At 72.7% G+C, this 55,828-nt stretch carries 53 protein-coding genes and 1 pseudogene (1 of these 54 cut by a window edge); 35 read left to right on the top strand and 19 right to left on the bottom strand.

Annotated features, from left to right (window positions below):
* Positions 1 to 460, bottom strand: partial view of an alpha/beta hydrolase gene (locus IE295_RS31485; protein ID WP_190067211.1) — the start only. The gene continues 653 nt to the left of window position 1, outside the view; only the first 460 of its 1,113 coding nucleotides appear in the window; the start codon lies at positions 458 to 460; its stop codon lies beyond the left edge, outside the window.
* 171 nt (positions 461 to 631) lie between these two features.
* On the opposite strand from IE295_RS31485, the gene IE295_RS31480 reads away from it, so the two are divergent.
* From IE295_RS31480 to IE295_RS31455, 6 genes are all read left to right on the top strand, one after another.
* On the top strand, positions 632 to 2,485 hold the full coding sequence (locus IE295_RS31480; RefSeq protein WP_190067210.1) for a phosphatidylglycerol lysyltransferase domain-containing protein: 1,854 nt from the start codon (positions 632 to 634) through the stop codon (positions 2,483 to 2,485).
* A 135-nt stretch (positions 2,486 to 2,620) separates the two neighbouring features.
* Entirely contained in the window at positions 2,621 to 3,505 is an 885-nt protein-coding gene (folP, locus tag IE295_RS31475; protein ID WP_190067209.1) for a dihydropteroate synthase, read from the top strand.
* Entirely contained in the window at positions 3,502 to 3,984 is a 483-nt protein-coding gene (locus IE295_RS31470; protein ID WP_190067208.1) for a nuclear transport factor 2 family protein, read from the top strand. Before folP ends, IE295_RS31470 begins: the two co-directional genes overlap by 4 nt.
* A 308-nt stretch (positions 3,985 to 4,292) precedes the next feature.
* Positions 4,293 to 4,652 (top strand): dihydroneopterin aldolase, encoded by a 360-nt coding sequence (gene folB / locus IE295_RS31465; RefSeq protein ID WP_362255359.1) that lies wholly within the window; start codon positions 4,293 to 4,295, stop codon positions 4,650 to 4,652.
* Entirely contained in the window at positions 4,649 to 5,242 is a 594-nt protein-coding gene (folK, locus tag IE295_RS31460; protein ID WP_190067207.1) for a 2-amino-4-hydroxy-6-hydroxymethyldihydropteridine diphosphokinase, read from the top strand. The genes folB and folK overlap by 4 nt, the downstream gene beginning before the upstream one ends.
* Positions 5,243 to 5,296: 54 nt before the next feature.
* Entirely contained in the window at positions 5,297 to 5,788 is a 492-nt protein-coding gene (locus tag IE295_RS31455) for a DUF3180 domain-containing protein (RefSeq protein ID WP_190067252.1), read from the top strand.
* Positions 5,789 to 5,820: 32 nt separating this feature from the next.
* Here IE295_RS31455 and IE295_RS31450 read toward each other — a convergent pair whose 3' ends face one another.
* Positions 5,821 to 6,993, bottom strand: a complete 1,173-nt coding sequence (locus IE295_RS31450) for a betaine/proline/choline family ABC transporter ATP-binding protein (RefSeq protein WP_190067206.1) — start codon at positions 6,991 to 6,993, stop codon at positions 5,821 to 5,823.
* Positions 6,994 to 7,126: 133 nt separating this feature from the next.
* Between IE295_RS31450 and IE295_RS31445 the strand changes: the two genes are divergently transcribed.
* The 4 genes from IE295_RS31445 to IE295_RS31430 all read left to right on the top strand — a co-directional run bounded on the left by IE295_RS31445 (position 7,127) and on the right by IE295_RS31430 (position 10,704).
* On the top strand, positions 7,127 to 7,858 hold the full coding sequence (locus tag IE295_RS31445) for an ABC transporter permease (protein WP_190067205.1): 732 nt from the start codon (positions 7,127 to 7,129) through the stop codon (positions 7,856 to 7,858).
* Positions 7,858 to 8,550 carry an ABC transporter permease gene (locus tag IE295_RS31440; protein WP_190067204.1) on the top strand — a complete coding sequence of 231 codons (693 nt, stop codon included), beginning with the start codon at positions 7,858 to 7,860 and terminating at the stop codon, positions 8,548 to 8,550. Before IE295_RS31445 ends, IE295_RS31440 begins: the two co-directional genes overlap by 1 nt.
* Positions 8,551 to 8,566: 16 nt before the next feature.
* The gene (locus IE295_RS31435) at positions 8,567 to 9,550 is read left to right on the top strand and encodes an ABC transporter substrate-binding protein (RefSeq protein WP_190067203.1); all 984 of its coding nucleotides are present in this window, start codon (positions 8,567 to 8,569) and stop codon (positions 9,548 to 9,550) included.
* Between the two features lie 137 nt (positions 9,551 to 9,687).
* Positions 9,688 to 10,704: a hypothetical protein gene (locus tag IE295_RS31430; protein ID WP_308013201.1), complete on the top strand. Its 1,017-nt coding sequence runs from the start codon at positions 9,688 to 9,690 to the stop codon at positions 10,702 to 10,704.
* A gap of 102 nt (positions 10,705 to 10,806) precedes the next feature.
* On the opposite strand, the gene IE295_RS31425 is transcribed toward IE295_RS31430, so the two are convergent.
* Together IE295_RS31425 and IE295_RS31420 are read right to left on the bottom strand one after the other, a co-directional pair.
* On the bottom strand, positions 10,807 to 11,949 hold the full coding sequence (locus IE295_RS31425) for an NADH-quinone oxidoreductase subunit D (protein WP_190067201.1): 1,143 nt from the start codon (positions 11,947 to 11,949) through the stop codon (positions 10,807 to 10,809).
* 12 nt (positions 11,950 to 11,961) lie between these two features.
* Positions 11,962 to 12,987, bottom strand: coding sequence for an SAM-dependent methyltransferase (locus IE295_RS31420; RefSeq protein ID WP_190067200.1), 1,026 nt, complete (start codon positions 12,985 to 12,987; stop codon positions 11,962 to 11,964).
* Between the two features lie 121 nt (positions 12,988 to 13,108).
* Here IE295_RS31420 and IE295_RS31415 point away from each other — a divergent pair, with 121 nt between their 5' ends.
* Positions 13,109 to 14,305: a sensor histidine kinase gene (locus IE295_RS31415; protein ID WP_190067199.1), complete on the top strand. Its 1,197-nt coding sequence runs from the start codon at positions 13,109 to 13,111 to the stop codon at positions 14,303 to 14,305.
* A 46-nt stretch (positions 14,306 to 14,351) separates the two neighbouring features.
* Positions 14,352 to 15,023 (top strand): response regulator, encoded by a 672-nt coding sequence (locus IE295_RS31410; protein ID WP_190067198.1) that lies wholly within the window; start codon positions 14,352 to 14,354, stop codon positions 15,021 to 15,023.
* A 17-nt stretch (positions 15,024 to 15,040) separates the two neighbouring features.
* Here the strand turns inward: IE295_RS31410 and IE295_RS31405 are convergent, their stop codons facing one another.
* The gene (locus IE295_RS31405; protein WP_190067197.1) at positions 15,041 to 16,159 is read right to left on the bottom strand and encodes a DUF5937 family protein; all 1,119 of its coding nucleotides are present in this window, start codon (positions 16,157 to 16,159) and stop codon (positions 15,041 to 15,043) included.
* Between the two features lie 98 nt (positions 16,160 to 16,257).
* Between IE295_RS31405 and IE295_RS31400 the strand changes: the two genes are divergently transcribed.
* From IE295_RS31400 to IE295_RS31350, 12 genes and pseudogenes are all read left to right on the top strand, one after another.
* A complete protein-coding gene (locus tag IE295_RS31400; RefSeq protein WP_190067196.1) occupies positions 16,258 to 16,554 on the top strand; it encodes a hypothetical protein in 297 nt (98 codons plus the stop codon).
* 113 nt (positions 16,555 to 16,667) lie between these two features.
* Complete coding sequence (locus IE295_RS31395; protein WP_190067195.1) at positions 16,668 to 17,588, top strand: Rossmann-like and DUF2520 domain-containing protein; 921 nt, start codon at positions 16,668 to 16,670, stop codon at positions 17,586 to 17,588.
* Entirely contained in the window at positions 17,585 to 18,460 is an 876-nt protein-coding gene (panC, locus tag IE295_RS31390) for a pantoate--beta-alanine ligase (protein WP_190067194.1), read from the top strand. The genes IE295_RS31395 and panC overlap by 4 nt, the downstream gene beginning before the upstream one ends.
* Positions 18,457 to 20,112: pseudogene (locus IE295_RS34005) on the top strand (L-aspartate oxidase); the annotation flags it as partial. The gene panC and the pseudogene IE295_RS34005, both read left to right, overlap by 4 nt.
* Positions 20,113 to 20,124: 12 nt before the next feature.
* On the top strand, positions 20,125 to 21,147 hold the full coding sequence (nadC, locus tag IE295_RS34000) for a carboxylating nicotinate-nucleotide diphosphorylase (protein WP_224323584.1): 1,023 nt from the start codon (positions 20,125 to 20,127) through the stop codon (positions 21,145 to 21,147).
* Positions 21,147 to 21,944: a type III pantothenate kinase gene (locus IE295_RS31380; protein ID WP_190067192.1), complete on the top strand. Its 798-nt coding sequence runs from the start codon at positions 21,147 to 21,149 to the stop codon at positions 21,942 to 21,944. Before nadC ends, IE295_RS31380 begins: the two co-directional genes overlap by 1 nt.
* A gap of 123 nt (positions 21,945 to 22,067) precedes the next feature.
* Positions 22,068 to 22,670 (top strand): hypothetical protein, encoded by a 603-nt coding sequence (locus IE295_RS31375; protein WP_190067191.1) that lies wholly within the window; start codon positions 22,068 to 22,070, stop codon positions 22,668 to 22,670.
* Between the two features lie 112 nt (positions 22,671 to 22,782).
* Entirely contained in the window at positions 22,783 to 23,523 is a 741-nt protein-coding gene (locus IE295_RS31370) for a hypothetical protein (protein ID WP_190067190.1), read from the top strand.
* 181 nt (positions 23,524 to 23,704) lie between these two features.
* On the top strand, positions 23,705 to 23,884 hold the full coding sequence (locus IE295_RS31365; protein WP_190067189.1) for a hypothetical protein: 180 nt from the start codon (positions 23,705 to 23,707) through the stop codon (positions 23,882 to 23,884).
* 132 nt (positions 23,885 to 24,016) lie between these two features.
* Positions 24,017 to 24,412, top strand: coding sequence for a BlaI/MecI/CopY family transcriptional regulator (locus tag IE295_RS31360; protein ID WP_190067188.1), 396 nt, complete (start codon positions 24,017 to 24,019; stop codon positions 24,410 to 24,412).
* A gap of 9 nt (positions 24,413 to 24,421) precedes the next feature.
* Complete coding sequence (locus IE295_RS31355; protein WP_086572806.1) at positions 24,422 to 24,940, top strand: amino-acid N-acetyltransferase; 519 nt, start codon at positions 24,422 to 24,424, stop codon at positions 24,938 to 24,940.
* 164 nt (positions 24,941 to 25,104) lie between these two features.
* The gene (locus IE295_RS31350; RefSeq protein WP_190067187.1) at positions 25,105 to 25,446 is read left to right on the top strand and encodes a histone-like nucleoid-structuring protein Lsr2; all 342 of its coding nucleotides are present in this window, start codon (positions 25,105 to 25,107) and stop codon (positions 25,444 to 25,446) included.
* On the opposite strand, the gene IE295_RS31345 is transcribed toward IE295_RS31350, so the two are convergent.
* Positions 25,377 to 26,147 (bottom strand): SCO3374 family protein, encoded by a 771-nt coding sequence (locus tag IE295_RS31345; protein WP_190067186.1) that lies wholly within the window; start codon positions 26,145 to 26,147, stop codon positions 25,377 to 25,379. The two genes, IE295_RS31350 and IE295_RS31345, sit on opposite strands and share 70 nt — an antisense overlap.
* A 501-nt stretch (positions 26,148 to 26,648) precedes the next feature.
* Here IE295_RS31345 and IE295_RS31340 point away from each other — a divergent pair.
* Positions 26,649 to 29,174: an ATP-dependent Clp protease ATP-binding subunit gene (locus IE295_RS31340; protein ID WP_190067185.1), complete on the top strand. Its 2,526-nt coding sequence runs from the start codon at positions 26,649 to 26,651 to the stop codon at positions 29,172 to 29,174.
* Between the two features lie 66 nt (positions 29,175 to 29,240).
* Here IE295_RS31340 and IE295_RS31335 read toward each other — a convergent pair whose 3' ends face one another.
* Positions 29,241 to 32,000 carry a serine protease gene (locus tag IE295_RS31335; RefSeq protein ID WP_190067184.1) on the bottom strand — a complete coding sequence of 920 codons (2,760 nt, stop codon included), beginning with the start codon at positions 31,998 to 32,000 and terminating at the stop codon, positions 29,241 to 29,243.
* Between the two features lie 10 nt (positions 32,001 to 32,010).
* Positions 32,011 to 32,352, bottom strand: a complete 342-nt coding sequence (locus tag IE295_RS31330) for a trypco2 family protein (protein WP_190067183.1) — start codon at positions 32,350 to 32,352, stop codon at positions 32,011 to 32,013.
* 338 nt (positions 32,353 to 32,690) lie between these two features.
* Here IE295_RS31330 and IE295_RS31325 point away from each other — a divergent pair, with 338 nt between their 5' ends.
* Entirely contained in the window at positions 32,691 to 33,446 is a 756-nt protein-coding gene (locus IE295_RS31325) for a M23 family metallopeptidase (protein ID WP_190067182.1), read from the top strand.
* Positions 33,447 to 33,587: 141 nt separating this feature from the next.
* Here the strand turns inward: IE295_RS31325 and IE295_RS31320 are convergent, their stop codons facing one another.
* The 7 genes from IE295_RS31320 to IE295_RS31290 all read right to left on the bottom strand — a co-directional run bounded on the left by IE295_RS31320 (position 33,588) and on the right by IE295_RS31290 (position 40,085).
* On the bottom strand, positions 33,588 to 34,403 hold the full coding sequence (locus IE295_RS31320; protein WP_190067181.1) for an ABC transporter permease: 816 nt from the start codon (positions 34,401 to 34,403) through the stop codon (positions 33,588 to 33,590).
* The gene (locus IE295_RS31315; protein WP_190067180.1) at positions 34,400 to 35,422 is read right to left on the bottom strand and encodes an ATP-binding cassette domain-containing protein; all 1,023 of its coding nucleotides are present in this window, start codon (positions 35,420 to 35,422) and stop codon (positions 34,400 to 34,402) included. Before IE295_RS31315 ends, IE295_RS31320 begins: the two co-directional genes overlap by 4 nt.
* A 92-nt stretch (positions 35,423 to 35,514) precedes the next feature.
* Positions 35,515 to 36,819 carry a two-component system sensor histidine kinase CseC gene (gene cseC / locus IE295_RS31310; protein WP_190067179.1) on the bottom strand — a complete coding sequence of 435 codons (1,305 nt, stop codon included), beginning with the start codon at positions 36,817 to 36,819 and terminating at the stop codon, positions 35,515 to 35,517.
* A gap of 30 nt (positions 36,820 to 36,849) precedes the next feature.
* Positions 36,850 to 37,560 (bottom strand): two-component system response regulator CseB, encoded by a 711-nt coding sequence (gene cseB / locus IE295_RS31305; RefSeq protein ID WP_190067178.1) that lies wholly within the window; start codon positions 37,558 to 37,560, stop codon positions 36,850 to 36,852.
* A gap of 7 nt (positions 37,561 to 37,567) precedes the next feature.
* A complete protein-coding gene (locus IE295_RS31300; protein ID WP_190067177.1) occupies positions 37,568 to 38,257 on the bottom strand; it encodes a hypothetical protein in 690 nt (229 codons plus the stop codon).
* A complete protein-coding gene (locus IE295_RS31295) occupies positions 38,245 to 38,793 on the bottom strand; it encodes a SigE family RNA polymerase sigma factor (RefSeq protein ID WP_190067176.1) in 549 nt (182 codons plus the stop codon). Before IE295_RS31295 ends, IE295_RS31300 begins: the two co-directional genes overlap by 13 nt.
* Before the next feature lie 377 nt (positions 38,794 to 39,170).
* The gene (locus IE295_RS31290) at positions 39,171 to 40,085 is read right to left on the bottom strand and encodes an iron-sulfur binding domain-containing protein (RefSeq protein WP_372479868.1); all 915 of its coding nucleotides are present in this window, start codon (positions 40,083 to 40,085) and stop codon (positions 39,171 to 39,173) included.
* A gap of 217 nt (positions 40,086 to 40,302) precedes the next feature.
* Between IE295_RS31290 and IE295_RS31285 the strand changes: the two genes are divergently transcribed.
* Both IE295_RS31285 and IE295_RS31280 read left to right on the top strand, forming a co-directional pair.
* Positions 40,303 to 40,803 carry a pyridoxamine 5'-phosphate oxidase family protein gene (locus IE295_RS31285; RefSeq protein WP_190067174.1) on the top strand — a complete coding sequence of 167 codons (501 nt, stop codon included), beginning with the start codon at positions 40,303 to 40,305 and terminating at the stop codon, positions 40,801 to 40,803.
* A 255-nt stretch (positions 40,804 to 41,058) separates the two neighbouring features.
* Entirely contained in the window at positions 41,059 to 41,901 is an 843-nt protein-coding gene (locus tag IE295_RS31280; protein ID WP_190067173.1) for a hypothetical protein, read from the top strand.
* A 91-nt stretch (positions 41,902 to 41,992) separates the two neighbouring features.
* On the opposite strand, the gene disA is transcribed toward IE295_RS31280, so the two are convergent.
* Both disA and radA read right to left on the bottom strand, forming a co-directional pair.
* A complete protein-coding gene (gene disA, locus IE295_RS31275) occupies positions 41,993 to 43,117 on the bottom strand; it encodes a DNA integrity scanning diadenylate cyclase DisA (protein WP_190067172.1) in 1,125 nt (374 codons plus the stop codon).
* 165 nt (positions 43,118 to 43,282) lie between these two features.
* The gene (radA, locus tag IE295_RS31270; protein WP_190067171.1) at positions 43,283 to 44,809 is read right to left on the bottom strand and encodes a DNA repair protein RadA; all 1,527 of its coding nucleotides are present in this window, start codon (positions 44,807 to 44,809) and stop codon (positions 43,283 to 43,285) included.
* A 186-nt stretch (positions 44,810 to 44,995) separates the two neighbouring features.
* Here radA and IE295_RS31265 point away from each other — a divergent pair, with 186 nt between their 5' ends.
* The gene (locus IE295_RS31265) at positions 44,996 to 46,627 is read left to right on the top strand and encodes a BACON domain-containing protein (protein WP_190067170.1); all 1,632 of its coding nucleotides are present in this window, start codon (positions 44,996 to 44,998) and stop codon (positions 46,625 to 46,627) included.
* A gap of 67 nt (positions 46,628 to 46,694) precedes the next feature.
* Here IE295_RS31265 and IE295_RS31260 read toward each other — a convergent pair whose 3' ends face one another.
* Complete coding sequence (locus IE295_RS31260) at positions 46,695 to 47,564, bottom strand: DUF3109 family protein (RefSeq protein WP_190067169.1); 870 nt, start codon at positions 47,562 to 47,564, stop codon at positions 46,695 to 46,697.
* 45 nt (positions 47,565 to 47,609) lie between these two features.
* Between IE295_RS31260 and IE295_RS31255 the strand changes: the two genes are divergently transcribed.
* The 4 genes from IE295_RS31255 to ilvD all read left to right on the top strand — a co-directional run bounded on the left by IE295_RS31255 (position 47,610) and on the right by ilvD (position 52,133).
* Positions 47,610 to 48,557, top strand: a complete 948-nt coding sequence (locus IE295_RS31255; protein WP_190067168.1) for a Ppx/GppA family phosphatase — start codon at positions 47,610 to 47,612, stop codon at positions 48,555 to 48,557.
* A 116-nt stretch (positions 48,558 to 48,673) separates the two neighbouring features.
* Positions 48,674 to 49,498 (top strand): sugar phosphate isomerase/epimerase family protein, encoded by an 825-nt coding sequence (locus IE295_RS31250; protein ID WP_190067167.1) that lies wholly within the window; start codon positions 48,674 to 48,676, stop codon positions 49,496 to 49,498.
* Positions 49,495 to 50,121, top strand: a complete 627-nt coding sequence (locus IE295_RS31245) for a TetR/AcrR family transcriptional regulator (protein WP_190067166.1) — start codon at positions 49,495 to 49,497, stop codon at positions 50,119 to 50,121. Before IE295_RS31250 ends, IE295_RS31245 begins: the two co-directional genes overlap by 4 nt.
* A gap of 161 nt (positions 50,122 to 50,282) precedes the next feature.
* Complete coding sequence (ilvD, locus tag IE295_RS31240) at positions 50,283 to 52,133, top strand: dihydroxy-acid dehydratase (RefSeq protein WP_190067165.1); 1,851 nt, start codon at positions 50,283 to 50,285, stop codon at positions 52,131 to 52,133.
* Positions 52,134 to 52,158: 25 nt separating this feature from the next.
* Here the strand turns inward: ilvD and IE295_RS31235 are convergent, their stop codons facing one another.
* Positions 52,159 to 54,315: a serine/threonine-protein kinase gene (locus IE295_RS31235; RefSeq protein ID WP_190067164.1), complete on the bottom strand. Its 2,157-nt coding sequence runs from the start codon at positions 54,313 to 54,315 to the stop codon at positions 52,159 to 52,161.
* 127 nt (positions 54,316 to 54,442) lie between these two features.
* On the opposite strand from IE295_RS31235, the gene IE295_RS31230 reads away from it, so the two are divergent.
* Positions 54,443 to 54,724 (top strand): SH3 domain-containing protein, encoded by a 282-nt coding sequence (locus IE295_RS31230; protein ID WP_224323583.1) that lies wholly within the window; start codon positions 54,443 to 54,445, stop codon positions 54,722 to 54,724.
* Between the two features lie 93 nt (positions 54,725 to 54,817).
* Entirely contained in the window at positions 54,818 to 55,342 is a 525-nt protein-coding gene (locus IE295_RS31225; RefSeq protein WP_190067163.1) for a hypothetical protein, read from the top strand.
* The last annotated feature ends 486 nt before the right edge of the window (positions 55,343 to 55,828 follow it).

Below are 55,828 nucleotides of genomic sequence, written 5' to 3'. Positions count from 1 at the left end.
CGACGGAGGCCGGAAAGGTCTTGTTCGCGTACTCCGGCTGGAAGTACTCCGGCGGCAGGTAGACGTAGGCCGGGCTGCTGATCTTCGACTCGGTGCCGACGATGTTGATCTTCTCGATCTTGCCGCCGACGCGCGGAACGTCGCCGCGCGGGACCTTCACGGCCTGGGCGCTGACGACCTGCACGCGCTTGACGCCCGCGCTGTGGTCGACGACGACGCCCTCGTTCTTGACCTGGCCGAAGAGGTCGGCCCAGGATCCGTAGAAGCCGAAGGACTGGTTGGCCCACAGGCCGATCGCGGCGAACAGCGACAGCTGCGTGGCCAGCATCATGCCCACGCGGGCGCTGACGGAGCCGATGCCCTTCTTGCCGAGCCGGGGCCAGAGCCAAATGGTCAATGCGAAGAGCACTACCGCAGCCACGATGGCCAGCAGAAGTACTGGCATGCTGGTGAGACCCATGAGGTGCTTTCTGCCGAGCGACCCGGCGCCCGAGTCGCGGAATGGTTACTTCTTTCCGGGCTCGGCCCCCCGCGGAACCTCAACCCCGAAACCGTCGTCCTACAGGGCGCACATTGTCCGGGCGCTGCCGCCGAACGGCGCAGGTCCTCTCGACATGGACGACGGGAAGAGATGTCTGTCAGGGTAGATGGCAAAAAGTCCGATGGGGTTCCCTCGGGGCCCAAGTGGCTGTCGGGGCTTGCGCGTATCGCCAGGGGACCCAGGCCGGAGCGCGTTCCGGCGGTCGTGGGCACGGTCGCTGCCCTCATCGGTCTGGCCGACATCGCGGCAGGGGTCATTCCCCGGTTCCGCTGGAGCAAGGTCCACTCCCTCGCCGAGGTGCTGCCCGGCACCGTGACCCAGCTGGCCGCGGCCGGCTCGATCATCGTCGGCATCCTGCTGCTCATGCTCGCCCACGGCCTCAAGCGGGCCAAGAAGCGGGCCTGGCTCGCCGCCGTCGTCGTGCTGCCCATCGGCGCCGCCGCCCAGCTGCTCTACCGCCACTCCTACGCCGGCGCGATCCTGTCGCTGCTGCTGTTCATCTACCTGGTCGGCCACAGCAAGGCCTTCTACGCGCTGCCCGACCCGCGCAGCCGCTGGAAGGCGCTGGCCAACTTCATCCTGATGGGCGCCTTCAGCTTCGGCCTCGGCTGGGTGATCGTCGGCTCGCACCCCAAGCAGATGGTCGGCGACCCGCCGGTGCTGGAGCAGATCGAGCACGTCATCTGGGGCCTCTTCGGCTTCGAGGGATCGATCCGCTACACGGGCGGCGTCGACTACACCGTCGGCTACTCCCTGGGCGCCCTCGGCCTGCTGACCGTGGCCACCACCGCCTACCTGGCCTTCCAGCCGGCGTACCCGGCCCCCCTCCTCACCGAGGAGGCCGAGGACAAGCTGCGCGAGCTGCTCGACAAGCACGGCGAGCGCGACTCGCTCGGCCACTTCGCGCTGCGCCGCGACAAGAGCGCCGTCTTCTCCCCCAGCGGCAAGGCCGCCGTCTCCTACCGCGTCGTCTCCGGCGTGATGCTCGCCAGCGGTGACCCCATCGGCGACGTCGAGGCCTGGCCGGGCGCGATCGAGCAGTTCATGGAGCTGGCCAAGCGCCACTCCTGGACCCCCGCGGTCGCCGGCTGCAGCGAGACCGGTGGCGAGGTGTGGACCCGTGAGACCGGTCTGGACGCCCTGGAGATGGGCGACGAGGCCATCGTCGACGTCGCCGACTTCAGCCTCTCCGGCCGCTCCATGCGCAACGTCCGCCAGATGGTCAAGCGCATCGAGCGCAACGGCTACTCCACCAAGACGCGCCGCGTCGGGGACCTGAGCCCCGAAGAGCTCGAGATCGTCCAGAAGGCCGCCAACGCCTGGCGCGACACCGAGGACGAGCGCGGCTTCTCCATGGCCCTGGGCCGCATCGGCGACCCCAAGGACCTGGACGCCATCATCGCGACCGCCCACAAGGACCCGGAGGAGGGCGAGGACCTCCCCTTCGGCGACCTCCGCGCCATGCAGCACTACGTGCCGTGGGGCAAGGACGGCAGCTCGCTGGAGCTGATGCGCCGCGACCGCAGCGCCGACCCGGGCATGAACGAGCTGCTGATCGTCGCCTTCCTGCAGGCCGCGCCCGAGCTCAAGATCAAGCGCCTGTCGCTGAACTTCGCCTTCTTCCGCTCCGCCCTCGAGCGCGGCGGCAAGCTGGGCGCGGGCCCGGTGGTCCGCATCCAGCGCTCGGTGCTGATCTTCCTCTCGCGCTGGTTCCAGATCGAGTCGCTGTACAAGTTCAACGAGAAGTTCCGGCCCCGCTGGGAGCCGCGCTTCATCGTCTTCCCGACCAGCCGCGACCTGCCCCGCATCGGCTTCGCGATGATGCAGGCGGAGGGCTTCCTGGAGCTGCCGCGCCTGCTGCGCCGCCGCCCGACGGAGCCGAAGCCGGGCATGGAGGACGAGGCCGACCTCGCCGAGCAGCGCGAGGTCACGCGCGCGGCGTGACGCCGCGCCCGTCGCCGACGGCATCCGCGAAGGCCCTCCCGGACACGTTCCGGGAGGGCCTTCGCGCCGTCCGGGCCCGTTTGTGGCCTCCCCGCGGGCGGTGCCGGGCCGTGCCTACGCCCTAGGCTGGTCGGTATGAGTACGTTGCGAGGCCCCGTCGGGCCGGTCGGACTGCCCGCGTGGGACCGGTGTGCGGTGATGGGCGTGGTGAACGTCACCCCCGACTCGTTCTCGGACGGCGGGCACTGGTTCGACACCGCCCTCGCCGTCAAGCGGGGCCTGGAGCTCGTGGCGGGCGGCGCCGACCTGGTCGACGTGGGCGGGGAGTCCACCCGTCCGGGCGCGGTGCGCGTCGACGAGGACGAGGAGCTGCGCCGGGTGGTCCCGGTGGTCCGCGAGCTGGCCGGCGAGGGGGTGGTGGTGTCGGTGGACACCATGCGCGCCTCGGTCGCCGAGGCCGCCGTCGCGGCCGGCGCGGTGCTGGTCAACGACGTCAGCGGCGGCCTGGCGGACCCCGCGATGGTGCCCGTGGTGGCGTCCGCCGGGGTGCCGTTCGTGGTCATGCACTGGCGCGGCTTCAGCGCCGACATGAACAGCCGCGCGGTCTACGGGCCCGATGTGACCGGTGAGGTCCTCACCGAGCTGCGGCGGCGGGTCGACGACGTGATCGCGGCGGGCCTGGAGCCGGACCGGCTGGTGGTCGACCCTGGGCTGGGCTTCGCCAAGAACGCCGAGCACGACCTGGCCCTGGTGGCCGGGCTGGCCCGGCTGCGCCGGGAGCTGGACCTGCCGCTGCTGGTGGCCGCCTCCCGCAAGCGCTTCCTGGGCCGGGTGCTGGCCGGCCCCGACGGGGATCCGCCGCCCGCCCGCGAGCGGGACGCCGCTACGGCGGCCGTCTCCGCGCTCGCGGCGCGCGAGGGAGCCTGGGCGGTGCGGGTGCACGAGGTGCGGGCCAGCGCGGACGCGGTGCGGGTCGTGGGGGCCGTCCAGGCCGCAGGGGCTGCCGGGGGGGCCGAGTGAGCGCCGCCCGTACGGACAGCGAGCGGGTCGAGCTGGCGAACACCGCCCTGTACGAGGCGGTGGAGCGCGGGGACACCGCGGCGATGGACCGGCTGTGGCTGAACGACCCCCGCACCGACGTCTCGTGCGTGCACCCCGGCTGGCCGGTGCTGCGCGGGCGGAACGAGGTGCTGCGCTCGTACGCCCTGATCATGGCCAGCACGGACTACATCCAGTTCTTCCTCACCGACGTCGAGGTGTCCGTCTCCGGCGACACCGCCCTGGTGACCTGCACGGAGAACATCCTCAGCGGCGCCCCGGCGGAGAACGAGGGCGAGCTGGGCCCGCTGGTGGGCCAGCTGGTCGTGGCCACCAACGTCTTCCGGCGGGCCGGCGACGAGTGGAAGGTCTGGTCGCACCACGGGTCGCCGGTGCTGGCGGGGCGCGAGGAGGAGGACGAGGAGGACGAGGACTCCGGGCCGACGGAGCCCGCGGGCTGAGCCGGCGGGCTGGGCCGATGGGGTGACGGGCGGGTACGACACGTCAGCGTGAAGGGTATGTGACCACTCGTTCGAGCTGCTTGCTGCCCGGGTAGGGGTGGATCGCGGAGCTCCGGGTAAGCGCGGCGGGAGCCGGCTAGCACCCTCGGCGTCCTTTGTCCATAGCACCCGTGGACGGGCACTGTCGGTGCCCGCAGGTAGATTCGAATGTGGGCGACCCGGTCCGGGACCGGGTCCGGGCGCCGCGCCGGCCATGGCCGGTGTGCTCCCGTACCGGCCCTTACCGACAACCAGCAGGAGTGATTCGTGTGGATCGTGTCGCGCTGCGCGGCTTGAAGGCTCGCGGGCACCACGGGGTGTTCCCCCGGGAACGCGAGGAGGGCCAGACCTTCATCGTGGACCTGGTGCTGAGCCTGGACACGCGGGCTGCCGCGGCCGACGACGACCTCGCGAAGACCGTGCACTACGGCATCGTGGCGGAGGAGGTCGTCGGCATCGTCGAGGGCGAGCCGGTGGACCTCATCGAGACGCTCGCCGAGCGGATCGCCGAGCAATGCCTCAAGCATGATCCGGTGCGGGAGGTCGAGGTCGTCGTGCACAAGCCCGACGCGCCGATCACCGTGCCGTTCGACGACGTGACCATCACGATCACCCGGAGCCGAGTATGAGCAGCAGCGACCCGACCGTGCAGCCGGTGCCCGCCTCCGTGGTGGAGCGGGTGGACGCCGCCGATGTGACGCTGAGCAACCCCAAACGCGCCGTGATCTCCATCGGCAGCAACCTGGGCAACCGCCTGGAGATCCTCCAGGGCGCGATCGACGCGCTGGAGGACACGCCCGGCCTGCGGGTCAAGGCCGTCTCCCCGGTGTACGAGACCGAGCCCTGGGGCGTCGAGCCGGGCACCCAGCCGTCGTACTTCAACGCGGTGGTGCTGGTGAAGACCACCCTTCCGCCGGACTCCCTGCTCGAGCGCGGTCACGCGATCGAGGAGGCCTTCGAGCGGGTGCGGGAGCGCCGCTGGGGCGCGCGCACGCTGGATGTGGACATCGTCACGTACCAGGACGTCGTCTCCGACGACCCCACCCTGATGCTGCCGCACCCGAGGGCGCACGAGCGCGCCTTCGTGCTCGTGCCGTGGTACGACGTGGACCCGGAGGCCGAGGTTCCGGGCCGGGGTCCGGTGGTGGAGCTGCTGGCCGAGATCGGCAGTGCCGGGGTCGAACCCCGTGCCGACCTGGAACTCCGACTGCCGGAGTAGCCGTTCGGCGGGTGTAGTGGTCGAGGGAGAACGACGATGAGGGGCGACGGCTCGGTGAAGCAACTTCGGATCGGGGTGCTGGTCGGGCTGTTCGCCGTGGCCGGGGTGCTGTCGTGGGCCGGGGCCCGGCTGTGGGACTCCTTCGGCACGCTCCCGAGCGTGCCGGTGGCCGCGCCGATCGTGCTGGCGGTGATCGCCGTCGTGCTCGCCGCGACGGCCCTGTCGCTGCGGGCCCGGCTGCGCGCCCAGCGCGAGCGCCGGCCCGGCGCGAAGGGCGTCGACCCGCTGCTGGCCGCCCGTGCGGTCGTCTTCGGGCAGGCCAGCGCCCTGGTCGCCGCCCTGGTCGCGGGCATGTACGGCGGCGTCGGCGTCTTCCTCCTCATCGACGGCCTCGACGTCCCCGCCCGGCGGGATCAGGCCATCTACGCCGGTGCCTCCGTCCTCGCGGGCGCGTGCGTCGTGGCCGCCGCCTTCTTCATGGAGCGGGTGTGCAAGCTCCCGGAGGACGACGACGAGAACGGCGGAGCGGACGCCTCACGCGCGTGAACGCCTCCCGCGCGTGAGCCGGTGCCGGGCGCCTACAGCCCCGGCACCGTCTCCACGTCCACCTCGCTGCGCGCCCCGCCCCGCGCGTCGGCCTCGATGGAGCGCCGCAGCGCCTCGTGCAGCCGGGCCGGCGTGAGCACGCCCAGGTAGTGATCGGCCTGGTCGCCGTCCAGCACGGCGATCCACCCGGCGTCGTGCTGCAGCATCGTGCTGAACGCCTTCTTCAGCGACGCCCCGAGCGGAAGCCACGCGTCCATGCGCCGGGCCCGCTCCCGCACCCGGACGGCGGGATCGGCGGAGGCCACCGCGTCCGCCGACACCCAGCCGTGCAGCCGCCCCGAGTCGTCCACGACGACGGCCCAGCGCGCGCCCTCCTCGGCGAGCCGCTCCGCCACCGTGGACAGCCGGTCGTCCAGCCGCACCACCGGCGGCTGTTCGAGGTCGCCGGCCTCGATGGGCGTCACCGACAGCCGCTTCAGGCCCCGGTCGGCCCCGACGAAGTCGGCCACGTACGGCGTGGCGGGAGCCCCCAGCACCGCCGCCGGAGCGTCGAACTGTTCGATGCGCCCGTTCCCGTAGACCGCGATGCGGTCCCCGAGGCGGACGGCCTCCTCGATGTCGTGGGTGACGAACAGCACGGTCTTGCGCACCTGGGACTGCAGCCGCAGGAACTCGTTCTGCAGCCGCTCGCGCACGACGGGGTCGACCGCACCGAAGGGCTCGTCCATCAGGAGGACCGGCGGGTCCGCCGCCAGCGCGCGGGCCACGCCGACGCGCTGGCGCTGCCCGCCTGAGAGCTGGTCGGGGTAGCGGTCGCCGTAGACGGACGGGTCGAGCCCCACGAGGTCCAGCAGCTCGGCCGCCCGGGCGCGGGCGCGCTTGCGCTGCCAGCCCAGCAGGTGCGGCACGGTCGCGGTGTTGTCGAGCACCGTCTTGTGCGGGAAGAGCCCGACCTGCTGGATGACGTAGCCGATGCGGCGGCGCAGCTGGACCGGGTCGACGGTGGAGATGTCCTCGCCGTCGACGAGGATCCGGCCGCTGGTGGGCTCGATCAGGCGGTTGACCATCTTCATGGTGGTCGTCTTGCCGCAGCCCGAGGGTCCGACGAGCGTGACCAGCTCGCCCTCCGCCACCTCGAAGGACAGGTCGTCCACGGCGGTGGTGCCGTCGGCGTAGCTCTTGGTGACGTGCTCGAAACGGATCATGGTTCCCCATTGTCGCCGGACTGCCGCTCGAACAATGGTGGCAGGGATGTGCACGGCCGGAGGCGAATGTCAGTGCCCCGGGTTAGGGTCGCCAGTGACAGACCGTGAAGGCCGAGGGGGAGGTGAGGCACGGATGGCGGACGGGAATTGTTTGATCGCCAATGACTGGATCTGCGGCGAGTACGTGCGCACGCGCGGTCAGGAGCTGACGGACGCGACCCTCCAGCACATCGGCATCACCCTGGCGTCGGTCGCCATAGGCCTGCTCGTCGCCCTTCCCCTGGCCCTGCTCGCCCGCAGGTGGCGGCCCGTCGCGGGGCCGGTCCTCGGCGCGACCACGATCCTGTACACCGTGCCGTCGCTGGCCATGTTCTCGCTGCTCGTGCCCGTCTTCGGGCTGTCGGCGGCGGTCGTGGTGACCGGCCTGGTGCTGTATTCGCTGACGATCCTCGTGCGGAACATCCTCGCCGGCCTCGCGTCGGTGCCCCAGGATGCCCGCGAGGCGGCGCGCGGCATGGGATACGGCCCGGTCCGCCTGCTGTTCGCGGTGGAACTGCCCCTCGCCCTGCCCGCCCTGATGGCGGGTCTGCGGATCGCCACGGTCTCGACCGTCTCGCTGACGACGGTGGGGGCCATCATCGGGTACGGCGGCCTGGGCAATCTCATCTACGAGGGCATGCGCAGCTACTTCAAGTCCCAGGTGCTGACCGCTTCGGTGCTGTGCGTGGTGCTGGCGGTCGTCGCCGACCTCGCCCTGCTGCTGGTGCAGCGGCTGCTGACGCCCTGGGCGAGGCCCAAGCGTCGTACGAAGCCCGGGAAGCCCGTGGCCGGCGGGGCCGGCCGGCCCGAGAAGGCGGTGGCCTGATGGGAGTCCTCGAGCGCACGTGGGACTGGCTGGCCACCGCCGCCCACTGGAGCGGCACGGACGGCGTCTGGCACCGCCTGGGCGAGCACCTCTTCCTGACCGTGGTGTGCCTGCTGATCTCATGCGCCGTGGCCCTGCCCGTCGCCGTGGTGCTGGGCCACCTGGGCAAGGGCGGCGCCCTCGCGGTGAACATCGCCAACGTGGGGCGGGCGGTGCCCACGTTCGCGGTGCTGGTGCTGCTGCTCCTCAGCCCGCTCGGCACGCACGGCTCCTGGCCGACCGTCATCGCGCTGGTGCTCTTCGCGATACCCCCGCTGCTGACCAACGCCTACGTGGGGATGCGCGAGGTCGACCGCGACATGGTGGAGGCCGCGCGGGGGATGGGCATGACGGGCGCTCAGGTGATCGCCCGGGTCGAGCTCCCGCTGGCCTTCCCGCTGATCGTGACCGGGGTGCGGACGGCCGCCGTGCAGGTGGTGGCCACGACCACGCTCGCCGCGCTGCCCGGCGGCGGCGGCCTCGGCCGGATCATCACGGCCGGCTTCCGGCTCACCGACACCGCGCAGGTGGTGGCCGGCGCGCTGCTGGTGGCCGCGCTCGCGCTGCTGGTCGAGGGCGCCTTCGTGCTGCTGCAGCGGTTTCTGGACCCCATGCGCGGGCATGTGACGGCTGTTCAAGATCGACCCGCCTGACTGGATGGAGAATCGTATGGCCAGGACCCCGCGCCGGGCGCGGACCGCACGCGCCCTGCTGGCGGCGGCCGGCGTCACCGCCCTGACGGCGGGCCTCGCCGCGTGCGGCGGCGACAGCCTGGAGAAGTCCGGCGGCGGGGCGGGCGGCCCCGCGAAGCCGGGACAGGAGTCCCTGGTCATCGGCTCCGCTTCTTTCACGGAATCGAAGATTCTTGCGGAGATATACGCGCGGCTGCTCAGGGACGCCGGATATTCCACGTCGATCAAGACCGCGGACGCGCGCGAGCTCTATGAACCGGAGCTGGAGAAGGGCGAGATCGACGTCGTTCCCGAGTACGCCGCGACCCTGGCCGAATTCCTCAACAAGAAGCAGAACGGCAAGGACGCCCCCCAGGTCGCTTCGGCCGATGCCGAGGCCACGGTGAACGCCCTCCGTAAACTCGCCGGGCCGCGCGGCCTGAAGGTGCTCGACGCGGGCCGCGCCGTGGACCAGAACGCCTTCGCGGTGACGGCCGAGTTCGCGAAGGAACACCAGCTCAAGACCCTTTCCGACCTCGGAAAGGCGAAGCTGCCGGTCAGGCTCGCGGCGGGCGACGAATGCTCCCAGCGGCCCTTCTGCAAGCCCGGCCTGGAGAAGACCTACGGCATCGAGGTCAGCGGCATCGACCCGCTCGAGGTCGGCAGCACCCAGGCCAAGCAGGCGGTCAAGGACGGCAAGGACCAGCTGCTGCTGACCACCACCACGGACGCCACGCTCGAACAGTTCGGACTCGTTCTCCTCGAGGACGACAAGAAGCTCCAGAACTCCGACAACGTCCTGCCGGTCGTGAATGCCGAGAAGGCCGGCTCGCAGAAGATCACCGACGCCCTGGGGAAGCTCACCCGGGTGCTGACCACGGCCGATCTCACCGAACTCAACAAGAAGGTCGACGCGCAGCGCCTCAAGCCCGCCGACGTGGCCGCCCAGTACCTCAAGGAGAAGCGGCTTCTGACGAAGTGATCGCGTAGGGGAGAAGTAAGATCAAGGGAACAGTTTGGTGGTGGAGTCCCACGGTCGTGGCAACGCACGGTAAGTTTCAGGCCATGCCACGAGGACGCCACCGCCATTCCGCACCCCTGCACCGGCTTCTTCCACCGTTGACGGTCGCCGCGACATCAGTCGTCTGCGCCGCCGGCGCCCTGGTGGTGGGTGAAACGGTCGTCATACGGGGCCTCGCCGTGGCCGCCGCGGCCGCCACCGTCGTGGGCTCGGTCCTGACGCGCCGCTGGGACCGCGCGGCCGGCAAGCGCGTTGCCCAGCTCACCGCCGCCCGTACGCGCGAGGAGTGGAAGACCGAGGAGCGCATAGCCGAGCTGGAGACGGACCTCGAGGAGACCCGTCTGGCCCGGACGCGCCTGGAGTCCAAGCTCCGGGGCAAGCGCGCCGAGCTCGCCCGGCTCCGTACCGAACACGCCGACCTGCTGCGCCGTTACGCCGCCGCCGAGACCGGGCGCGCCAGCGCGCTGGAGGGCCGCCGTCTGCTCGCCAAGGGCAAGGCGCCGGGGAAGGCGCTGGAGCTGGAGGCGGCGGGTGCGGCCGGTACGCGCTCCGAGGGCACGGCCCCCGGCGCCGCCGCGTTCCGCAGGGCCGCCGACGCGCTGCGGGACCTCGAGCGCAACGCCGCCGCGCAGCGCGCGCGGGCGGCCGCGAAGCCCGAGCCCGAGGCCGTGGAGGCGAAGGCGACCGAGTCCAAGCCCGAGCCCAAGTCCGGGCTCAGGCCCGAGCTCAAGCCCGCGTCCACGTCCGGCCCGGCGCCCGTGCCCGCGTCCCTGCCCGCGCCCAAGGCCGTCGCGCCCGCCAAGGCCCTCGCCCCCGCGAAGGCCGCCGCTCCCGCGGCCGGCACCGGTGCGGCGCTGCCCGCCGCGCGGCGCCCGGCGTCCCGGGCGCAGGGCGGCTTCGACTTCTTCGGAAACAAGAAGGCGTCCCCGGCCCCCAAGCCCGTCGAGGAGCAGGACCTCGCGGACGTCGTCGGCGAGGAGGCCCTGGCCGACGCGCAGGCCGTCCGGGCCGTCGGGTCCGTCGAAGCCGTCGAGACGGACGAGGTCATCGATCTCACCGCGCACGACGAGACCGAGCAGATAGACGTCGCCGAGCTGCGCACCGCCATTTCGTAGCGCGCGGCTCCCGCCTCGCAGGGCCGGCCCGTACGGGCCGGCCTTCGGCGTATCCGGGGCCCGGTCCGCGCCGGTCCGCGCCTGCCTGCGGGGCCTTCCGGTCTACTTGTCGATGTCGCCGACGACGAAGAACAGCGAGCCCAGGATCGCGACCATGTCGGCGACGAGCGTGCCGGGCAGCAGCTCGGTCAGCGCCTGGATGTTGTTGAAGGACGCCGAGCGCAGCTTGAGCCGGTAGGGCGTCTTGTCGCCCTTGGAGACCAGGTAGTAGCCGTTGAGGCCCAGCGGGTTCTCGGTCCACACGTAGGTCGAGCCCTCGGGCGCCTTGAGCACCTTGGGCAGCCGCTGGTTGATCGGGCCGGGCGGGAGGTCGGCCATCCGGTCCAGGCAGGCGTCGGCCAGGTCCAGCGCGTTGTGCGTCTGCTCCAGCAGGCACTCGAAGCGGGCCAGGCAGTCGCCCTCCTCGCGGGTGACGACCTTCAGGACGTCGCCCAGCTCGCCGTAGGCGAGGTACGGCTCGTCGCGGCGCAGGTCGAAGTCGACGCCGGAGGCGCGGGCGATCGGCCCGCTGACCCCGTAGGCGTGCACGGCCTCGCGCGAGAGGACGCCGACGCCGCGCGTACGGCCCCGGAAGATCTCGTTGCCGAGCACCAGCCGGTCGTAGACGTCCATCCGGGAGCGGACCTGGGCCACCGCGTGCCGGGCCCGGCCGAGCCAGCCGGCGGGCAGGTCCTCCTTGAGGCCGCCCACGCGGTTGAACATGTAGTGCATCCGGCCGCCGGAGACCTCCTCCATCACCGTCTGCAGCTCCTCGCGCTCGTGGAACGCGTGGAAGACGGGCGTGATGCCGCCGAGCTCCAGCGGGTAGGAGCCGAGGAACATCAGGTGGTTGAGCACCCGGTTCAGCTCGGCCAGGAGCGTGCGCGTCCACACCGCCCGCTCGGGGACCTCCATGCCGAGCATCCGCTCGACGGCGATGACGACGCCCAGCTCGTTGGAGAACGCCGACAGCCAGTCGTGGCGGTTGGCGAGCATGATGATCTGCCGGTAGTCGCGCGCCTCGAAGAGCTTCTCCGCGCCCCGGTGCATGTAGCCGATGACCGGTTCGGCGTGCTGGACCCGCTCGCCGTCCAGGACGAGGCGCAGCCGCAGCACACCGTGGGTGGACGGGTGCTGAGGCCCGATGTTGAGCACCATGTCGGTGCTCTCCGCCGCGCCGCCGATGCCGACTGTCGTCTCCGTCATGGGCCTAGTTTCTCAGCCTCCGGCGCCCGGCTCGTCCGGGGCGCCGTCGAGCAGTCCCGCGCAGGCCCCGCCCACCGGCTGCAGCAGCCAGCCGAAGCCGCCCAGTCCCGCCGGGGACGTCAGCTCGGCCGCCTCGCCGGCCGTCCCCAGCGCCCGTACGTAGGCGGCCGGGTCGGCCGAGGCGAGCGACAGGGGCGGGCGGGTGCCGTCCACGCCCAGGGCGCGCAGCGCCTCGCGCTGGGTGGTGACCGATCCGCCCGGCAGGGTGGCCGCGTCGAGGGCGACGTGGGCGGTGATGTCGCACGAGCCGTCCGGCACCGGCCGCACCTCGCGGCCGTCGCGGAAGCCGGTGAGGGTGCCGAAGGGCGGGCGGGTCGCGCGCTCGTGCGCGTAGTCCACGGCCACCGCGAGCCCGGCCCGCAGGCCGCCGGCCGCGCGGGACCACGCGGCGTCGCGCGGGTGGCCGATCTCGGCCCGGGAGCCGGGCGGCGCGCCGTCCAGCGGCCACCAGCGGGCCAGCCAGCCGGCGTCCTCGCCGGTGACCGGGTCGCCGAGCAGCTCCTCGCCGTCCGGCCGGACGAGCACCTGGCGGGGGGTGCCCTCGCCGTCGGTCTCGGCGACGTCCAGCGGCACGTTGTCCAGCCACTCGTTGGCGAAGAGCAGTCCCTCGACGCCGTCGGGGGGCGCGTCCAGCCAGTCCACGCGGGCGTCGAGGCCGGGCGGGCGGGCGGCGAGCTCCACGGCGTACGGGCGCAGCCGCCCGGCGAGCTCCGCCGGGCAGCGGTCGAGCACTCCTTGGACGAGCTCGCCGCGGCCCGCCCCGACGTCGACGAACGCCAGCTCCGCCGGGTGCCCGAGCGCGGCGTCGACGCGGCGCAGCAGCTCCACGACGGCTCCGGCGTAGAGGGGGGAGGCGTGCACGGACGTACGGAAGTGACCGGCGGGGCCCTCGGGGCGGCGATAGAAGCCGCCGGGGCCGTACAGGGCGGCCTCGGCGGCCTCCCGCCAGGTTCTCGTGCCGTTCGTTCCGCTTGCCATACGCACACGGTAAGCCGGGGTGGCGGCGGGAGGGCCTCCACCTTGGGGAGTAGAAGGAAAGCGGCCGGATCGATCGCCGGGCTGACCCGGGCGGCGATCCGGCGTGCCTACGCTGGGTGACGTGCACCGCCTCTACGACTTTCTCCGCAGGCACCCGACGGGTGTGGACAGCTTCTGGGCCCTGTTGCTCCTCGGGCTCAGCGGCATGTCCGTCATCTGGGAGTCGGACGGGCACGGGCGGCTGGCCTTGCAACTGCTCACGGCGGTGGCGCTGAGCGCCGTGGTCGCCCTGCGGCGGCGGTGGCCCGAGAAGATGCTGCTGCTGGCCACGGCGGCCGGGCTGCTCCAGCTGGCGTTCGACGTGGGCCCCAACATCTGGGACTTCGCCTTCCTGGTGATCATCTACACGGTGGCGTCCGGCCACACCCGCTGGGCCTCCCGCTACGCCCTGATCGGCGGCCTGCTGGCGCCGCTGCTGGCCACGGTCCGCTGGCCGGACCCCGTGACGTCGGCGGGCCAGCACGTCATGGGCGCCGTCTTCCTGACCGTCCCCTTCATCCTGGCCTGGGTGATGGGCGACTCGGTCCGCACCCGCCGCGCCTACTGGGCGCAGCTGGAGGAGCGGGCCACCCGCCTGGAGAAGGAGCGCGAGCAGCAGGCGCAGATCGCGGTCACCGCCGAGCGCGCCCGCATCGCCCGCGAGCTGCACGACGTCGTCGCGCACAACGTGTCGGTGATGGTGGTGCAGGCCGACGGCGCCGCCTACGTCCTGGACTCCTCGCCCGAGCAGGCCAAGCAGGCCCTGGCGACGATCTCCGGCACCGGCCGCCAGGCCCTGGCCGAGATGCGGCGGCTGCTGGGCGTGCTGCGCACGGACGATGCCGCCGAGGGCGGCGAGTACGTCCCGCAGCCCGACGTGGAGCAGATCGGCGAGCTGGTCGAGCAGGTGCGCGGCGCGGGGCTGCCGGTGGAGTTCCGGGTCGAGGGCGCGCCGCGGCCGCTGCCGAGCGGGGTGGAGCTGACCGCCTACCGCATCGTCCAGGAGGCGCTGACCAACACCCGCAAGCACGGCGGCCCCGACGTCGGGGCCAGCGTGCGGCTCACCTACTTCGACGACGGGCTGGGCCTGCTGGTCGAGGACGACGGCCGCGGCGCCCAGCACGAGCTGTACGAGTCGGGCGGCGCGGACGGCATGGGACACGGCCTGATCGGGATGCGCGAGCGCGTGGGCATGGTCGGGGGCACGCTGGACGCGGGGCCGCGGCCGGGCGGCGGCTTCCGCATCAGCGTGCTGCTGCCCATCAGGTCCGGCCGCTGAGCGGCTGCGTAGTCTGCCTGTACCACTACTTCGAGAGGGACCTCGCATGTCGATCCGCGTGATGCTCGTCGACGACCAGGTGCTGCTGCGCACCGGCTTCCGCATGGTGCTGGCCGCCCAGCCCGACATGGAGGTCGTCGCCGAGGCCGGGGACGGCCAGGAGGCGCTGGAGGTGCTGGCCGGCACGGCGGTGGACGTCGTCCTGATGGACGTCCGCATGCCGCGGCTGGACGGGGTGGAGGCGACCCGCCGCATCTGCGCCCAGGACGACCCGCCCAAGGTGCTGATCCTGACCACCTTCGACCTCGACGAGTACGCCTTCTCGGCGCTCAAGGTCGGCGCGAGCGGCTTCATGCTCAAGGACGTGCCGCCCGCCGAGCTGCTGGGCGCGATCCGCGCCGTGCACAGCGGCGACGCGGTGGTCGCCCCCAGCACCACCCGCCGCCTGCTGGACCGGTTCACCCCCATGCTGCCCAGCGCCGGCAAGGAACCCACCAGCGCCGAGATCGGCCGGCTGACCGAGCGCGAGCGCGAGGTGATGCTGCTGGTGGCCCAGGGCCTGTCCAACGGCGAGATCGCGGCCCGGCTGGTGCTGTCGGAGGCGACGGTGAAGACCCACGTCGGCCGGATCCTGACCAAGCTGGGCCTGCGCGACCGGGTGCAGGTCGTGGTGATGGCGTACGAGAGCGGGCTGGTGCGGGCCGGCGGCAAGGGCTAGCGGCCGGCGGCCGGCCGCTAGCGCAGCACGCCCTCCACGAAGTCGCTGCCCAGCCGGGCCACCACCGTCAGGTCCAGCTGGTGCAGGACGTACCGGCCGCGGCGCCGGGTGGTGACCAGGCCGGCCTTCTTGAGCACCGCGATGTGCCGGGAGACCTCCGGCGCGCTGATGTCGAGCGCGGTCGCCAGCTCGCCCGTGCTGTACGCGGCCCGCGCCAGGTAGCGGCACATCCGCATCCGCATGTGGTGGGACAGGGCCTCCAGGCGCAGCTTGAGCAGGTCCAGGGAGGCGGGGCCGGGCAGCTCGGGCGCGGCCACCGGGTAGTGGACCACCGGGCGCCAGCCGGGGGCGTGCAGCACCCACAGGTGGGGCCAGCCGATGGCGGACGGGACGAAGGTGACGCCCGCGCCGACCGCCGGGTCGACCGCGTTCGTCCGGCCGCTGCCGAGCTTGTCGACGACGATCCGGGCGCCGTCGTCCGACAGCGCCATGGCGGGCGACACCTCGGCCAGCGCCTCGGCGAGCCCCTTGTGCCGCAGCACCTCCGTCTTGTGCCGGGCGTCGGCGGCCAGCTGGACGCGCACCCGCTGCCAGAGGTCGTTGAAGAACGCCTCCGCGCAGTCCTCGAAGAGACGGCGCAGCCAGGCCCGTACCGCCGGCGGGTCCTCCAGCAGCCGCTTGGCGAAGTCCAGCTGGCGCGGGCCGCGCGCGGTGGCCCGCTCCAGGGCCAGCTCCCTGGCCCGGGCGTTCACCAGCGGCGACGGGCCCTTCTGGGTGTAGAGCCGGGAGCAGGAGATCTCCAGGGCGGCGTCGGCGAAGAGCTCGTCGTCGAGCCGGTCCAGCTGGTCGAGGTCCTCGGCGAGCGTGGCTCCCGGCTGGCCGTGGGCGTCCGGCAGCGCGGCGAACGGCAGGCTGATGTCCGAGAACGTCGAGGTCCACAGGAAGTCCGCCTCGCACAGCCGGTCCGCGAGGTCCGGCTTGAGGGAGGAGTTCGTCGCCGTCGTCCAGCCGTGCAGGCCCGGGTGGTGCCCGGGCTCGGCCAGGGCGTGCAGCGCGGTGCACAGCTCGGCGAGGGGCGAGGGGCGGAACACCAGGCGCTCGGTGGGCAGGCCCGCGATGTCGATCATCACGCTCATGGGGCCATCGTGCCTCTCTTTTCGCAGGTCGGGCCGCCGATTGACGTTCCTCGTCAATCCAGGGGGCGAAAACGGCCGACGGTTCGCACCGTAGAGACATGGACGCCACTCAGCAGCACATGTTCGACCTCTACCGTTCCGCCCGGCACGACCTCCCCGCGCCTCCCGCCCCCGGGACCGGCGAGTGGCACCTGGTCCGGGAGTTCCGCACCCGGCGGGCCTTCCGCGCCGTCGTCGACGAGCGCGTCGCCGCCCGGCGGGCCCGGTGGGCCGCCGTCCTCGGCCGCCTGCGGCGGCCGGCCGCCCCGGCCCGTACCGCCCCCGCCCGCACCGCCGCTCCCGGGCCGGCCGGCGCCGGCGACACCGCCCGGCCGGTGCCCGGCGCCCGGCGCTGAACACGTCGTCCACAGGGCTGGGGACGAGCGGAGGAGGCGTGCGGGTCCTCGCGTAGCATGACAAGGGAATCGTCCGGTACCCCCGCGGACTGGAACGGAAGGCATCCCGCCGCGTGAACGCACACCTCTCGCCCGAGCATGCGAGCCCCCAGGACCGGCCCGCCCGGCTCACCGTCGGCGTCGTCGGCGCCGGCCGCGTGGGGCCCGCCCTCGCGGCGTCCCTGCAGCTCGCCGGGCACCGCCCGGTCGCCGTCTCCGGTGTCTCGGACGCCTCGCTGCGGCGCGCCGCGGCCATGCTGCCGGACGTGCCGGTCATGGCCCCCGCCGATGTGCTCGCGCACGCCGAACTGGTCCTGCTGACCGTGCCGGACGACGCCCTGCCGGGCCTCGTCGCCGGCCTCGCGGAGACCGGCGCCGTGCGCCCCGGGCAGCTCCTGGTGCACACCTCGGGCCGGCACGGCACCGCCGTGCTCGACCCGGCCACCCGCGCCGGCGCCCTGCCCCTGGCCCTGCACCCCGCGATGACCTTCACCGGCACCCCGGTCGACGTCCAGCGCCTGGCCGGCTGCTCCTTCGGCGTCACCGCCCCCGAGCCGCTGCGGCTGGCCGCGGAGGCGCTGGTCATCGAGATGGGCGGCGAGCCCGAGTGGATCGAGGAGAGCGCCCGCCCGCTCTACCACGCGGCCCTGGCCATCGGCGCGAACCACCTCGTCACCCTCGTCGCCCAGAGCATGGAGCTGCTGCGCACGGCCGGCGTCGGCCACCCCGCCCGCATGCTCGGCCCGCTCCTGGGCGCCGCCCTCGACAACGCCCTGCGCAGCGGGGACGCCGCCCTGACCGGCCCCGTCGCGCGCGGCGACGCCGGCACGGTCGCCGCGCACGTCGCCGAGCTGCGCGCGCACGCCCCCCAGGCCGTCGCCGGATACCTGGCCATGGCCCGTACGACCGCGGACCGCGCCCTCGCGCACGGCCTGCTCAAGCCGGAACTGGCGGAGGACCTGCTCGGCGTCCTCGCGGACGGAGGCAACCAGTGACCATCCAGCTCACCCGTACCGCCGAGGAGCTCCACGCCCTCCCGCGCACGGGCCGCCGCGCCGTGGTGATGACCATGGGCGCCCTGCACGAGGGCCACGCCACCCTCGTGCGCACCGCCCGCGAGCTGGTGGGCGGCGACGGCCAGGTCGTCGTCACCGTCTTCGTCAACCCGCTGCAGTTCGGCGCCGGCGAGGACCTCGACCGCTATCCGCGCACCCTGGACGCCGACCTCGGGATCGCGCGGGAGGCCGGCGCCGACGCGGTGTTCGCCCCGTCCGTCGACGAGGTCTACCCCGGCGGCGAGCCGCAGGTGCGGGTCAGCGCCGGCCCCATGGGCGAGCGGCTCGAGGGCGCCTTCCGCCCCGGCCACTTCGACGGCGTGCTGACCGTCGTCGCCAAGCTGCTGCACCTCACCGCGCCCGACCTGGCGCTGTTCGGGCAGAAGGACGCCCAGCAGCTGGCCATGATCCGCCGCATGACGCGCGACCTGAACTTCCCCGTCGAGATCGTCGGCGTGCCCACGGTCCGGGAGGCCGACGGCCTGGCGCTGTCCAGCCGCAACCGCTACCTCTCCGCCGCGGACCGCACCACCGCGCTCGAGCTCTCCCGCGCCCTGCTCGCCGCCCACAACGTCGTCGAGCTCGGCCCCGCGGCCGTCCGCCACGCCGCCCACGTCGTCCTGCACGAGGCGGCGGGGATGACCCCGCCGGCCGACCTGGACTACCTGGCCCTCGTCGACCCGGCCGACTTCACCGAGGTCCCCGACGACTTCACCGGCCCGGCCGTGCTCGCCGTCGCCGCCCGCGTCGGCACGACGCGCCTGATCGACAACGTCCCGCTGGAATTCGAGGCACCTGGAGCAGACCGATGACCGGTATACGACTGCACGCGCCCCGCCCCGGCTGGGCGGCCAGTGCCGACGTCGTCGTCATCGGCTCCGGAGTCGCCGGCCTCACCGTGGCGCTGCGCTGCGCCGCCGCCGGCCGCAAGGTCACCCTCGTCACCAAGGCCCGCCTGGACGACGGCTCGACCCGCTGGGCCCAGGGCGGCATCGCCGCCGCCCTCGGCGACGGCGACACCCCCGCCCAGCACCTGGACGACACCCTCGTCGCCGGCGCCGGCCTGTGCGACGACGAGGCCGTACGGACCCTGGTCACCGAGGGCCCGGACGCCGTGCGCCGCCTGATCGCCGCCGGCGCCCGCTTCGACACCGACGCCGGCACGGGCGAGATCCTGCTGACCCGCGAGGGCGGCCACCACCGCAACCGCATCGCCCACGCCGGCGGCGACGCCACCGGCGCCGAGATATCGCGCGCCCTGGTCGAGGCCGTGCGCGCGGCGGGCATCGAGACGATCGAGCACGCCCTCGTCCTGGACCTCCTCAAGGACGCCGAGGGCCGGGCCGCCGGCGTCTCGCTGCACGTCATGGGCGAGGGACAGCACGACGGGGTCGGCTCGGTGCGGGCCGGAGCCGTGGTGCTGGCCACCGGCGGCATGGGCCAGGTGTTCTCCGCGACCACCAACCCCGCCGTCTCCACCGGCGACGGCGTCGCGCTGGCCCTGCGGGCCGGCGCGGAGGTCTCCGACCTGGAGTTCGTCCAGTTCCACCCCACCGTGCTGTGGCTGGGCCCGGACGCCGAGGGCCAGCAGCCGCTGGTGTCGGAGGCGGTGCGCGGCGAGGGCGCCCACCTGGTGGACGCCGACGGCCACCGCTTCATGGTCGGCGCGCACGAACTGGCCGAGCTCGCCCCGCGCGACATCGTCGCCAAGGGCATCACGCGGCGCATGCAGGAGCAGGGCGCCGAGCACATGTACCTCGACGCCCGCCACTTCGGCGCGCGGATGTGGGAGCACCGCTTCCCCACGATCCTCGCCGCCTGCCGGGCGCACGGCATCGACCCGGTGACCGAGCCCATCCCGGTCGCGCCCGCCGCGCACTACGCCTCGGGCGGAGTACGCACCGACCTGCACGGCCGCACCACGATCGAGGGTCTCTACGCCTGTGGGGAGGTCGCCTGCACGGGTGTCCACGGCGCGAACCGGCTGGCGTCCAACTCGCTGCTGGAGGGGCTGGTCTTCGCCGAGCGCATCGCCGCGGACATCGCCGCCGGCGTCCGCCCGGCGGGTGAGCCGGTGGCCGGCACGGCGACGCTGCCGCTGCTCGCCCCCGAGGCCCGCCTGGCCGTCCAGCGCGTGATGACGCAGGGCGCCGGCGTGCTGCGTTCCCGGCAGAGCCTGGAGCACGCGGCCGCCGAGCTGGCCCGCATCCAGGAGGAGGCCGACAAGGCGGCCGAGCCCGGAACGGAGGCCTGGGAGACCACCAACCTCCTGCACGTCGCCCAGGTCCTGGTCGCCGGAGCGCTGCGCCGCGAGGAGACCCGCGGCTGCCACTGGCGCGAGGACCACCCCGAGCGCGACGATGCCGCCTGGCGCCGTCACCTGATCGTGGCCCTGCGCCCGGACCGTACGCTTACGGTTTCCGCCACGGAATCGGCCGCCTTCCCGCCCCTGACTCCCGCCCCCAAGGAGATCCGCGTGAGCACCAACGACGACCGTCCGCTGCACCAGATCGGCCGGTCCGGCCAGGAGCCCGCCGAGGACGCGTCCGGTGGCTGCGGCGACGCCTGCGGCTGCGGCGGCGACGCGTACGACGTCGAGGCCTACGAGTGCGGGCTCGACCCCGAGCTCGTACGGCTGCTGGTCGCGGCCGGGCTGGACCCGCTGCAGATCGAGGACATCGCGCACCTGGCCATCGAGGAGGACCTCGACGGCGGCAAGGACATCACCACCTTCGCGACCGTCCCCGAGGACGCGGTGGCCACCGGCGACTTCACCGCCCGCGAGGCCGGCACGATCGCCGGCCTGCGCGTCGCAGAGGCGATCCTCTCGGTGGCCTGCACCGACGAGTTCGAGGTCGAGCGGCACGTGGAGGACGGCGACCGGGTGGAGGCCGGCCAGAAGCTGCTGACGGTCCGCGCCCGCACGACCGACCTGCTCACCGCCGAGCGCAGCATGCTCAACATCCTGTGCCACCTGTCCGGCATCGCCACCGCCACCCGCGCCTGGGCCGACGCCCTGGAGGGCACCGGCGCCGCGGTCCGCGACACCCGCAAGACGACGGTCGGGCTGCGCGCCCTGGAGAAGTACGCGGTCCGCTGCGGCGGCGGCGTCAACCACCGCATGTCGCTGTCGGACGCCGCCCTGGTCAAGGACAACCACGTGATCGCCGCCGGCGGCGTGGCCGAGGCCTTCCGGGCCGTGCGCCGGGAGTTCCCCGACGTCGCGATCGAGGTCGAGGTCGACCGCATCGACCAGATCCCGCCGGTCCTGGCCGAGGGCGCCGACCTGGTCATGCTCGACAACTTCACGCCCGAGCAGACCCGCGAGGCCGTCGAACTCGTCGCGGGCCGCGCCAAGCTGGAGTCCTCGGGCCGCCTGACGCTGGCCAACGCCCGCGCCTACGCGGACACCGGCGTCGACTACCTGGCCGTCGGCGCCCTCACCCACTCCGCCCCGATCCTCGACATCGGGCTGGACCTGCGGGAAGAGGACCACTGATGCTGCTCACCATCGATGTCGGCAACACCCAGACCGTCCTCGGCCTGTTCGACGGCGAGGACATCGTCGAGCACTGGCGCATCTCCACCGACCCCCGCCGCACCGCCGACGAACTCGCGGTGCTGCTGCAGGGGCTGATGGGCCGCCACCCGCTGCTCGGCGACGAACTGGGCGAGGGCATCGAGGGCATCTGCATCTGCTCGACGGTCCCCTCCGTGCTGCACGAGATGCGCGAGGTGACCCGCCGCTACTACGGCGACGTACCGGCCATCCTGGTCGAGCCGGGCGTGAAGACCGGCGTGCCGATCCTCATGGACCAGCCCAAGGAGGTCGGCACGGACCGCATCATCAACGCGGTCGCCGCCGTCGAGCTCTACGGCGGCCCGTGCGTCGTCGTCGACTTCGGCACGGCCACCACGTTCGACGCGGTCAGCGCGCGCGGGGAGTACGTCGGCGGCGTCATCGCCCCCGGCATCGAGATCTCCACGGAGGCGCTGGGCGTCAGGGGCGCCCAGCTCCGCAAGATCGAGATCGCCCGGCCGCGCAGCGTCATCGGCAAGAACACCGTCGAGGCCATGCAGTCCGGCATCCTCTACGGCTTCGCGGGCCAGGTCGACGGGGTCGTGAGCCGCATGGCGCGCGAGCTGGCGGACGACCCCGACGACGTCACGGTCATCGCGACGGGCGGCCTGGCGCCGCTGGTGCTGGGCGAGGCGAGCGTCATCGACGAGCACGAACCGTGGCTGACGCTGATCGGCCTGCGGCTGGTGTACGAGCGGAACGTCGCCCGGGGCTGAGGTCTGAAAACACCTCACCCGCGCCCGCCCGCCGCCCCCTTGAGGCAACCAACCGGCGCCCAGGACTGTCCTGACTGCTGTCAGAGCGGATCAGGGCACCGGATGGGCTGGGGCGTGGGCAGCGTGAAGCGATCACTGCGACTGGTGGCGGCGGCCGCCCTCGTGGCGGCGGCCGGCCTGGCCCCGACCGCCGCCGAGGCGGCCGGGACGGCGACTGCCCGCGCCGACTACCAGGCCGTCGCCCACCCGGTCACCGGCCGCGTGGGCGAGACGGTCGACGTCGAGCTGGGCGTGCGCAAGGCGGGCCCCGGCCGGGCGCTGGCGGACCGGGCGTACGAGGTCACGGCACCCGAGGGCACCACGATCGTCTCGGCGGCCGCCTGCACGCCGGGCGAGGGGAACGCCCGCACGTACCTCTGCGCCCTCGGCGCGGATTTCCCCGCGGACGACCTGGAGACGCTGAGCTTCCAGGTCCGCATCGACGAGAAGATCGACGGCGCCGAGGGCTGGGTCCGGGTGGTCGACCGCGACGAGGAACCCGACCCGGACGCGGATCCCGGCAACGACTCCGCGCCGATCCTCGTCGACGTGAAGGATTCCGGTACGCCGTACCGCGCGACCGGGGGCCGGGTCGCCTCCGGCACCCTGCTGATCGCCGCCACGTCCGGGACCGCGCTCTCGGCCGGCGCCATCGCCCTGGGCGCCGCCCGCCGCCGGGAGCCCTGAGCCCGCGGGCGGCCGCGTCCCCGGCGTCATCCCGGCGTGCCACATCCCGGCGTGCCACGCCCAAGATCGTGTGCTAAGCGAATTTTGTCCGCTTAGCACTTAAAGTCGGCCCATGCCCACGCCCTATGGAACCCGCGGCGGCATGGCGTTCAGCGCGGACGAGCTGCGCGTGCTGCGCCGTGCCCTCGACATCGCACTCCGCCCCCACTGCGTCCCTGCCCGCCCCGGCCCCGAGCGGGACGCGGAGGTGCGCGACTGCCTCCGGCTCACGGAGGCCATGACCGAGGCCGCGAGCGAAGGCGCCCGGCTGCGCGACTTCCTCCTCGCCGACCTCGCCCGCTACCGCGACGCCCTGCCGGGCGCCGCGCCCGGCTACGCGCGGCGGCTCCAGGACGCCCTCGCGGACGGCTACGGGCCCGGCCCCGAGGACCTCGCCGCCCTGCGCTCCCTGTGCGCGGCCCCCTCCGGCGAGGCCGAGGCCGCCCGTCGCAGGGCCCTGCTGCTGCGCTGCGAGCGGCTCGCCGAGCGGGCGGTACGGGCCCGGCTCGCGGCCCGCACGGCGCCCGCCGTGCCGGGTGCCCGGCCGCAGCCCGCGGGCGGCCGCCTGCGCGCGCTGCCCGGCGGTTCGGCCCCGCACGCGGCCGAACCGCAGCCGAGGCCCGGCCCCAAGCCGGGGGAGAGCCCCGCGCCGCCGAACAGGCCCGCGGCGACCCCGCCGCCGGCCGCTCCCCCCTCGGCGCCCAGGCCGTCGCAGCCGGGCCGGCCCATCCCGACGCCCGGCGAGGTGTTCCCGCCGCGCCGCAAGCCCACTCCGCCGACGGTCCTCGCCCTGCCGACGGCCCGCCCCGCCTGACGCCCCCGGACCACTGTCTGACCGACCGGCCGGTACGTATTGCCGGACCCCGTCCCCGTCCGACTCGCCCCGTTCGCCCCGGCCCCACCCGGCCGCTCCGGCGCGCGGGGCGGGCGCGTAATCTGGACGCGTCGCTCAGCATGCGCATGCGCAGACCCCGATCCAGAAGGAGCCGACGGCCATGGATTATGTCGCCGCGTTGGTCCCGCCCGTGGTGATGGCGGTGGCTTTCACCGCGCTGGTTGTGACGATCATCAAGAGCCAGGGCGGTGCGAACAAGGCCAAGGAAGACGCCATTGTCGACGCCGCGCTGGCCCGCGCCGAGTCCGCCCGGCAGGCTTCCAAGGGCACCACGGCCTGAGGCACGGGACGACCGTCCCGCACCGGGGCGTACGCACCGAGACCGAATTCTCGGACCGTGCGCCCTTTTTTAGTCGGGGGATTGCCGCCCCGATAAACCGGCATTCGAGACATCTCCCACTATTATTCGCGTGTGGTTCGACGCCTGGGTGATCTGGAAGACGCCGTGATGACGCGCGTGTGGGAGTGGAACCGACCGGTCACTGTTCGGGAAGTGCTGGAAGACCTTCAGCAGGAACGGTCCATCGCCTACACCACCGTGATGACCGTAATGGACAACCTGTATCAGAAGGGCTGGCTGCGGCGGGAAGCCGAAGGCCGCGCCTATCGATATGAAGCGGTCTCCAACCGGGCCGCCTACTCGGCCGCACTGATGAACGAAGCCTGGTCCCTCAGCGACAACCCCGCCGCCGCTCTCGTCGCCTTCTTCGGCATGATGTCGGCCGAACAACGCGAAGCCCTCCGCGACGCGATCCGGGTCGCCCAACTCGACGGGCCCGACGAGGCTCCCGGGACCCCGGGACGATAGCGTCCGGACATGCCCGCTCTCACTAAAGTCGTCACCGTCCGCAGGGCCCGCACCAGCGATGTACCCGCGCTGCGCCGCCTCCTCAACAGCTACGTGCGCGACCGCATCCTGCTCGACAAAGCCACGGTGACGCTTTACGAGGACATCCAGGAGTTCTGGGTCGCGGAGCGGGACGAGGACGGTACGGTCATCGGGTGCGGCGCGCTCCACGTGATGTGGGAAGACCTCGCGGAGGTACGCACTCTCGCCGTCGACCCGGATGTCCGCGGCGGCGGAGTCGGCCACCTGCTACTGGACAAGCTGCTGCGCACGGCTGGCTGGCTGGGAGTGCGGCGCATTTTCTGCCTCACCTTCGAAGTCGACTTCTTCGCGAAGCACGGCTTCGTCGAGATCGGTGAGACCCCGGTGGACGGTGATGTGTACAGCGAGCTGCTGCGTTCCTATGACGAGGGCGTTGCCGAGTTCCTGGGTCTCGAACGAGTGAAGCCGAACACCCTTGGCAACAGCCGGATGCTTCTGCATCTGTGAAGCGCGGTCTCTATGTCCGAATCGCGCCCCTATCGTGCGGGCCCGGAAGCCATCGTTCCCACGCCGAAGGCGGGCTGAACCTTCCCGGGGGGTTTGTGTTTTTCCGAGAAAGGCGGTTTGCTATTCCTCCGTAATCCCTTTTACGCTGATGAAAGGAATCCCCCGTGGCGCAGAAGGTTCAGGTCCTTCTTGTCGACGACCTCAACGGCGGCGAGGCCGACGAGACCGTGACGTTCGCCCTGGACGGCAAGTCCTACGAGATCGACCTCACCACCGACAACGCGGACAAGCTGCGTGAGGCGCTCGCGGACTACGTCAAGGCGGCCCGTCGTACCGGTGGCCGCACGGCCGGCGCCCGCGGCAAGGCCCGCGCCGGTGCCACCGCCGCCGGCAGCCCGGACACCGCGAAGATTCGCGCCTGGGCCAAGGAGAACGGCTACAACGTCAACGACCGTGGCCGTGTGCCCGCCGAGATCCGTGAGGCGTACGAGAAGGCCAACGCCTGATCGTCCGGATCACCCGGCCCCGCGGGCCGGTCCGGCGGCTGGTCCCTGCGCGCCCGAGCGGCGCGCAGCAGCCGGTTCCGGTGGCACTCCGTGGCCGCCGCGCTCACGAGCCGTACGAGATCGGGGGCGCCGCCGTCGCCCCCGAGGCCGGCCACCGGCAGCGTCGGCTCCACCGCGCCCCCGGGATCGGGGGGCCGCACCCATACGGCCTCCACGGCGTTCCCGGGCCCGTACGGCCCCCTGAGCGCGCGACGGACCCCTGAGGGCTCCGGAGCGACCAGCCGGCCTCCCGGGCCCAGCACGGACAGCTCCAGGGCGATCCCGCCCCATTCCAGCCAGGCGAGCAGCCCCGGCAGCTCGTCGGCGCTGCCGACGGCGGTCAGGAACCACATCCTCCGGGCCCGCCCGTCCAGCGCCACCGGCCCTGTGGCCGGCACCCGGCCGAGCACGGCGAACCCGGCCTCGGCGGGCATTCCCAGCGCGTCGAAGCGGACTCCTGTGATCAGCTCCAGGGGCCGGCCGCCCTCGGCCGGCCAGGTGGGCCAGCCCAGGACGCACTCGTACCACTGGCGCCATCTCCGCCGACTGCGCGGATCCTCGGGTGACGCCGCGTCCGCGGCGGAAACCGCAGGTGGGCCCGCGGGCGGCGGCGCGTGCGGGTCGTCCGGGGGGCGGCACGGGCGCGGGAGGGCTACCGTCATGAACGGTGCAACTGTGGAAAGCCCAAGAGGTTACGCTGGGTGGATAGTTGGGCACGCTCCGTATAAGAGGACAGGGGCGCACAGGCGCTCCGGATGGCGCGAGGGTGTTCGCCCGTAGCGGATGGGAAAGCCCCGCGCCGCATGGAGTGTCAGTCCCCACGGGTAAGACATTCCCCGTGGGAAGAGGCTGTACAACGGGGCCCGGACCGCGTCATCAGGGGTGGCGGCGGGGCCGTGGACGGGCGTGTCGGCCCGGCCGGGCGTTCGCCATGGGCGTAGTGGTGGTGGGCGTATATGCCTGGCCTGCGGGAACATCGTCTCCCACCATCGGGTTGGAGGAGATGTCGGCTGTTCGGCAGCAGGTTTCCCCGCCGGCGCGGGGGTGATCCGGACGGGTGTCGGCAGTTGGAATGAGCTGTCCCGCCCAGCGGGACTAGCATGCGGAAGGACAGGGAGGGGACCGACCCCTAACTGCCTGACCGCTCTGAGGAGCGATTAACGATGTTCGAGAGGTTCACCGACCGTGCGCGGCGGGTTGTCGTCCTGGCTCAGGAAGAAGCCCGGATGCTCAACCACAACTACATCGGCACCGAGCACATCCTCCTGGGCCTGATCCACGAGGGTGAGGGTGTCGCCGCTAAGGCCCTGGAGAGCCTCGGGATTTCGCTCGAGGCGGTCCGCCAGCAGGTGGAGGAGATCATCGGCCAGGGCCAGCAGGCCCCGTCCGGGCACATCCCCTTCACGCCCCGTGCCAAGAAGGTCCTGGAGCTGTCGCTCCGCGAGGCCCTCCAGCTCGGCCACAACTACATCGGCACCGAGCACATCCTGCTCGGCCTGATCCGTGAGGGCGAGGGCGTCGCCGCCCAGGTCCTCGTGAAGCTGGGCGCCGACCTGAACCGGGTGCGGCAGCAGGTCATCCAGCTGCTCTCCGGCTACCAGGGCAAGGAAGCCGCCACCGCCGGCGGCCCGGCCGAGGGCACGCCCTCGACCTCGCTCGTCCTGGACCAGTTCGGCCGCAACCTGACGCAGGCCGCCCGCGAATCCAAGCTCGACCCGGTCATCGGGCGCGAGAAGGAGATCGAGCGGGTCATGCAGGTGCTGTCCCGCCGTACCAAGAACAACCCGGTCCTCATCGGCGAGCCCGGCGTCGGCAAGACCGCCGTCGTCGAGGGCCTGGCCCAGGCCATCGTCAAGGGCGAGGTGCCCGAGACCCTCAAGGACAAGCACCTCTACACCCTCGACCTCGGCGCCCTGGTCGCCGGCTCCCGCTACCGCGGTGACTTCGAAGAGCGCCTGAAGAAGGTCCTCAAGGAGATCCGCACCCGCGGCGACATCATCCTGTTCATCGACGAGCTCCACACGCTGGTCGGTGCGGGTGCCGCCGAGGGCGCCATCGACGCCGCCTCGATCCTCAAGCCCATGCTGGCGCGAGGCGAGCTGCAGACGATCGGCGCCACCACGCTCGACGAGTACCGCAAGCACCTGGAGAAGGACGCCGCCCTCGAGCGCCGCTTCCAGCCCATCCAGGTCGCCGAGCCGTCGCTGCCGCACACCATCGAGATCCTCAAGGGTCTGCGCGACCGCTACGAGGCTCACCACCGCGTCTCCATCACCGACGAGGCGCTGGTCCAGGCCGCCACCCTCGCCGACCGCTACATCTCCGACCGCTTCCTGCCGGACAAGGCGATCGACCTGATCGACGAGGCCGGCTCCCGGATGCGCATCCGCCGGATGACCGCGCCGCCGGACCTCCGCGAGTTCGACGAGAAGATCGCCGACGTGCGCCGGGAGAAGGAGTCCGCGATCGACTCGCAGGACTTCGAGAAGGCCGCCTCCCTCCGCGACAAGGAGAAGCAGCTCCTGGCCGCCAAGGCCAAGCGGGAGAAGGAGTGGAAGGCCGGCGACATGGACGTCGTCGCCGAGGTCGACGGCGAGCTGATCGCCGAGGTCCTCGCCACGGCCACCGGCATCCCGGTCTTCAAGCTGACGGAGGAGGAGTCCTCCCGCCTGCTGCGCATGGAGGACGAGCTGCACAAGCGCGTCATCGGCCAGAAGGACGCCATCAAGGCGCTCTCCCAGGCCATCCGGCGCACCCGTGCGGGCCTGAAGGACCCCAAGCGCCCCGGCGGATCGTTCATCTTCGCCGGCCCGTCCGGCGTGGGTAAGACGGAGCTGTCCAAGACGCTCGCCGAATTCCTCTTCGGCGACGAGGACGCGCTGATCTCCCTCGACATGTCGGAGTTCAGCGAGAAGCACACCGTCTCGCGCCTCTTCGGCTCCCCGCCTGGATACGTCGGCTACGAAGAGGGCGGCCAGCTCACCGAGAAGGTGCGCCGCAAGCCGTTCTCCGTGGTCCTCTTCGACGAGGTCGAGAAGGCCCACCCGGACATCTTCAACTCGCTGCTGCAGATCCTGGAGGACGGTCGCCTGACCGACTCCCAGGGCCGCGTGGTCGACTTCAAGAACACCGTCATCATCATGACGACGAACCTCGGCACCCGGGACATCTCCAAGGGCTTCAACCTGGGCTTCGCCGCCCAGGGCGACGTCAAGACCGGGTACGAGCGGATGAAGGCCAAGGTCAACGAAGAGCTCAAGCAGCACTTCCGGCCCGAGTTCCTCAACCGCGTCGACGACACGGTGGTCTTCCACCAGCTGTCGCAGGAAGACATCATCCAGATCGTCGACCTGATGATCGCCAAGGTGGACGAGCGGCTCAAGGACCGCGACATGGGCATCGAGCTCAGCGGGGACGCGAAGCTGCTGCTGGCGAAGAAGGGCTACGACCCGATCCTGGGCGCCCGCCCGCTGCGCCGCACCATCCAGCGCGAGATCGAGGACATCCTGTCCGAGAAGATCCTCTTCGGCGAGCTCCGTCCGGGCCACATCGTGGTCGTCGGCACGGAGGGCGGAGGCGAGGAGAAGAAGTTCACCTTCCGCGGCGAGGAGAAGTCGGCACTCCCCGACACCCCGCCGGTGGAGTCCGCGACGGGCGGGGCCGGGCCCAACCTGTCGAAGGACGCGTAACGGATAAGTGAGTGGGGTCGGCCCCGGGACCGTGGAAACACGGTTCCGGGGCCGATTTCTTTGGGCTCAGAGGTTGCCGTCCGAGACGGTCAGCTCAAGGTCGCCACGGACCTGCACATCCAGGGCGGTGAGGCAGGTGGCAGAGGTCACCGTGACCTTGCAGGGATCCAGCGCCTGAAGCTCGAGGCGGCAAAGGTCGGGGAAGGCCCGGAAGAACGCCGCGTCAATCGTGCAGTCCTCGTGGAGGAAGACGCTGGCAGATCCGTAATGTTTCAGCGGCGGCACGCTGTCGAGCCCGGCAATAACGCCCACGTCCAAAGCGAGATGTGTATTGAGAGGCTCGAGGCCACCCAGTACGCGAAGTTGCCCAGCCTCTGTGATGTAGAGGGTGAGGTCGTCCAGCCTCATGGTAGCGAGGACTTCTTTTGCGAAAGCTTGGAGCTCCATGCTGGTCCACACTGCGACGACCCTGGCGCGGATCTCGGGGGATTCGTGCTGCCCGTACCTCTTCAGGCAGGGAAACGCCGCACGTCCCTGATGCGCCAGGACAACCATGATCATCGTGGCAATAGGGAGGTCCAGCTTCTCCATATCCGGTAGGTGTGGCAGGACATCGGGCCCCAGCGAGGACAGGTGTATGACTTCGCCCGGATCGAGTGGGGGACCCAGTGCCCTGATCCCCTTCCACACCGCCTCCCGCTGTGCGTCCCCCAGGTAGGTCGCCGCGATCGCGCACCCGGCCGCGAGGCTGCGCAGCCGCCATTGCGACGCACGGTCCGGTGCTGCCGCGTCGCCGGCCGCGATCAGGCCGTCGATGACCCCCCGGACCTCGCTGCGCCCGCAGTGCCCGACGACCAGCCGGATGACGTCCTGCCACTGCTCGTCCGCCGCGTGGCTCAGCAGCTCGTCCAGTGAGTCGCTCTCCTGGAATTCCTTGGCCGCCAGATAGTCCTGGAAGGTGCGGTGGATGAACTGGAGGGAATTCGTCGTGCGCTCCTGCAGCAGGCCGCTGCGGTTGAGCAGGTGCGTGAGGACCTGTTCCGCCGTGCCCTGCTCCCGTACGTGCCGCAGGCCCTTCATGGCCGATTCCAGCTGGCGCACCGCCTGCGTGTGGGAGAGCTCGGCGCGGTTGTTGCGTACCAGCCAGGCCGCGATGTGCTGGAGGAGCTGGCGGCTGTCGTCGACGGTCAGCTCGACGCCTTCGGGGGTGCCCACGCGGCGGTAGGCGTCGCGGTTGCCGAGCAGCATCGACAGGGCGGCCTGGTAGAGCTGCCAGCGGGTGCGGGGGAGCAGGCCGCTGCGGCGGCGGTGCAGGGCGCAGATGACCGCGCACAGCAGCGGGGTGCGGGCGAGGTCGCGAAGGCCGGCGCTGCGCTGGAACTCCGAGCGGAGGTCGCGCTCCAGGGCGGTGAGGCGTTCGCGCTCCTGCCCTGCCCGCAGCTCGTCGGCGAAGACGCGGCATTCGAGCCGCGCGGCCTTGTGCCAGGCGGTGACGAACGCCTGGATGTCGGCGTCGCTCATGGGCAGGAGCTGCAGCTCCTCGAAGCCCTCCGACTCCAGCCAGGCCTGTTCGACGGCCAGCGGGCGCACGGTGACGAGGCAGCGGGTCCCGGGGTACATCCGCAGGAGCTGGGCGAGCCATTGCCGGGCCGGGGCGCGGTCGGCCTGGGGCAGCTCGTCCAGGCCGTCGACCAGCAGGAGCCCGCGGCCCGCCGCCAGGACCCGGCCCGCCCAGCCCGTCGGCGGGTCGTCCACGGGCAGCTGCGCGATGGTCGGGAGCTGGGCGGGCGTGGGGCTGGTGATGCCCTGGGCGGCGAGGCTGCGCATGGGGATCACGAAGGGGATCAGGCCGTCGAGCTCGCTCAGCTTCCTGGGCATGGTGCGGCAGACGGCATGGGAGGCCAGCCACCACACCAGCGTGGTCTTGCCCGCGCCGGCCTCGCCGCGCAGGACCGTTCGGGGGCGCGAGCCGAGGAGATCCTCGATGCGCTGCCGCTCCGGCCGGAGGGACGTCTCCGGACCCGTCTTCCGCGCCTCCAGGCTCAGGTACGCGGTGTCCAGGTCCCAGCTGTTCTCGTTCGTCCCCAGGTCGTCGAGCCCGAAGACCTCCATGCGGCTGTAGCGGGCCTTGACGGCCTTCGCGTACTGCTCCTCGTGGGCGAGGTCCCGGGGGTCGGGGCCGCTGAGCTCCTCGAGGGCCGGGGCGGCCGGCCAGTACTGCTTCAGCACCTCGCTCAGGCCCTCGGCGAGGATGCGGGAAACCGGTACCGCGTCGACGGCCGAGTGTTCCCAGCCCTGCGGGTCCTCGGTGGCGATCCCCAGCAGCACCGGCCCGGCGAAGAGCGGGCCGCCGGACAGGCCCGCCCAGGGGGATCCCTCGGAGTAGGCCCCGGGCGGGTGGTGGTCGCTGTGCAGGACGTATCTGCCGCGCATCCGCCCGGACAGGGGTGTCAGCGTGCCGAGGATCTGTGCGGCCTCCAGCTCGTTGCCCCGGTATCGCTGCACCTGCGGGAAGCCGAGGATCTGGCAGTCGGCCACCGGCTGGTCGGCGGCGAGGGTGCCCCAGCGCAGGGGTGGCAGGCGTTCGGCGGGGACCAGGTCGCGCCGGGCCCGCAGGAGCGCGGCGTCGCAGCGGTCGGGGTGGCCGGCCCACAGGACTTCGCAGCTCACCGTGCCCGCGCCGCCCGGCGCGGCCGCCTCGGCCACCGCACTGCCGCTGAAGTCGAAGATGTGGCAGCTGGTGAGGATGAGATTCGGGGTGAGGAGCACGCCGCTCCCCTGCTGCGCCGCCAGCACCACCACCAGCCGGTCCTCCACCGACCTCACTGCTCAGCCCTCACTGCTCGGCGGTGGAGCCGAATCCCGACAGTCCCGCCGCCCGGTCGTTGCCGACCTTCCAGCCGTCGCCCGTGTGCCGGTCCCTGGGGGTCAGGGTGAAGGCGACCCGGTGGGTGCGGGTCGAGCCGCGCGTGGCCTCCGTGCCCGCGTCGACGACCCAGGCCTTCACGCCGCCCTTGCCCGTGGCGTCCCGGCGGAGCTCCACCGTGAACTCCAGGGCGATCTCGCCGACGTCGAACGCCAGCCGCTCGGCGGCCCCGGCCGCCGCCGCGTCCACCAGGCCGTCGCGGATCGCCCGTACCGCCTCCGCCAGCTCTATGTCCTCGAAATCGTTGCTCACTGCGAGACCCCCCGCACGATGCGTACATGTCTGCCGTCCGGAGCGTACCGCCGATCTTGGGTCTCCGACCGCGGAATGCGGGGTCCGGACCGGCCTCCGCGGTGACATGGCGCACAGGCGATTTCGCCGCTACTACGCCGCATAGCGGAAAAGTCGATCTCGGGAATTGCCCCGAAATTCCGGGGGAGGCGGCGGTCGGCCATTCACGGAATTCATTCTCCGGCTACGGCATCCGCTAGTAGGAGGGGCACTCGACAGCCCCGGGAAGCGCTGGTTACCAAGGTATGGCGATCCCGGCCCGCAGTCGGGACCTGTTTATTGCCTGGAGGTTTATCCGTATGTCGAAGCGCACCGCTTTCCGTAACTCGAGCAAGGCCGTTCTCCGCACCCGTGCCGCTGTCGTGGCCGCCGGTCTGGGAGCCTCGGTCGCGCTGGGTTCCGGGGTCGCGCTCGCAGCCGACACCACCGCTACGGTGAGCGAGTTCCCCGCGTTCGCGTCCGTCGTCGCCCTCGACGACGCGCTGAACACGCAGGCCGCCACCCAGCTGAAGGTGGCGGAGAAGGAGAAGCAGGCCGCCGAGCAGGCCAAGCGGGACGCCGCCAAGCGTGCCGACGAGGCCCGCAAGCAGGCCGAGGAGGCCCGTAAGCAGGCCGAGGCCTCGCGCAAGCGTGCCGACGGCTGGGTCGCCCCCGTCGCCGGCTACCAGATCGGCCAGCCCTTCGGTAAGGCCGGTTCCATGTGGGCCCACAAGCACAGCGGCCAGGACCTCGTCGTCGGCACCGGCACCGCCGTCATGTCCGTCCACGGCGGTACGGTCGTCAAGGCCGGCCCCAACGGCGGCGGCGACGGTCCGGCGTACGGCAACGCCATCGTGATCAAGCACGACAACAACACGTATTCGCAGTACGCCCACCTCTCGCAGGTGAAGGTGTCCGTCGGCCAGACCGTGACCACCGGCCAGGTGATCGGTCTCTCCGGCTCCACCGGCAACTCGTCCGGTCCCCACCTGCACTTCGAGATCCGCACCACCCCGAACTACGGCTCCGGCATCGAGCCCGTCGGCTTCCTGAAGGCCCACGGCGAGAACCTCTGATCCCACCGGACGCCTCCCCGCGGGCAACGCCCGCACAGCGTCACGAGCCGGCGCACCGCCTCACCCGCGGTGCGCCGGCTTCGTCGTGCGCGCCCCACGCCGCGGCCGGTACGCACCCGGCCGACAGGCCCCCGGCCGGGGCTACGTCCGGGCGCGGTAGGCCCGCATCGCCACCGGTATGAACACCGCCGCGATGCCCGCCGCCCATGCCAGCGTCCACAGCACCGAGCGGCCCGTCGCGTCGCCGAGCAGCAGCCCCCTGAAGGCGTCCGACAGGTGGGTGACGGGATTGACGTGCACCCAGGCCTGCAGCCAGCCCGGCATGGTCTCCACCCGCACGAAGGCGCTGCTGGTGAATGTGATCGGGAAGATCAGCACGAACGCGAAGACCTGCACCTTCTCGGCGTCGCCCGCCAGCATGCCGATCAGCACCGCGATCCAGGACACGGCGGCGGCGAAGATCAACAGCATCAGCGTGGCGCCCAGGAAGCCGCCCGGCCCGCCGGTGATCCGGAAGCCCAGGGCGACGCCCAGGGCGATCATCAGCAGCATCGCCCACAGCTGTTTGACGAGGTCGGCGGCGATCCGGCCGAACAGCGGCGCGGATCTGGCGATCGGCAGGCTCCGCAGCCGGTCGAAGACGCCCTTGGTCAGGTCGGTGTTCAGCGACATCGCGGTGTACGTGGTCATGAACAGCGTGTTCTGGACGATCACCCCGGCGAGCGCGTACCGCAGATACTCCTCGGGCGAGCCCGCCATCTGCCCGCCGAACACGTAGGTGAACAGGAACACGAACATGATCGGCGTGATGCTGTAGTCCACCAGCTCCAGGGGGTTGTGCTTGATGGACACCAGGCTCCGCCAGGCCAGCGTGGCGGTCTGCCGCAGCGCGTCCAGGGGACGCACGCGGCCGCTCCCGCGCAGCCGGGGCGAGACGGCGGGGGCGGTGGCGGTCATGACGGCCCCCCGCCGTCCGGACCGCGCCCGCCTGGGCCCGGCCCGCCCGGATCCTGCCCGTCCGGGTCCCCGCCGGGCCCCGTGCGGTGCCCGGTCAGGGCCAGGAACACCTCGTCCAGGGAGGAGCGGCGCAGGCTCAGCTCGCCGACCGCGATCGACGCCTGGTCCAGCCGTCGCACGACCGAGGGCATCAGGGCCGGGTCGTTGACGGGGGCGGTGATCCCGTCGCCCTCGATCCGGGCCTGGGGGCCCGCCGCCTCCGTGATCAGGGCGTGGGCCGTGGCCAGATCGGCCCGGTGCACCGGTCTGAGCTGCAGCACCTGCCCGCCGGCCTGCGACTTCAGCTGGTCCGGGGTGCCTTCGGCGATCACCTTGCCCCGGTCGATCACGACGATGTCGTCGGCGAGCTGATCGGCCTCGTTCAGATACTGCGTGGTGAGCAGCGCGGTGACCCCCTCGGCGACCAGGCCGCGCAGCATGTCCCACAGCTCGCCCCGGCTGTGCGGGTCGAGGCCGGTGGTCGGCTCGTCGAGGAAGAGGACGCGCGGCCGGCCGACGAGGCTGGCCGCGAGGTCGAGGCGGCGGCGCATGCCGCCGGAGTACGTCTTGGCGGCCCGCCCGGCCGCGTCGTCGAGGTGGAAGCGCTCCAGCAGCTCCCTGGCGCGGGCCCGGGCGTCGGCCCTGGCCATGCCCAGCAGGCGGCCGATGAGCAGCAGGTTCTCGGAGCCGGTCAGCTGTTCGTCGACGGCCGCGTACTGGCCGGTGAGCCCGATCATGGCGCGCACCCGGCCCGGCTCGCGCACGACGTCGTGGCCGGCGACCTCGGCCCGGCCGGCGTCGGGGCGCAGGAGGGTGGCGAAGACCCGTACGGCGGTGGTCTTGCCGGCGCCGTTGGGCCCGAGGAGGCCGAGGACGGTGCCGGGGCGCGCGGCCAGGTCGACCCCGGCCAGCGCCGGGGTCTCCTTGAACCGCTTCACCAGTGCTTCGGCCCGGATCGCGTACGTCGTGCCGGTCGTCATGGCAGTCCCCCTTGGAGCGACTCCCTCAACTGTGACCCATGCCACTGACACCGCGCGCGGTGGTGGACGACCGGAGCTTCCCGCCCCGGTTCCTAGTCCGGCACCTGAATGATCGGGAAGCTGCCCGTGCTCGTGGGGGACGACTCCGGGAGCCAGAGCACCGCGATCGCGCCGCCGCCCCCCTCCGCCTCCGGGTCGGCGTTGCGGAAGGTCAGGCGGGCGCCCAGGACGCGGGCCTGCCCGGCGGCGATGGTCAGGCCCAGGCCGTGGCCCTTGCCGGCCCGGTCCTTGCTGCCCGTACGGAAGCGGCTCGGCCCCTCCTTCAGCAGCTCCTCGGGGAAGCCGGGGCCGTGGTCGCGCACGCGCAGCACCCGGCCCTCGACCGAGACCTCGACCGGGCCCTTGCCGTGCTTGGCGGCGTTGGCCAGCAGGTTGCCCAGGATCCGCTCCAGGCGGCGCGGGTCGGTGGAGACGTAGGCGTTGCGCACGACCGTGACCTCGGCGTCGGGGGCCACGGACCGCACCCGGCGCAGCACGAACTCGCCGAGCTCGATGTCCTGCATCTCGGCGCGCTCGGCGAAGCCGTCCAGCCGGGCGACCTCGAGCACGTCCTCGACGAGCGTGCGCATGGCCTGCGCCCGGTCCCGTACGAGCTCGGTGGGCCGGCCCGGCGGCAGCAGCTCGGCGGCCGTGAGCAGGCCGGTCACGGGGGTGCGCAGCTCGTGGGCGATGTCGGCGGTGACGCGCCGCTCGGCCTCCAGCCGGTCGCGCAGCGCCTCGGCCATGCCGTCGACGGCCCGGGCGAGGTCGTCGGTCTCGTCGCGCACCCGGCCGCCGATGGCGTCGCGCACCCGGACGTCCGGGTCGTCGCCGTCGGCGAGCTTGCGGGCGGCGGTGGCGGCCTTGCGCAGGCGGCTGGAGAGCTGCCCGCCGACGAGGATGCCGAGCGCGCAGCCGCCCAGGACGACGGAGACCGAGCCGATGATCAGCGCCCGGTCGAGGTCGTTGAGGATGTCGTAGCGGTCCTTGAAGCGGGTGTGGATCGACAGGATCCGGCCGTTGCGCAGGGGCGTGGAGGCCCACACCTCGGGGGCCCCGCTGCCGTTGTCCTGCAGGTAGGTGGCGCGCAGGCCCACGTCGGCGGCGTCGCGCAGCGGCTTGGGCAGCGCGGGGTCGTCCACCTTGGCGCGCAGCATCAGCTTGCCGCCGGTGGATTCGTAGTACCGCTGGGCGATCTGTACCCGGTCGTCCATCTGGTCGCGGCTGCTGTTGAGCATGGAGACGCGCGCCGCGTTGTGGACGACGAGGCTGAGCGCGACGGCGACCAGCGCGCCGACGCCCGCGATGGCCAGACTGACCTTCCAGCGCAGACCGCTGCGGAGGGCGAGCTTCACCACGAGGGGTTCACCGGACTACCCACGTCGGGCTCAGCCTCTGAGCTTGTAGCCGAAGCCACGGACCGTCTCGATCCGGTCCTGGCCGATCTTTCCGCGCAGGCGCTGCACATGGACGTCCACCACGCGGGTGTCGCCGCCCCAGCCGTAGTCCCAGACCCGCTCCAGGAGCCGGTCGCGGGAGAGGACGGTGCCCGGCGCGGACGAGAACTCCAGCAGCAGCCGCATCTCGGTGGGGGTCAGGGCGACGGGCGTGCCGGCCTTGCGGACCTCCATGCCCTCGGTGTCGACCTCCAGGTCGCCGAAGCGCAGCACTCCGCCCTCGAGGGTCTCGTTCGAGGACTCCGCCCCGCCGTTGCCGGCGGCACCGCTGGCGTGCCCGAAGCGGCGCAGGACGGCGCGTATCCGGGCGACGAGCACGGCGCCGTCGAAGGGCTTGGTCACGTAGTCGTCGGCGCCGGCCTCGAGGCCGAGGACGACGTCGATGGAGTCGGCGCGCGCCGAGAGCATGATCACGGGAACGGTCGACTCGTCACGGATCCGGCGGCACAGGCTGACCCCGTCCAGTCCCGGAACCATCACGTCCAGCAGCGCGATGTCGGGTCGCCGGGCGCGGAAGCTCTCCAGCCCCGACAGCCCGTCCGGCACCGCGGTGACGACGAAGCCGTCGCGCTCCAGGGCGAGCTGCGTAGCCTCGCGGATGACGTCGTCGTCCTCGACGAAGAGCACATGCGTATCGGCCACGCTGCTCTCAGCCCTCCGTTCCTTCGCTCGGCACCTTGCCGGTGTTGCCGACCTTGCCGAAGTCGGTGTGGGTGCGGCCGGTCTCGCGGAAGACGTTGTCCGACCAGTGATAGGTCAGCACGTCCTCGCCCGAGGCGCAGCACACGGCGTCGCCCGGCCCGTACACCTGCTTGGTGATCGTGAGATCACGCCGGTCGATGTCGGCGTACACGGGCGCCTGCTCGGCCACGAACACATTCTCGTACGTGTTGCCCTTGGCACGGTACACATAGGAACCGACACCGATGGAATCGCCGCACGTCAGGACGTTCACCACGACGTCGGGGCGGGAGCCGCCGGTCAGCTGCCCGTAGATCACGTCGACGGGGTACTGGTCCTTCACACACGGCTTGAGGTTCTTCTTGACCTGCTCGCCGACCTTGGGGTCGGCCTTGATCAGCTTGACGGCGTCGACCTTGTCCTGGGGCGAGGCGGCCGACGCGGACGCCGAGGGCGTCCGGGGGGAGGCGGCCTTGGCCGCCGGCTGGGTCTGCGCGGGCCCCTCCTTGCGCACACCGTCACTGCTCGTACCGCATCCGGCCAGCAGAAGGCCGGCGGTGGCGGCCATCGCGGTGACCGCACCACCGGTGATCAGTGCCGGCGTGGCCCTGCGGCCCCTGCCGGGGCGGGAGCCCGCCGACCTGCTCAGGCCGCGCACCGTTCGCGCCCCCGATCGTTGCGCTCCAGGGCGTGGAAGTCCAGGTCGCGGCTCTCCAGCTCCTGACGGAGCCGGGCCAGCGCACGGTGCAGCGTGCTCTTGACCGTGCCGGTCGACATGCCGAGCGCCTCCGCGGTCTCCTCGGTGCTCATCTGCTCCCAGTGTCGCAGGACGACGACGCTGCGCTGCTTCGGCGCCAGGACGCCGAGGATGTCCATCAGCAGGGCACGGTCGGCGTGCTGCTCGGTGCCGTCCTCGACGCTGGCGTCGGGGAGCTGCTCGGTGGGCACCTCGTCGAGCTTGCGGGCGCGCCACCACTCCGTACGAGTGTTGATCATGACACGGCGCAGGTAGGCGTCGGCGAGCGACTTGTCCGCTATGCCTTCCCAGCGGCCGTAGGTGCGGACGAGTGCGGTCTGGAGCAGGTCCTGGGCGTCGATGGGGTCCGGGACGAGCCGCCGGGCGCTGCGCAGAAGGGCGTCCTGACGGTTGCGCACGTACTCTTCGAAGTCCAGAACCTTGCCGCTGCTGGCCATACTCGCAGCCTCCATTCCCGCTTTGCGTTCCCCGCGACGCTGGCAGTCGTCCAGCACGGGTAGGACGCTACGGACGGGCTGTTGCGGCGCGATGTGCGGGAGCCCTTCGGCTGGTGCACAGCTGTCCATAGGTTGTGTAACAGCTGTGAGCGCGGCGTGGGGAAAGGGCGGCTCTGTCCGATTCGGACGGGGCTGTGACGAGGGCTTTGTGACGGGAGTGGCGGCCCGTGTGACGTGAGTGGCCGCTGGGGCTACACGGGTGGAGTCCGACGCTCCGCGGACGGCGGCCGGGACTCCGCGGAGCGCGGTCGGTACTCCGCGGAGCGCGGCCGGTGCGACCCGGGCGGCCGCCGGCGCGACCCGGGCGGCCGCCGGTCTCACGTCAGGGGCAGCCGGTACATCCCGCCGGGGAGCGGCTCGACCAGGCCGTCCGCCACGAGCCCGTCCAGCGCCCGGGCCCGCTGCACCGGCTCGTGCCACACCGCGTCCAGCGCCGCCTGCGGAACGGGCGCCACCGCCTCCCGCAGCACGGCCAGCAGCTTGCCGCGCACCTGCCGGTCGGTGCCCGCGTAGGTCTGGCCCCGGCGCGGCGGCCCGTCGTGGGCGGGAGAGCCCGCGGCCAGCCAGGCGCACCGGTCCGCGATCGGGCAGCGGCCGCAGGAGGGCGTACGGGCCGTGCAGACCAGCGCTCCCAGCTCCATCGTCGCCGCGGCCCAGCTGGCGGCCACCGGCTCGTCGTCCGGCAGCAGCGCCCGGGCCAGCCGGCGCTCGGCGGCGGTGGTGGCGTTCGGCGGGTACTGGGCGCCGGTCACGGCGCGGGCGAAGACCCGGCGGACGTTGGTGTCGAGCACCGCGTGCCGCTGTCCGTACGCGAAGGACGCCACGGCCGCCGCCGTGTACTCCCCGACGCCCGGCAGGGCCAGCAGCTTGGCGTGGTCCCTCGGCACCTCGCCGCCGTGCCGCTCGGTGATGGCCGAGGCGGCGGCGTGCAGCCGCAGCGCGCGGCGCGGGTAGCCGAGCCGGCCCCAGGCGCGGACCGCCTCGCCGGGCGCCTCGGCCGCCAGGTCGGCGGGGCGCGGCCAGCGGGCCAGCCACTGCTCGTACATCGGCAGCACCCGGTTGACGGGGGTCTGCTGCAGCATGAACTCGCTGACCATCACCCCCCACGGACCGGCCTCGGGACGGCGCCAGGGCAGGTCCCGGGCGTGCGCGCGGAACCAGTCGATGACGGGGGCGTGCAGGAGGGTGGACGTCTGGGGCGTGGTGGCCGGCGGGGCGGGGGTGGCAGGCATCAGAGTCATGACACTTCGATCCTGGCATGCCCGCGCGGAGCGGCGAAACGCGCCGGGCCCGGCTCGGCCATACGCCCGTGCCCACCACGCCTCGATCGGGTGACCGGATCCGCCAACCGTGGGCGGAGGACCGGCGGACGGCCGGCCGGCGTTCGGCGCGGGGCCGGTGGACGGCCGACGCAGGTGCTCCCTCGGGCCGGCTCCCTAGGCTGGCTCCATGACCGACACGCAGGCCGCCCCGCCGCCGGCCGAGATCACGGCCGCCCTCCAGGCGCATACGACCCTCACCCTGGCCTACGCCGACGAGGACGGCCCGCAGGCGTGCGCCGTGCTCTACGCGGTCGCCGAGGGGCCCGTCCCCTCTCTTCTCTTCGTCACCTCCGCCACCACCCGTCACGGCCGCGCGCTCACCGCGGGCACCGGCACCACCGAAGGCGGCGCCCGCGTCGCCTTCACCGCACAGCACGACGGCCAGCAGTGGACCGAACTGACCGGTGTTCAGGGACGCGGCCACTGCCGCCCGCTGGAGGGCGAGGAGCGGGCGGCGGCCTGGCGCGCCTACAGCGCCCGCTTCCCCTACGTGGAGCGCGACGACCGGCTGCGCGCCGCGATGGAGCGCACCGCGCTGTGGCAACTGCGGCCCGACTGGCTGCGCCTGATCGACAACGGTCGCGGCTTCGGCCACAAAACCGAGTGGCCGCGCGCCGATTCGGCCTGAGGCAGATTCGGCCTGAAGCGGAGTCGTCCGGAGGCGGATTCCGCCTGATACGGATTCGGCCCGAACCCGATTCGGTCCGAAGCGGATTCGGCCGGAAAGCGACGGCGACGCTCCGAAATCGACGACAACGCTCCGTGTGCGATCAGCCCCGGGAGGGCGTCAACAGTCCCGCTTCCGTACAGATGATGGGAAAAGTAGGCACTCTTGCGGCGGGTACTGGCTGGTGCCCTGGCCGATCTCTCGTAGAGTCTTCGCGTGGGATCTCTGCGCAATCCGATCGGGCCGCTTCCCTCCTCCATCTATTGGCGGCGGAGGGCAGTTGCGCTTGGCCTGCTCGGCCTTCTCGTACTGCTGGTGTTGTGGCTGGTCGCCTTCGGAGGTGACGGCGGCTCCGAGGACGGGCAGAGCAAGGGCTCGGACGGAAAGGGCCGGACGGACACCACGATCACGCCCGGCCCCACCCCCTCCGGCCCGCACATCAGCCAACGCCCGGGCGGGCGTGGCGATTCGGGCAGCGGCGGCAGCGGCGGCGGCCCCGGGGGCCAGGCCGGCTCCGGCGGCGGCAACGGCGGCTCCGGCGGTACGGGCGCCGGTTCCGGCGGATCGGCCGGCGGCAGCGGTGGCGGCGGCTTCGGCGGAGGCGCCGGGATGCAGGTGACGGGCGAGGGCAGGACCGTCGCCGCGGGCACGAACCTGCCCGACTGCACGGCCGGCTCGGTGAAGCTGAGCATCCGTCCGGTCAAGGACACCTACAAGCCCGACGAGAAGCCCACGTTCGAACTGGTCGTCCAGAACTCCGGCAGCAGCGCCTGCAAGGTGAACTTCGGAGCGGCCGCGGCCCTGCTGAAGATCACCGACAGCAAGGGCGAGGAGCACGTGTGGGCGTCCGACGACTGCCCGCGCGGAAGCGGCGCCGTGCTCTTCGAGGTGCCGGGCTCGGGCGAGACCAAGCGCACGCTGGAGTGGGACCGCAGGCGCAGCGCCCCGCGCTGCGCGACGCCGTCCGGCAGTGCGGCGGCCGCGCCGGGGACGTACCGGGTCGAGGTGAAGGTCGCGGGCGTCACCGAACGGACGGAGTTCGTCCTGGAGAAGGCCTGAGGCGCTGCGCGCACAGCGCTACGGATATGGGTGAGGGCCCCGCTGAGGCGGGGCCCTCACCCATATACCGGAGAACTGATGGACGTACCGCTTAGACGTACCGCTCGAGGATCGAGGACTCCGCGAGCCGCGACAGCCCCTCGCGCACCGAGCGGGCGCGGGCCTCGCCGACGCCGTCGACCGTCTGCAGGTCGTCCACGCTGGCGGCGAGCAGCTTCTGCAGCCCGCCGAAGTGGTCCACGAGGCGCTCGATGATGGCGCCGGGCAGCCGGGGAACCTTCGCCAGCAGGCGGTAGCCGCGCGGGGAGACCGCCGAGTCCAGCGTCTCGGGGGAGCCGCTGTAGCCCAGGGCGCGGGCCACGATGGGCAGTTCGAGGAGCTCGGGGTGGGTGAGGGCGTCCAGCTCGGTCATGGCCTCGGCGACCGTGCGGGTGCGCTTGGCGGTCGGCTCGGGGACGTAGTCCCGTACGACCAGCTCGCGCTCGGGCTCGACGCCGGCGATCAGCTCCTCCAGCTGGAGGGAGAGCAGCCGGCCGTCGGTGCCCAGCTCGACGACGTACTCCGCGATCTCCGTGGCGATGCGGCGCACCAGCTCCAGCCGCTGCGAGACGGCCGTGACGTCCCGGACGGTGACCAGGTCCTCGATCTCCAGCGCGGAGAGGGTGCCGGCGACCTCGTCCAGGCGGAGCTTGTAGCGCTCGAGCGTGGCCAGCGCCTGGTTGGCGCGGGAGAGGATCGCGCCCGACTCCTCCAGGACGCGGCGCTCGCCGCCCACGTACAGCGCGATCAGCCGCATCGACTGGCTGACGGAGATGACGGGGAAGCCGGACTGGATGGAGGCACGCTGCGCCGTGCGGTGGCGGGTGCCGGTCTCCTCGGTGGGGATCGAGGCATCGGGGTAGAGCTGGACGCCCGCCCGCACGATCTTGCTGCAGTCCTTGTCGAGGATCAGCGCGCCGTCCAGCTTGCACAGCTCGCGCAGCCGGGTGGCGGTGAACTCCACGTCGAGGACGAAGCCGCCGGTGCACATCGCCTCGACGGTCTTGTCCATGCCGAGGACGATGAGTCCGCCCGTATTGCCGCGAAGGACCCGCTCCAGGCCGTCGCGGAGGGCCGTGCCGGGCGCGACGGCGCTCAGGGAGGAGCGCATCAGCCCGTCGCCACCGGAGGCGCCTCCGGCCTTGCCGGGGCCCGATGCCCGGTCGTTGGCTGCCACTGCACTCCTCCGGTCGCAAGGTCAACGGTGCCTTGGGCCGCCCGGCTGTCGCGTACGCGCCGTCGTACACGCCGTGCGCGTCGCGCGGGTCGTGTGCATCGGTGCGTACGTACGGGCGGGACCAGGGCAAAGTCTACTGGCGCCCAGCCTATTAGGGGGCTGTCCTCAGCTCTCCTCAGGCTGGGCTCCGGCCAATGCCTGGCGGCCGCGGCCCCGACCGCCCTCACGGCCCCTCTCACCGGAGGCCTCACCACGGCCTTCACCACGGCCTTCACCACGGCCTTCACCGCGGCCCTCGCCACGGCTTTCGCGGCGGGGTCTGCCGGGCAGCACCCGCAGGGCGTCGCCTATGTCCGAGACCTCCAGGACCCGCATGCCGCTGGGCACCTTGCCGGGGTCGCCCGGCACGAGGGCGTGGGTGAAGCCCAGCCGGGCCGCCTCGGCCAGCCGCCGCTGGACGCCGGTGACCCGCCGGACCTCTCCGGCCAGGCCCACCTCGCCGATGGCCACCAGGTTCTTCGGCAGCGGGGTGTCGCTGGCGGCGCTGGCGAGGGCGAGTGCGACGGCCAGGTCGGCGGCGGGCTCGGTGAGCCGCACGCCGCCGACCGTGGCGCTGTAGATGTCGCGCTTGCCCAGGGCGCTGATGCGGCCGCGCTGCTCGAGGACGGCGAGCATCATCGAGACCCGGGAGGTCTCCAGGCCCGAGGTGGTGCGGCGCGGGGAGGGGATCTGGGAGTCGACGGTCAGCGCCTGCACCTCGGCCACCAGCGGCCGGCGGCCCTCGAGGGTGACCGTCAGGCACGTGCCGGGCACGGGCTCGTCGCGGCGGGTCAGGAACAGGCCGCTGGGGTCGGCGAGGCCCGTGATGCCCTCGTCGTGCAGCTCGAAGCAGCCGACCTCGTCCGTGGCGCCGTAGCGGTTCTTCACGCCGCGCACCAGGCGCAGCCGGGCGTGCCGGTCGCCCTCGAAGGACAGCACGACGTCGACCAGGTGTTCCAGCAGGCGGGGGCCCGCGATCGCGCCGTCCTTGGTGACGTGGCCGACCAGGAGCGTGGCCATGCCGCGCTCCTTGGAGGCGCGGATGAGGGCGCCCGCCACCTCGCGCACCTGGGCCATGCCGCCGGGCGCGCCGTCGATCTCGGGGGAGGCCACGGTCTGGACGGAGTCCAGGATCAGCAGCGAGGGCTTGACCGAGTCGAGGTGGCCGAGGACGGCCGACAGGTCCGTCTCGGCGGCGAGGTAGAGGTGCTCGGAGAGGGCGCCGATGCGGTCGGCGCGCAGCCGGACCTGGCTCGCCGACTCCTCGCCCGTCACATAGAGGGTGCGGTGCTCTTCGGAGGCGGCCTTGGCCGCCACGTCCAGCAGCAGGGTCGACTTGCCGACGCCGGGCTCGCCCGCGAGCAGCACCACGGCGCCGGGCACCAGCCCGCCGCCCAGGACGCGGTCGAGCTCGGGCACGCCCGTGCCGCGCGCGGTGGCCTGACGGCCGTCGACCTGCGCGATGGGCACGGCCGCGGACGTCACCCGCCCCGCCGCGGTCGTACGGACGGCGGGCGCGCCGAACTCCTCGACCGTCCCCCAGGCCTGGCACTCGGGGCAGCGGCCGAGCCACTTGGCAGTGGTCCAGCCGCACTCGGTGCAGCGATAGGAGGGCCGGTCCTTGGCGGACGAGCGGGAGGTTCGGGCAGCCATGCGGACCACCGTAGCGGTGGGCACTGACAGCGCCGGGTCGTCGTCGTCCACCAGTACGTGCCGCATGCCGCTTTCGGGGCGGAATGGATGGCTCCTGTCCCCCTTTGAGGGAGAGAGTCACCCGTATGGGTTAAACCTGAGAGGGCAGGACGAACGAGGAGGCACCGCCCGCCTACCGTCGCCGGGATGATGACGCCCGAGCCCCCCACGCATGCCACCGGCGCGCACCGCGCATCCCGCCGTGCGCCGCGCGCGGCCCAGCCCCCGGTCGTCGAGAACCCCGCCGTCGGGACCGCGTTCTTCGGACGCCCGGCCCCTGCCCCCGTCTCCGCCCCAGCCCCTGAGCCGGCGGCCCCTCCGGCCGCCGAGGACGACACCCCCGACCAGGACGCCCCGGACCGCGACTCCCCTGAACAGCACGACTCCCGTGAACACCACGACGCCCCGGACCGGGCGACCTCCCCCGAGCACCGCTACGAACCCCACCTCGACGGCCTGTTCACCTACTGCCTGTCCGTCCTGTGCGACCACGACGCCGCCGTCGCCGCCCTCGGCGAGGTCCTGGCCCTCGCCGTGCGCCGCACCGACCGCGCCCCCGCCGCCGAGGAGACCCACCGCGCCTGGCTCTACGCCCTGGCCCGCTGGGAATGCCTGCGCCGCCTCGCCGCCCCCGGCGCGCCCCCCGCCGACCCCTCCTCCGCCACCGGCCCCCAGGCCCGCGCGGAACTGGCCCTGCTCGCCTGGCCCGAGGCCGCCGGCACCACCGCCGCCCAGCGCGAGGCGCTCGAACTGGCCGTACGCCACGGCCTCGCCCCCCACGAGGTCGCCGCCGTGCTGCGCATGGACCACGAGGCCGCGCGGGCCCTGCTGTCCAGCGCCGCCTGCGAGGTCGAGCGCACCCGCACCGCGCTCGCCGTCGTGGAGTCCGGCCGCTGCGCGACCGTCACGCGCTTCGTGGGCGACACGGAGGTGCTGCTGGGCGCGGCCCTCCGGCGCGAGCTGGTGCGCCACGTCGACGAGTGCGCCGACTGCCGGCGCACCGCCGAGCGGGCCACTGCCGGCGAGCCCTGGCCCGGCACCGCGGCGTCCTCCGCCCCCCTGCCCGTACTCGCGGCTCCCAGGGCCGCCGTGCACTCCGCGATGCTGCGCGCCCTGGGCCCGCGCCCCGCGCGCCGGCGCGGGGCCACGGCCCACGCCACCCCGCGCTTCGACCGCGGCGGCTTCCCGCTCGCCCCCAAGGACCGTGCCGCCCGCCGCGGCCGCCTGCGCAGCCGGGCGGTGACCACCACCGTCGTCGCAACGGTCGTCGCCGCGCCCGTCCTCGCGCTGTGGGCCGCCTACCGGGGCGGCCCGCTCGGGGAAGGACAGGGGGCAGCCTCGGTGTCCGCCCCCGACAGCCTGGGCGGCAGCCCGGACGAGAGCTCGTACGACCATCCGTTCGGATACGAGGAGGAGGCGGCGGCGGAATCGGCGCCGCCGACGGGACGGCCGGCGGTCCAGCGGCTGTCCGAGGTGTCGGTCGCCGTCCTGGGCACCGGGCCGGGGCGGCTGACCGTCGAGGCGCAGCCCGGCGGGGCCGCCACCCACATCACCCTCACGGCCAGCGGCGGTGAGCTGGTCAGCTGGTCCATGTCGGCGGACGCGCCGTGGCTGCGGCTGAGCCAGCCGGGCGGCGTGCTGCGGCCGGGACAGACGGTGACGGTCGTCGTGACCGTCGACCGCGCCCGGGAGCCCGCCAGGGCCTGGCGGGCGCGGGTGGCCATCGCGCCGGGCGGCTCGGTGGTCACGCTGGAGGGAAAGGGAGGCACCCTGCCGTGACGACGACGCCCGTCACCACGCGCCGTCGTCGAAGGAGCCCGGCCCCCGGAGCGGCCGGGTCACGGCCTCAGCGGGCGTCCGCCGGGTGGGGTGCCATCGGCAGGAGCGACGCCAGCCGCTCCTCGCACAGCTCCACCAGCCGCGCGTACGCCTTCTTGCCCATCAGCTCGATCAGCTCGGCCCGGTACGAGACGTACACCGGATCTCCGGCCCCGTGCGCGGACCGCGCGGACGTGCACCACCAGTGCAGGTCGTGGCCGCCGGGGCCCCAGCCGCGCCGGTCGTACTCACCGATCGTGATCTGCAGCACCTGCGTGTCGTCCGGCCGGTCGATCCAGTCGTACGTGCGGCGCACCGGCAGCTGCCAGCACACGTCCGGCTTGGTCTCCAGCGGCTCGCGGCCCTCCTTGAGGGCCAGGATGTGCAGCGAGCAGCCGGCGCCGCCCGCGAAACCGGGCCGGTTCTGGAAGATGCACGAGCCCTTCCAGCGCCGGGTCTGCCGCTCGCCGTCGTCCTCGTCGAGCTGCGTCCAGCCCGATTCCGTGCCGACGTCGTGGAACTGCCAGATGTCGGGCGTCAGCCGGGCCACGTGCCCCGCCACGCGCTTCTCGTCGTCCTCGTCCGAGAAGTGCGCCCCGAGGGTGCAGCAGCCGTCGTCGGCGCGGCCGGCCTTGATGCCCTGGCAGCCGCTGCCGAAGACGCAGCTCCAGCGGGAGGTGAGCCAGGTCATGTCGCAGCGGAAGATCTGCTCGTCGTCGGCCGGATCGGGGAACTCGACCCAGGCCCGGGCGAAATCCAGCCCGACCTCGTCCGGGGTCCCGACGGCGGCATCGGCGGCGACCGTCACGGTCTTGGGCGCCTTGCCGGCACCCTTTGTCTGCTTCTTGGAGGCCTTGTCCCGTGCTTTGTCCGGATTCGCCTTCTTCGTCTTCGCCACCCCTCAAGACTATGCGCCAGAAGTGGCAGCAGTAGCGTTCAGGCCATGAGACTCGGTGTCCTCGATGTGGGTTCGAATACGGTCCATCTCCTGGTGGTGGACGCGCACCCCGGTGCCCGCCCGCTGCCCGCCCACTCCCACAAGGCCGACCTGCGCCTGGCCGAACTGCTCGAGGACGGCGGCGCCATCAGCGACGCCGGGATAGACCGGCTCATCGCCGTGATCCACGAGGCCCTGCAGGCCGCCGAGGACAAGGGCGTCGAGGAAGTGCTGCCCTTCGCCACCTCCGCGATCCGCGAGGCCGCCAACGCGGACGCGCTGCTGGCCCGCGTCCAGCAGGAGACCGGCGTCACCCTGGCCGTCCTCACCGGCGCCGAGGAGGCCCGGCTCACCTTCCTCGCCGCCCGCCGCTGGTTCGGCTGGTCGGCCGGAAAGCTCCTTGTCCTCGACATCGGCGGCGGTTCCCTGGAGATCGCCTACGGCCTCGACGAGGACCCCGACGCCGCGGCCTCCCTCCCGCTCGGCGCCGGCCGCCTCACCGCCGGCTGGCTCCCCGGCGACCCGCCCGACCCCACGGACGTACGGGCCCTGCGCCGCCACGTCCGCGCGGAGATCGCCCGCACCGTCGGCGACTTCGCCCGCCACGGCACTCCCGACCACGTCGTCGCCACCTCCAAGACCTTCAAGCAGCTCGCCCGGATAGCCGGAGCCGCCCGCTCCGGCGACGGCCTGTACGTCCAGCGCACCCTCAGCCGCAAGGCGCTGGCGGACTGGGTGACCAAGCTGGCCGTCATGCCGTCCGCGCGCCGCGCCGCCCTCCCCGGCGTGTCGGAGGGACGAGCACAGCAGCTGCTCGCCGGCGCGCTCGTCGCCGAGGCGTCGATGGACCTGTTCGGGGTCGAGGAAGTGGAGATCTGCCCCTGGGCGCTGCGCGAGGGCGTCATCCTGCGCAGGCTGGACCACCTGCCGACGAACGGGGCCACCCCTGGGTGACGACGTCGTCGGCGGCGGGTGACGCGGCCGTCCGCGACGGGTGGCCCCGACAGGTGACACAGCCCGCACCCGGACCACCTGCCCGCCGCCGGAGGGGCGGGCATACGCTGTCCTTCGTGACAGAGCCAGTGGTGCGCATTCCGGATGCGAAGGTCGCGCTGTCAACGGCATCGGTGTACCCCGAGTCGACGGCGACGGCCTTCGAGATCGCCGCGCGCCTGGGCTACGACGGTGTCGAGGTCATGGTGTGGACCGACCCCGTCAGTCAGGACATCGCGGCGCTGCGCCGCCTGTCGGACTACCACCAGGTGCCCATCCTCGCGGTCCACGCCCCCTGCCTCCTGATCACTCAGCGGGTGTGGTCCACCGACCCGTGGGTCAAGCTCCAAAGAGCCCGCACGGCCGCCGAGAAGCTGGGCGCGAGCACGGTCGTCGTCCACCCGCCGTTCCGGTGGCAGCGCTCGTACGCGCGGGACTTCATCCGCGGCATCTGGCGGATGTCGGGCGAGACGGACGTCAGGTTCGCCGTCGAGAACATGTACCCCTGGCGCTACCGCGACCGCGAAATGCTCGCCTACGCGCCCGACTGGGACGTCACCAAGGACGACTACCGCCACTTCACCGTCGACCTCTCGCACACCTCGACCGCCCGCATCGACGCCCTGGAGATGGTCGACCGCATGGGCGACCGGCTCGCCCACATCCACCTGGCCGACGGCAACGGCTCCGCCAAGGACGAGCACCTCGTCCCCGGGCGCGGCAAGCAGCCCTGCGCCGAGCTGCTGGAGCGGCTCGCCGTCAGCGGCTTCGACGGGCACGTGGTGATCGAGGTCAACACCCGTCGCGCCATGTCCGCCGCCGAGCGCGAGGCCGACCTGGCGGAGGCCCTGGCCTTCACCCGCCTGCACCTCGCCTCCCCGACGGGCGTCCCGCGGTCATGACGGCCCGCACCGACCCGCCGCCCGCCCCCCGCCGGCGCGGCCGTCCCGCCCGTACGGACGCCGCCGGCCCCGGCGCGCGCGAGCGCATCCTCGCCGCCGCCCGCGCCGAGTTCGCCGAGCACGGCTACGACAAGGCCTCCATCCGCGGCATGGCCAAGGTCGCCGGGGTCGACCCCGCGCTGGTCCACCACTACTTCGGCCCGAAGGAGCAGATCTTCGCCGCCGCCGTGGAGGAGGCCGTCGCCCCCGCCCTCCGGGCCCCGGACGCCGTCGCCGAGGGGCCCGCCGAAGGGGCGGGGGAGCGGCTGGCCCGGTTCGTCCTGGGAGTGTGGGAGGACCCGGTCACCCGCGAGCCGCTGCTCGCGATCCTCCGCTCGGCGCTGGCCAACGACACCGCGGCCGGCGTCTTCCGCGACCTGATCAGCAGCAGGGTGATGATCCGCATCGCCGCCGAGCTCGGCGGCCCCGACGCCCGGCTGCGCTCCGAGCTGGCCGCCGCCCACCTGGTGGGGGTGTCCATGCTGCGGCACGTCATCAAGATCGAGCCGCTGGCCTCGGCCGACATCGAGCAGGTCATCGCGATGACGGCCCCGGTGGTGCAGCGCCACCTCATGGGCGGCTGAGCGCCCCGCCCCGCCCGGCCCGGCGCCCCGCCGTCCCACGGCGACGCCGTCTCGTATCCCGGAAACCCTGTCCGGATCCCGGATCACCGGCGTAGGCTCGAAAGACCCGTAAATCCCCAACCCGGAATCCCACGGTTCCAGGATTCGAGGAGTGGAGCAGGATGCCCGAGCTGAGGTCCCGCACTGTCACCCACGGCCGCAACATGGCGGGCGCCCGAGCCCTTCTGCGGGCCGCGGGCGTAGCGCGCGAGGACTTCGGCAAGCCGATCATCGCGGTGGCGAACAGCTTCACCGAATTCGTGCCCGGCCACACCCACCTCCAGCCGGTCGGCCGGATCGTCTCCGACGCGATCAAGGCGGCGGGCGGCATTCCGCGCGAGTTCAACACCATCGCGGTCGACGACGGCATCGCCATGGGCCACGCCGGCATGCTCTACTCGCTGCCCTCCCGAGACCTGATCGCCGACTCCGTCGAATACATGGTCGAGGCGCACTGCGCCGACGCGCTGATCTGCATCTCCAACTGCGACAAGATCACGCCCGGCATGCTCATGGCCGCGATGCGGCTGAACATCCCGGTCGTCTTCGTCTCCGGCGGCCCCATGGAGGCCGGCCAGGCCACCCTCGTCGACGGCACCGTCCGCAAGCTCGACCTGATCAACGCGATCGTCGACTCGGTCGACGAGAACGTCTCCGACGAGGACGTCCTGCGCATCGAGGAGAACGCCTGCCCCACCTGCGGCTCCTGTTCCGGCATGTTCACCGCCAACTCGATGAACTGCCTCACCGAGGCGATCGGCCTGTCCCTGCCCGGCAACGGCTCCGTCCTCGCCACCCACACCGCCCGCAAGGCGCTCTACGAGAACGCCGGCCGCACGGTCGTCGAGATCACCCGGCGGTACTACGAACAGGACGACGAGTCCGTCCTGCCGCGCAACATCGCCACCCGCGCCGCCTTCGAGAACGCCATGGCCCTCGACATCGCCATGGGCGGCTCCACCAACACGATCCTGCACCTGCTCGCCGCCGCCCAGGAGGCGGGCCTCGACTACGACCTCACGGACATCGACGCCGTCTCGCGCCGCGTCCCGTGCCTGGCCAAGGTCGCCCCGAACGTCGCCCCCGGCGGCACGTACTACATGGAGGACGTGCACCGCGCCGGCGGCATCCCCGCCATCCTCGGCGAGCTCTACCGCGGCGGGCTGCTCAACGAGGACGTCCACACCGTCCACTCCGCCTCGCTCGCCGACTGGCTCAAGACCTGGGACGTGCGCGGAGGCTCCCCCTCCGCCGAGTCCGTCGAGCTCTGGCACGCCGCCCCCGGCTGCGTGCGCTCCGCCACCGCCTTCTCGCAGTCCGAGCGCTGGGAGACCCTCGACGTGGACGCCGCCGGCGGCTGCATCCGCTCGGTCGAGCACGCCTACTCCAAGGACGGCGGGCTCGCCGTCCTGCGCGGCAACCTCGCCGTCGACGGCTGCGTGGTGAAGACGGCCGGCGTCGACGAGTCGATCTGGACGTTCGAGGGCCCGGCCGTCGTCTGCGAGTCGCAGGAGGAGGCGGTGGACAAGATCCTCACCAAGTCCGTCAAGGAGGGCGACGTCGTCGTCATCCGCTACGAGGGCCCGCGCGGCGGCCCCGGCATGCAGGAGATGCTCTACCCGACCTCGTTCCTCAAGGGCCGCGGCCTGGGCAAGGCCTGCGCCCTGGTCACCGACGGCCGCTTCTCCGGCGGTACGTCAGGCCTGTCGATCGGCCACGCCTCGCCCGAGGCCGCGTCCGGCGGCACCATCGCGCTCGTCGAGAACGGCGACCGCATCCGCATCGACATCCCGAACCGGTCGATCGAACTGCTGGTGTCCGACGCCGAGCTGACGGCCCGCCGGGAGGCCCTCGGCGGCACGTACGCCCCGAAGGACCGCGAGCGCAAGGTCTCGGCGGCGCTCAAGGCGTACGCGGCCATGGCGACCAGCGCCGACAAGGGCGCGGTGAGGGACGTCGGCAAGCTGGGCTAGCCGGCCCCCGGCCCCGGACGGCGCTCTACCGCCACCTGGACGGGTTCCGCCCGTCCACCGCGAACACGGTCCCGTCCGGTGCCGCCCCGAAGACCTTGCCGTCGGCCGTCACCGGCGCCGGCATCATCTCGAGGAAGCCCCGCCCGGCCCTGGCCAGGCGGGGCGACGTCGTTCCGAGCAGCGCGCCCTTCGCCGTGTCCACGGCCAGCAGCCGCCCGTCGGCGGCGGAGAAGTACAGCCGGCCCTCCGCCGCGACGAGCGCCGACGCGTTCGCCACCGACGTGTCCAGCCGCCAGTCCGTCACGCCCCGGCCCGTGTGCAGCGCGGTCAGGCCGCCGTCGGACGACAGCACGTACACCGATTCGCCGTACGGGACCGCACTCGTCGCCTCGAGCGGAGTCGACAGCGGAATCCGCCGCTCCCGCCCGATGCCCGGGGCGTACCGGACGACGGCCGCCACCCGCGTACGGGAATCGCTCGCCGTGAGATAGAGGATGCCCCCCGGCCCGGTGCCCACGGCCGTCAGGGCGCCGTCCGCCGTCCACTGCCACGACGTCGTGCCCCGCGCGGCGTCCATGGCGACCACGGTCGTGCGCCGGCCGTCGGCGGACGGCGCGAGCGCGTACGCGGGGCCGCTGCCGTAGAAGGAGAAGACCGGCTTGATGCCGCCGGGCAGCCCGTGCCGCCAGAGCTCCCGGTTCGAGCCGCCGTCGACGGCGGTGACCGTGCCGTCCGCGGCGACCAGCAGCACGGTGTCACCCGCGTGATAGACCCGGCCCCCGTACGAGGACACGTCCCGCGTCCAGCGCGGATCGCCGGTCGCCGGATCGAGCGCGACCAGCTCGCGCTTGTCGGGCGACAGCGCGTGCACCAGCCCGCCGGACACCACGGGCGCACTCGGCGTGCCGCCGCCGGCCCGCGCGGCCTCGCCCGGCCGCCGCCAGGCCACCTTGCCGGTGGCGGCATCGATCCGGGCCGCGTGCACCCCGCGCGCGGAGCAGTAGAGCGCGCCCCCCGTGTGCGTACAGAAGCCGGCGCGCACCTCGCCCTTGCCCGCCGCGTCCTCGGGCACGGACGTCTCCCACGGCTTCCACGACGCCCCGGCGGGGGCGGGCCGCGCGTGCGACGGCTGCCGGCCCAGGCCGTCGATCTCGTTCAGCGCCCACGCGCCGCCCGCCCCCAGCGCCACCACGACAGCGGCGGCGAGGGCGAGCCAGCGGACACGGCGGCGGCGGGGCTTGTCGATGTCCTTGTCCCCGTCGGACCCCGGCCGCGCAGGCGGCCCGTCCGTCCTCCTGGCGGCCGCCGGGATGGCCTCCGCGGCCTCCGCGGTCCTGGCCTCGCCGCCGCCGGCCTCGGACACCGCCGGCAGCATGGCCATGATCGCGTCCGGGGTCGGCCGGTCGGCCGGCTCCTTCGCCAGGCAGGCACGGATCAGCGGGACGAGATCGGCTGGCACCCCCGTCAGGTCCGGCTCGTCGTGCACCACCTGGTAGGCGACGATGTACGGACTCTCCGACTCGAACGGCCCCCGCCCCGTCGCCGCGTGCACCAGCAACGACGCCAGCGCGAACACGTCCGCCGCCGGCCCCACCTCGCGCGGCCGCTGGAACTGCTCCGGCGCCATGAACGGCGGCGTGCCGATCAGCTTGCCCGTCTCGGTGCGCAGCTCACTGTCATACGGACGCGAAATGCCGAAGTCGATGACCTTCGGCCCGTCCTCGGCGAGCAGCACATTGCTGGGCTTGAGGTCCCGGTGCACCAGACCCGCACGATGAATGTCGCGCAACGCCTCCGCGAGCCCGGCCGCCAGCCGTCGCACCTCGCCGGGACGCAGCGGGCCGTTCCGCTTCACGCGCTCGGAGAGGGTGGGCCCGGGCACGTAGAGGGTGGCCATCCAGGGCCGCTCGCTGTCCGGGTCGGCATCGACCACCGACGCGGTGAACGCCCCGCTGACCCGCCGCGCCGCCGCGACCTCCTGCCGGAAACGCGCCCTGAACTCCGGGTCCACCGCGTACTCGGCATGTACGACCTTCACCGCGAGCCGCAGCCCCGAGGCCGAGCGCGCCAGGTGCACCACGCCCATGCCACCGGAGCCGAGGCGCCGCTCGAGGCGGTACTGACCCGCATACTCCGGATCGTCCGCTTGCGGTCCCGTCCCGGTCCCGCGCAGTGGCGGCATGCCCCCACCCCCGTGTCACCCGTGCGTGTCACCCGTGTCATTTGGCCGCATTCGGCGGCTTGCGGAGCCTAAACGATGTGGCAGGTGGGAACCGGGAGGCGTGCCGGTGGCGTTACTAGGCCTGCACATGTCATCCACTCCACGGGGGGACAACCAGATGGCCTACTACCCGCTCGCGCCCGGTCACCAGGTCAACGTCCGCCGGGGCCCCAGCACCGACAGCGAACTCGTCAAGGTGCTCCCTCAGGGCTCCAGCGTTCCCATCCGCTGCCAGACCCGGGGCGAGACGGTCTCCGGCCCCTGCGGCACCACCGACGTCTGGGACTGCATCGCGCCCGGACAGTACGTGTCCGACGCCTACGTGAAGACGGGCAGCACCGGCTACGTGGCCGAACGCTGCGCGGGCTGACGACGGGACCGAGCGTTCGCGGGCCGGCGGGGGGCGGCGACGGGGGGCGGGGGAGGCCGGGCCCGGGGACGGCGCCCTGGCCATAATCGGCGTATGAGCGATGAGCACGCGCCGGCCGACGGCACGGCAGGCCCCCGCCCCGAACCGATCCGCTTCTTCGGCACCACGTGGGTCGAACACGACGGCGGCTACGCCCTGCGCCGGGCCGGCCTCGTGGCCGGCTCCCTGGTCGCGGCGGTGGTCGGCGCCTACGTCCTGCGCCTCGGCTACGAGGGCCTCGTCATCGCCGAGGTGGGCGGCGTCATCAACGCCATGGTCGTCGTCGCCTTCGCCGTGTGCAGCGCGCTGGCCTTCCGCAGGACATGGGAAGGCTTCGTACGACGCCGCCCGGACACGGCGGCGGACGCGGCGACCGAGCGGTCGATGCAGAGCCTGATGATGATCGGCTTCATCGGCACCCTCCTCGCCTACTTCTTCCGGGGACTCGTCGAGGCCCCGGGCGAGAAGCTCCACCGCGAGGAGTACGAGCAGGCCCGCACCCGCTACGACCGCCGCCGCTCGACCCGCACGGGCAACCCGGCGGCGAGGGCGACGAAGCGGCGGCGCAAGCACCCCTGAACGTCGTGTAGAGTTCTCCGAGTTGCCAGGCGGCAACGACCTCCACTACTTGCACGGCCCCTGAACGGGATGAATTCCGGCGTGCCCGGAATTCGGAACGGGATGGCTCGGGACTCCGATTAGGAGCCGCCGGGAAAATCCGCTAAAGTAGTGATCACGCCGGAAGGCGCGAAACACCCCGCTCCAACAGGGGGCCGGAAACGGAATTCAGACCGGAAACGGACTGGAAAACGGATCTGGTAAGGTTGGAAACAACGAAGGGAAGCGCCCGGAGGAAAGCCCGAGAGGGTGAGTACAAAGAAAGCGTCCGTTCCTTGAGAACTCAACAGCGTGCCAAAAGTCAACGCCAGATATGTTGACACCCCGTCCATCTCGATGGATGAGGTTCCTTTAAAAGTCCTGCCGGATCCGATTACGGGTCGGGTAGGCACACACAGCGAGGACGCTGTGAACGACCGGGCCTATTCCGCCTGGTTGTTCCGCTCT

Source organism: Streptomyces griseocarneus (genome assembly GCF_014655595.1).
Taxonomy (GTDB): domain Bacteria; phylum Actinomycetota; class Actinomycetes; order Streptomycetales; family Streptomycetaceae; genus Streptomyces; species Streptomyces griseocarneus.
This window is presented reverse-complemented; position numbering and strand designations above follow the sequence as displayed.

What these genes read in the sequence shown, in the direction of transcription:
- IE295_RS31480 (WP_190067210.1), top strand. Translation starts at nt 632, where the DNA reads ATGTCTGTCAGGGTAGATGGCAAAAAGTCCGATGGGGTTCCCTCGGGG.
- folP (WP_190067209.1), top strand. Translation starts at nt 2,621, where the DNA reads ATGAGTACGTTGCGAGGCCCCGTCGGGCCGGTCGGACTGCCCGCGTGG.
- folK (WP_190067207.1), top strand. Translation starts at nt 4,649, where the DNA reads ATGAGCAGCAGCGACCCGACCGTGCAGCCGGTGCCCGCCTCCGTGGTG.
- IE295_RS31450 (WP_190067206.1), bottom strand. Translation starts at nt 6,993, where the DNA reads ATGATCCGTTTCGAGCACGTCACCAAGAGCTACGCCGACGGCACCACC.
- IE295_RS31445 (WP_190067205.1), top strand. Translation starts at nt 7,127, where the DNA reads ATGGCGGACGGGAATTGTTTGATCGCCAATGACTGGATCTGCGGCGAG.
- IE295_RS31440 (WP_190067204.1), top strand. Translation starts at nt 7,858, where the DNA reads ATGGGAGTCCTCGAGCGCACGTGGGACTGGCTGGCCACCGCCGCCCAC.
- IE295_RS31435 (WP_190067203.1), top strand. Translation starts at nt 8,567, where the DNA reads ATGGCCAGGACCCCGCGCCGGGCGCGGACCGCACGCGCCCTGCTGGCG.
- IE295_RS31425 (WP_190067201.1), bottom strand. Translation starts at nt 11,949, where the DNA reads ATGACGGAGACGACAGTCGGCATCGGCGGCGCGGCGGAGAGCACCGAC.
- IE295_RS31420 (WP_190067200.1), bottom strand. Translation starts at nt 12,987, where the DNA reads ATGGCAAGCGGAACGAACGGCACGAGAACCTGGCGGGAGGCCGCCGAG.
- IE295_RS31410 (WP_190067198.1), top strand. Translation starts at nt 14,352, where the DNA reads ATGTCGATCCGCGTGATGCTCGTCGACGACCAGGTGCTGCTGCGCACC.
- IE295_RS31405 (WP_190067197.1), bottom strand. Translation starts at nt 16,159, where the DNA reads ATGAGCGTGATGATCGACATCGCGGGCCTGCCCACCGAGCGCCTGGTG.
- IE295_RS31400 (WP_190067196.1), top strand. Translation starts at nt 16,258, where the DNA reads ATGGACGCCACTCAGCAGCACATGTTCGACCTCTACCGTTCCGCCCGG.
- IE295_RS31380 (WP_190067192.1), top strand. Translation starts at nt 21,147, where the DNA reads ATGCTGCTCACCATCGATGTCGGCAACACCCAGACCGTCCTCGGCCTG.
- IE295_RS31370 (WP_190067190.1), top strand. Translation starts at nt 22,783, where the DNA reads ATGCCCACGCCCTATGGAACCCGCGGCGGCATGGCGTTCAGCGCGGAC.
- IE295_RS31365 (WP_190067189.1), top strand. Translation starts at nt 23,705, where the DNA reads ATGGATTATGTCGCCGCGTTGGTCCCGCCCGTGGTGATGGCGGTGGCT.
- IE295_RS31355 (WP_086572806.1), top strand. Translation starts at nt 24,422, where the DNA reads ATGCCCGCTCTCACTAAAGTCGTCACCGTCCGCAGGGCCCGCACCAGC.
- IE295_RS31345 (WP_190067186.1), bottom strand. Translation starts at nt 26,147, where the DNA reads ATGACGGTAGCCCTCCCGCGCCCGTGCCGCCCCCCGGACGACCCGCAC.
- IE295_RS31340 (WP_190067185.1), top strand. Translation starts at nt 26,649, where the DNA reads ATGTTCGAGAGGTTCACCGACCGTGCGCGGCGGGTTGTCGTCCTGGCT.
- IE295_RS31325 (WP_190067182.1), top strand. Translation starts at nt 32,691, where the DNA reads ATGTCGAAGCGCACCGCTTTCCGTAACTCGAGCAAGGCCGTTCTCCGC.
- IE295_RS31320 (WP_190067181.1), bottom strand. Translation starts at nt 34,403, where the DNA reads ATGACCGCCACCGCCCCCGCCGTCTCGCCCCGGCTGCGCGGGAGCGGC.
- IE295_RS31315 (WP_190067180.1), bottom strand. Translation starts at nt 35,422, where the DNA reads ATGACGACCGGCACGACGTACGCGATCCGGGCCGAAGCACTGGTGAAG.
- IE295_RS31295 (WP_190067176.1), bottom strand. Translation starts at nt 38,793, where the DNA reads ATGGCCAGCAGCGGCAAGGTTCTGGACTTCGAAGAGTACGTGCGCAAC.
- IE295_RS31290 (WP_372479868.1), bottom strand. Translation starts at nt 40,085, where the DNA reads ATGCCTGCCACCCCCGCCCCGCCGGCCACCACGCCCCAGACGTCCACC.
- IE295_RS31285 (WP_190067174.1), top strand. Translation starts at nt 40,303, where the DNA reads ATGACCGACACGCAGGCCGCCCCGCCGCCGGCCGAGATCACGGCCGCC.
- radA (WP_190067171.1), bottom strand. Translation starts at nt 44,809, where the DNA reads ATGGCTGCCCGAACCTCCCGCTCGTCCGCCAAGGACCGGCCCTCCTAT.
- IE295_RS31265 (WP_190067170.1), top strand. Translation starts at nt 44,996, where the DNA reads ATGATGACGCCCGAGCCCCCCACGCATGCCACCGGCGCGCACCGCGCA.
- IE295_RS31255 (WP_190067168.1), top strand. Translation starts at nt 47,610, where the DNA reads ATGAGACTCGGTGTCCTCGATGTGGGTTCGAATACGGTCCATCTCCTG.
- IE295_RS31245 (WP_190067166.1), top strand. Translation starts at nt 49,495, where the DNA reads ATGACGGCCCGCACCGACCCGCCGCCCGCCCCCCGCCGGCGCGGCCGT.
- ilvD (WP_190067165.1), top strand. Translation starts at nt 50,283, where the DNA reads ATGCCCGAGCTGAGGTCCCGCACTGTCACCCACGGCCGCAACATGGCG.
- IE295_RS31235 (WP_190067164.1), bottom strand. Translation starts at nt 54,315, where the DNA reads ATGCCGCCACTGCGCGGGACCGGGACGGGACCGCAAGCGGACGATCCG.
- IE295_RS31230 (WP_224323583.1), top strand. Translation starts at nt 54,443, where the DNA reads ATGTCATCCACTCCACGGGGGGACAACCAGATGGCCTACTACCCGCTC.
- IE295_RS31225 (WP_190067163.1), top strand. Translation starts at nt 54,818, where the DNA reads ATGAGCGATGAGCACGCGCCGGCCGACGGCACGGCAGGCCCCCGCCCC.